General features: G+C 69.9%; 55 protein-coding genes and 1 pseudogene (2 of these 56 cut by a window edge). 30 read left to right on the forward strand and 26 right to left on the reverse strand.

The features are described from left to right. Positions 1 to 2,563: the 3' portion of a helicase HerA-like domain-containing protein gene (locus ACGFNU_RS46495; RefSeq protein ID WP_392603123.1), read on the forward strand. Its footprint begins 446 nt before the window's first position; only the last 2,563 of its 3,009 coding nucleotides appear in the window; the start codon falls outside the window, past its left edge; the stop codon is at positions 2,561 to 2,563. Positions 2,564 to 2,605: 42 nt separating this feature from the next. Here the strand turns inward: ACGFNU_RS46495 and ACGFNU_RS46500 are convergent, their stop codons facing one another. Together ACGFNU_RS46500 and ACGFNU_RS46505 are read right to left on the reverse strand one after the other, a co-directional pair. Continuing rightward, positions 2,606 to 3,280: a hypothetical protein gene (locus tag ACGFNU_RS46500; RefSeq protein ID WP_392603124.1), complete on the reverse strand. Its 675-nt coding sequence runs from the start codon at positions 3,278 to 3,280 to the stop codon at positions 2,606 to 2,608. Positions 3,281 to 3,569: 289 nt separating this feature from the next. Continuing rightward, a complete protein-coding gene (locus tag ACGFNU_RS46505; protein ID WP_392603125.1) occupies positions 3,570 to 5,168 on the reverse strand; it encodes a hypothetical protein in 1,599 nt (532 codons plus the stop codon). A 485-nt stretch (positions 5,169 to 5,653) separates the two neighbouring features. On the opposite strand from ACGFNU_RS46505, the gene ACGFNU_RS46510 reads away from it, so the two are divergent. Then, complete coding sequence (locus tag ACGFNU_RS46510; RefSeq protein WP_392603126.1) at positions 5,654 to 6,904, forward strand: MurT ligase domain-containing protein; 1,251 nt, start codon at positions 5,654 to 5,656, stop codon at positions 6,902 to 6,904. After that, positions 6,894 to 7,640, forward strand: a complete 747-nt coding sequence (locus tag ACGFNU_RS46515; protein WP_392603127.1) for a type 1 glutamine amidotransferase — start codon at positions 6,894 to 6,896, stop codon at positions 7,638 to 7,640. Before ACGFNU_RS46510 ends, ACGFNU_RS46515 begins: the two co-directional genes overlap by 11 nt. A gap of 27 nt (positions 7,641 to 7,667) precedes the next feature. Here the strand turns inward: ACGFNU_RS46515 and ACGFNU_RS46520 are convergent, their stop codons facing one another. Both ACGFNU_RS46520 and ACGFNU_RS46525 read right to left on the reverse strand, forming a co-directional pair. Continuing rightward, complete coding sequence (locus ACGFNU_RS46520; RefSeq protein WP_392603128.1) at positions 7,668 to 8,681, reverse strand: TerC family protein; 1,014 nt, start codon at positions 8,679 to 8,681, stop codon at positions 7,668 to 7,670. A 155-nt stretch (positions 8,682 to 8,836) separates the two neighbouring features. After that, entirely contained in the window at positions 8,837 to 9,199 is a 363-nt protein-coding gene (locus tag ACGFNU_RS46525) for a DsrE family protein (RefSeq protein ID WP_392603129.1), read from the reverse strand. Positions 9,200 to 9,356: 157 nt separating this feature from the next. Here ACGFNU_RS46525 and ACGFNU_RS46530 point away from each other — a divergent pair, with 157 nt between their 5' ends. The 4 genes from ACGFNU_RS46530 (at position 9,357) to ACGFNU_RS46545 (ending at position 12,345) form a co-directional block, all read left to right on the forward strand. Then, complete coding sequence (locus tag ACGFNU_RS46530; protein WP_392603130.1) at positions 9,357 to 9,857, forward strand: FABP family protein; 501 nt, start codon at positions 9,357 to 9,359, stop codon at positions 9,855 to 9,857. Positions 9,858 to 10,177: 320 nt separating this feature from the next. Next, positions 10,178 to 10,594, forward strand: coding sequence for a Fur family transcriptional regulator (locus ACGFNU_RS46535; RefSeq protein WP_392603131.1), 417 nt, complete (start codon positions 10,178 to 10,180; stop codon positions 10,592 to 10,594). 10 nt (positions 10,595 to 10,604) lie between these two features. Further along, entirely contained in the window at positions 10,605 to 11,714 is a 1,110-nt protein-coding gene (locus tag ACGFNU_RS46540; RefSeq protein ID WP_392603133.1) for a YgfZ/GcvT domain-containing protein, read from the forward strand. Positions 11,715 to 11,847: 133 nt separating this feature from the next. Continuing rightward, on the forward strand, positions 11,848 to 12,345 hold the full coding sequence (locus ACGFNU_RS46545) for a hypothetical protein (protein ID WP_392603135.1): 498 nt from the start codon (positions 11,848 to 11,850) through the stop codon (positions 12,343 to 12,345). Between the two features lie 33 nt (positions 12,346 to 12,378). Here the strand turns inward: ACGFNU_RS46545 and dtd are convergent, their stop codons facing one another. After that, entirely contained in the window at positions 12,379 to 12,804 is a 426-nt protein-coding gene (gene dtd / locus ACGFNU_RS46550) for a D-aminoacyl-tRNA deacylase (protein WP_392603137.1), read from the reverse strand. Positions 12,805 to 12,877: 73 nt separating this feature from the next. Between dtd and ACGFNU_RS46555 the strand changes: the two genes are divergently transcribed. After that, positions 12,878 to 13,570 (forward strand): hemerythrin domain-containing protein, encoded by a 693-nt coding sequence (locus ACGFNU_RS46555; RefSeq protein WP_392603138.1) that lies wholly within the window; start codon positions 12,878 to 12,880, stop codon positions 13,568 to 13,570. Positions 13,571 to 13,577: 7 nt separating this feature from the next. Here ACGFNU_RS46555 and ACGFNU_RS46560 read toward each other — a convergent pair whose 3' ends face one another. Further along, positions 13,578 to 17,171, reverse strand: a complete 3,594-nt coding sequence (locus ACGFNU_RS46560) for a BTAD domain-containing putative transcriptional regulator (RefSeq protein WP_392603139.1) — start codon at positions 17,169 to 17,171, stop codon at positions 13,578 to 13,580. Between the two features lie 65 nt (positions 17,172 to 17,236). Between ACGFNU_RS46560 and ACGFNU_RS46565 the strand changes: the two genes are divergently transcribed. Both ACGFNU_RS46565 and ACGFNU_RS46570 read left to right on the forward strand, forming a co-directional pair. After that, positions 17,237 to 18,064: a 3-keto-5-aminohexanoate cleavage protein gene (locus ACGFNU_RS46565; protein ID WP_392603140.1), complete on the forward strand. Its 828-nt coding sequence runs from the start codon at positions 17,237 to 17,239 to the stop codon at positions 18,062 to 18,064. 242 nt (positions 18,065 to 18,306) lie between these two features. Continuing rightward, positions 18,307 to 19,263: an asparaginase gene (locus ACGFNU_RS46570; protein ID WP_392603141.1), complete on the forward strand. Its 957-nt coding sequence runs from the start codon at positions 18,307 to 18,309 to the stop codon at positions 19,261 to 19,263. Here the strand turns inward: ACGFNU_RS46570 and ACGFNU_RS46575 are convergent. The 5 genes and pseudogenes from ACGFNU_RS46575 to ACGFNU_RS46595 all read right to left on the reverse strand — a co-directional run bounded on the left by ACGFNU_RS46575 (position 19,260) and on the right by ACGFNU_RS46595 (position 22,092). After that, on the reverse strand, positions 19,260 to 19,571 hold the full coding sequence (locus ACGFNU_RS46575) for a hypothetical protein (RefSeq protein ID WP_392603142.1): 312 nt from the start codon (positions 19,569 to 19,571) through the stop codon (positions 19,260 to 19,262). The genes ACGFNU_RS46570 and ACGFNU_RS46575 overlap by 4 nt on opposite strands. Before the next feature lie 90 nt (positions 19,572 to 19,661). After that, positions 19,662 to 20,858 carry a CynX/NimT family MFS transporter gene (locus tag ACGFNU_RS46580; protein ID WP_392603143.1) on the reverse strand — a complete coding sequence of 399 codons (1,197 nt, stop codon included), beginning with the start codon at positions 20,856 to 20,858 and terminating at the stop codon, positions 19,662 to 19,664. A gap of 14 nt (positions 20,859 to 20,872) precedes the next feature. Continuing rightward, positions 20,873 to 21,301, reverse strand: a complete 429-nt coding sequence (locus ACGFNU_RS46585) for a FadR/GntR family transcriptional regulator (protein WP_392603311.1) — start codon at positions 21,299 to 21,301, stop codon at positions 20,873 to 20,875. Between the two features lie 36 nt (positions 21,302 to 21,337). Then, positions 21,338 to 21,556 (reverse strand): annotated as a pseudogene (locus ACGFNU_RS46590) (FadR/GntR family transcriptional regulator); the annotation flags it as partial. Between the two features lie 122 nt (positions 21,557 to 21,678). Further along, positions 21,679 to 22,092 carry an ATP-binding protein gene (locus tag ACGFNU_RS46595; RefSeq protein WP_392603144.1) on the reverse strand — a complete coding sequence of 138 codons (414 nt, stop codon included), beginning with the start codon at positions 22,090 to 22,092 and terminating at the stop codon, positions 21,679 to 21,681. A 191-nt stretch (positions 22,093 to 22,283) separates the two neighbouring features. On the opposite strand from ACGFNU_RS46595, the gene ACGFNU_RS46600 reads away from it, so the two are divergent. Then, positions 22,284 to 22,673 carry a helix-turn-helix domain-containing protein gene (locus tag ACGFNU_RS46600; RefSeq protein WP_392603145.1) on the forward strand — a complete coding sequence of 130 codons (390 nt, stop codon included), beginning with the start codon at positions 22,284 to 22,286 and terminating at the stop codon, positions 22,671 to 22,673. A gap of 372 nt (positions 22,674 to 23,045) precedes the next feature. Next, complete coding sequence (locus ACGFNU_RS46605; protein ID WP_392603146.1) at positions 23,046 to 23,594, forward strand: flavoprotein; 549 nt, start codon at positions 23,046 to 23,048, stop codon at positions 23,592 to 23,594. A 93-nt stretch (positions 23,595 to 23,687) separates the two neighbouring features. On the opposite strand, the gene ACGFNU_RS46610 is transcribed toward ACGFNU_RS46605, so the two are convergent. Continuing rightward, positions 23,688 to 23,909: a hypothetical protein gene (locus ACGFNU_RS46610; RefSeq protein ID WP_392603147.1), complete on the reverse strand. Its 222-nt coding sequence runs from the start codon at positions 23,907 to 23,909 to the stop codon at positions 23,688 to 23,690. 50 nt (positions 23,910 to 23,959) lie between these two features. Continuing rightward, the gene (locus ACGFNU_RS46615) at positions 23,960 to 25,690 is read right to left on the reverse strand and encodes a DUF2207 domain-containing protein (protein ID WP_392603148.1); all 1,731 of its coding nucleotides are present in this window, start codon (positions 25,688 to 25,690) and stop codon (positions 23,960 to 23,962) included. 68 nt (positions 25,691 to 25,758) lie between these two features. Here ACGFNU_RS46615 and ACGFNU_RS46620 point away from each other — a divergent pair, with 68 nt between their 5' ends. The 4 genes from ACGFNU_RS46620 to ACGFNU_RS46635 all read left to right on the forward strand — a co-directional run bounded on the left by ACGFNU_RS46620 (position 25,759) and on the right by ACGFNU_RS46635 (position 29,956). Next, the gene (locus ACGFNU_RS46620) at positions 25,759 to 26,736 is read left to right on the forward strand and encodes a neutral zinc metallopeptidase (protein WP_392603149.1); all 978 of its coding nucleotides are present in this window, start codon (positions 25,759 to 25,761) and stop codon (positions 26,734 to 26,736) included. Positions 26,737 to 27,196: 460 nt separating this feature from the next. Then, positions 27,197 to 27,829, forward strand: coding sequence for a TnsA-like heteromeric transposase endonuclease subunit (locus ACGFNU_RS46625; protein WP_392603150.1), 633 nt, complete (start codon positions 27,197 to 27,199; stop codon positions 27,827 to 27,829). Positions 27,830 to 27,959: 130 nt separating this feature from the next. Continuing rightward, positions 27,960 to 28,775, forward strand: coding sequence for a hypothetical protein (locus ACGFNU_RS46630; RefSeq protein WP_392603151.1), 816 nt, complete (start codon positions 27,960 to 27,962; stop codon positions 28,773 to 28,775). A gap of 20 nt (positions 28,776 to 28,795) precedes the next feature. Next, on the forward strand, positions 28,796 to 29,956 hold the full coding sequence (locus ACGFNU_RS46635; protein ID WP_392603152.1) for a hypothetical protein: 1,161 nt from the start codon (positions 28,796 to 28,798) through the stop codon (positions 29,954 to 29,956). Here the strand turns inward: ACGFNU_RS46635 and ACGFNU_RS46640 are convergent. Together ACGFNU_RS46640 and ACGFNU_RS46645 are read right to left on the reverse strand one after the other, a co-directional pair. Beyond that, complete coding sequence (locus tag ACGFNU_RS46640; protein ID WP_392603153.1) at positions 29,937 to 30,611, reverse strand: DUF6262 family protein; 675 nt, start codon at positions 30,609 to 30,611, stop codon at positions 29,937 to 29,939. The two genes, ACGFNU_RS46635 and ACGFNU_RS46640, sit on opposite strands and share 20 nt — an antisense overlap. Next, on the reverse strand, positions 30,608 to 32,557 hold the full coding sequence (locus ACGFNU_RS46645) for a tyrosine-type recombinase/integrase (RefSeq protein ID WP_392603154.1): 1,950 nt from the start codon (positions 32,555 to 32,557) through the stop codon (positions 30,608 to 30,610). The genes ACGFNU_RS46640 and ACGFNU_RS46645 overlap by 4 nt, the downstream gene beginning before the upstream one ends. Before the next feature lie 138 nt (positions 32,558 to 32,695). Here ACGFNU_RS46645 and ACGFNU_RS46650 point away from each other — a divergent pair, with 138 nt between their 5' ends. After that, entirely contained in the window at positions 32,696 to 33,022 is a 327-nt protein-coding gene (locus ACGFNU_RS46650) for a hypothetical protein (protein ID WP_392603155.1), read from the forward strand. 200 nt (positions 33,023 to 33,222) lie between these two features. On the opposite strand, the gene ACGFNU_RS46655 is transcribed toward ACGFNU_RS46650, so the two are convergent. Continuing rightward, positions 33,223 to 34,404: a tyrosine-type recombinase/integrase gene (locus ACGFNU_RS46655; RefSeq protein WP_392603156.1), complete on the reverse strand. Its 1,182-nt coding sequence runs from the start codon at positions 34,402 to 34,404 to the stop codon at positions 33,223 to 33,225. A gap of 199 nt (positions 34,405 to 34,603) precedes the next feature. On the opposite strand from ACGFNU_RS46655, the gene ACGFNU_RS46660 reads away from it, so the two are divergent. The 4 genes from ACGFNU_RS46660 to ACGFNU_RS46675 all read left to right on the forward strand — a co-directional run bounded on the left by ACGFNU_RS46660 (position 34,604) and on the right by ACGFNU_RS46675 (position 38,502). Beyond that, positions 34,604 to 35,428, forward strand: coding sequence for a hypothetical protein (locus tag ACGFNU_RS46660; protein WP_392603157.1), 825 nt, complete (start codon positions 34,604 to 34,606; stop codon positions 35,426 to 35,428). A 44-nt stretch (positions 35,429 to 35,472) separates the two neighbouring features. Beyond that, complete coding sequence (locus tag ACGFNU_RS46665) at positions 35,473 to 36,675, forward strand: ATP-binding protein (RefSeq protein WP_392603159.1); 1,203 nt, start codon at positions 35,473 to 35,475, stop codon at positions 36,673 to 36,675. Between the two features lie 5 nt (positions 36,676 to 36,680). Further along, a complete protein-coding gene (locus ACGFNU_RS46670) occupies positions 36,681 to 37,904 on the forward strand; it encodes a TniQ family protein (protein WP_392603160.1) in 1,224 nt (407 codons plus the stop codon). A 115-nt stretch (positions 37,905 to 38,019) separates the two neighbouring features. Then, a complete protein-coding gene (locus ACGFNU_RS46675; RefSeq protein ID WP_392603162.1) occupies positions 38,020 to 38,502 on the forward strand; it encodes a hypothetical protein in 483 nt (160 codons plus the stop codon). Between the two features lie 115 nt (positions 38,503 to 38,617). Here the strand turns inward: ACGFNU_RS46675 and ACGFNU_RS46680 are convergent, their stop codons facing one another. Further along, positions 38,618 to 39,064: a hypothetical protein gene (locus ACGFNU_RS46680; RefSeq protein ID WP_392603163.1), complete on the reverse strand. Its 447-nt coding sequence runs from the start codon at positions 39,062 to 39,064 to the stop codon at positions 38,618 to 38,620. A gap of 4 nt (positions 39,065 to 39,068) precedes the next feature. Beyond that, the gene (locus ACGFNU_RS46685; RefSeq protein WP_392603164.1) at positions 39,069 to 39,284 is read right to left on the reverse strand and encodes a hypothetical protein; all 216 of its coding nucleotides are present in this window, start codon (positions 39,282 to 39,284) and stop codon (positions 39,069 to 39,071) included. 253 nt (positions 39,285 to 39,537) lie between these two features. Here ACGFNU_RS46685 and ACGFNU_RS46690 point away from each other — a divergent pair, with 253 nt between their 5' ends. The 3 genes from ACGFNU_RS46690 (at position 39,538) to ACGFNU_RS46700 (ending at position 40,902) form a co-directional block, all read left to right on the forward strand. Beyond that, positions 39,538 to 39,963: a helix-turn-helix domain-containing protein gene (locus ACGFNU_RS46690; RefSeq protein ID WP_392603166.1), complete on the forward strand. Its 426-nt coding sequence runs from the start codon at positions 39,538 to 39,540 to the stop codon at positions 39,961 to 39,963. Next, a complete protein-coding gene (locus ACGFNU_RS46695) occupies positions 39,960 to 40,448 on the forward strand; it encodes a hypothetical protein (protein WP_392603168.1) in 489 nt (162 codons plus the stop codon). Before ACGFNU_RS46690 ends, ACGFNU_RS46695 begins: the two co-directional genes overlap by 4 nt. Before the next feature lie 121 nt (positions 40,449 to 40,569). Next, a complete protein-coding gene (locus ACGFNU_RS46700; RefSeq protein ID WP_392603170.1) occupies positions 40,570 to 40,902 on the forward strand; it encodes a DUF2516 family protein in 333 nt (110 codons plus the stop codon). Between the two features lies 1 nt (position 40,903). Here the strand turns inward: ACGFNU_RS46700 and ACGFNU_RS46705 are convergent, their stop codons facing one another. Beyond that, a complete protein-coding gene (locus ACGFNU_RS46705; RefSeq protein WP_392603172.1) occupies positions 40,904 to 41,623 on the reverse strand; it encodes an SGNH/GDSL hydrolase family protein in 720 nt (239 codons plus the stop codon). A gap of 60 nt (positions 41,624 to 41,683) precedes the next feature. Here ACGFNU_RS46705 and ACGFNU_RS46710 point away from each other — a divergent pair, with 60 nt between their 5' ends. Further along, positions 41,684 to 42,418: an alanyl-tRNA editing protein gene (locus tag ACGFNU_RS46710; RefSeq protein WP_392603174.1), complete on the forward strand. Its 735-nt coding sequence runs from the start codon at positions 41,684 to 41,686 to the stop codon at positions 42,416 to 42,418. Positions 42,419 to 42,668: 250 nt separating this feature from the next. Here ACGFNU_RS46710 and ACGFNU_RS46715 read toward each other — a convergent pair whose 3' ends face one another. Next, the gene (locus ACGFNU_RS46715) at positions 42,669 to 43,313 is read right to left on the reverse strand and encodes a TetR/AcrR family transcriptional regulator (protein ID WP_392603176.1); all 645 of its coding nucleotides are present in this window, start codon (positions 43,311 to 43,313) and stop codon (positions 42,669 to 42,671) included. Positions 43,314 to 43,386: 73 nt separating this feature from the next. On the opposite strand from ACGFNU_RS46715, the gene ACGFNU_RS46720 reads away from it, so the two are divergent. Both ACGFNU_RS46720 and ACGFNU_RS46725 read left to right on the forward strand, forming a co-directional pair. Then, complete coding sequence (locus tag ACGFNU_RS46720; protein WP_392603177.1) at positions 43,387 to 45,717, forward strand: MMPL family transporter; 2,331 nt, start codon at positions 43,387 to 43,389, stop codon at positions 45,715 to 45,717. Positions 45,718 to 45,784: 67 nt separating this feature from the next. Beyond that, positions 45,785 to 46,930 (forward strand): type III PLP-dependent enzyme, encoded by a 1,146-nt coding sequence (locus ACGFNU_RS46725; RefSeq protein ID WP_392603179.1) that lies wholly within the window; start codon positions 45,785 to 45,787, stop codon positions 46,928 to 46,930. Between the two features lie 22 nt (positions 46,931 to 46,952). On the opposite strand, the gene ACGFNU_RS46730 is transcribed toward ACGFNU_RS46725, so the two are convergent. Together ACGFNU_RS46730 and ACGFNU_RS46735 are read right to left on the reverse strand one after the other, a co-directional pair. Further along, the gene (locus ACGFNU_RS46730; RefSeq protein WP_392603180.1) at positions 46,953 to 47,846 is read right to left on the reverse strand and encodes a cytochrome d ubiquinol oxidase subunit II; all 894 of its coding nucleotides are present in this window, start codon (positions 47,844 to 47,846) and stop codon (positions 46,953 to 46,955) included. Continuing rightward, a complete protein-coding gene (locus ACGFNU_RS46735; protein WP_392603182.1) occupies positions 47,843 to 49,381 on the reverse strand; it encodes a cytochrome ubiquinol oxidase subunit I in 1,539 nt (512 codons plus the stop codon). Before ACGFNU_RS46735 ends, ACGFNU_RS46730 begins: the two co-directional genes overlap by 4 nt. A gap of 92 nt (positions 49,382 to 49,473) precedes the next feature. On the opposite strand from ACGFNU_RS46735, the gene ACGFNU_RS46740 reads away from it, so the two are divergent. Both ACGFNU_RS46740 and ACGFNU_RS46745 read left to right on the forward strand, forming a co-directional pair. Next, positions 49,474 to 49,857: a BlaI/MecI/CopY family transcriptional regulator gene (locus tag ACGFNU_RS46740; protein ID WP_392603183.1), complete on the forward strand. Its 384-nt coding sequence runs from the start codon at positions 49,474 to 49,476 to the stop codon at positions 49,855 to 49,857. Further along, positions 49,854 to 50,762, forward strand: coding sequence for a M56 family metallopeptidase (locus tag ACGFNU_RS46745; protein WP_392603184.1), 909 nt, complete (start codon positions 49,854 to 49,856; stop codon positions 50,760 to 50,762). The genes ACGFNU_RS46740 and ACGFNU_RS46745 overlap by 4 nt, the downstream gene beginning before the upstream one ends. Before the next feature lie 16 nt (positions 50,763 to 50,778). Here the strand turns inward: ACGFNU_RS46745 and ACGFNU_RS46750 are convergent, their stop codons facing one another. From ACGFNU_RS46750 to ACGFNU_RS46765, 4 genes are all read right to left on the reverse strand, one after another. Next, the gene (locus ACGFNU_RS46750; protein WP_392603185.1) at positions 50,779 to 51,282 is read right to left on the reverse strand and encodes a TIGR03618 family F420-dependent PPOX class oxidoreductase; all 504 of its coding nucleotides are present in this window, start codon (positions 51,280 to 51,282) and stop codon (positions 50,779 to 50,781) included. Between the two features lie 31 nt (positions 51,283 to 51,313). Beyond that, positions 51,314 to 52,771, reverse strand: coding sequence for an MFS transporter (locus ACGFNU_RS46755; RefSeq protein ID WP_392603186.1), 1,458 nt, complete (start codon positions 52,769 to 52,771; stop codon positions 51,314 to 51,316). Between the two features lie 82 nt (positions 52,772 to 52,853). Further along, on the reverse strand, positions 52,854 to 53,342 hold the full coding sequence (locus ACGFNU_RS46760; protein ID WP_392603187.1) for a MarR family winged helix-turn-helix transcriptional regulator: 489 nt from the start codon (positions 53,340 to 53,342) through the stop codon (positions 52,854 to 52,856). A gap of 74 nt (positions 53,343 to 53,416) precedes the next feature. Next, a complete protein-coding gene (locus ACGFNU_RS46765) occupies positions 53,417 to 54,274 on the reverse strand; it encodes a LysR family transcriptional regulator (RefSeq protein ID WP_392603188.1) in 858 nt (285 codons plus the stop codon). A gap of 71 nt (positions 54,275 to 54,345) precedes the next feature. On the opposite strand from ACGFNU_RS46765, the gene ACGFNU_RS46770 reads away from it, so the two are divergent. Continuing rightward, positions 54,346 to 54,853, forward strand: partial view of an SDR family oxidoreductase gene (locus tag ACGFNU_RS46770; protein WP_392603189.1) — the 5' portion only. 236 nt of this gene lie beyond the right edge of the window; only the first 508 of its 744 coding nucleotides appear in the window; it begins with the start codon at positions 54,346 to 54,348; its stop codon lies off the right edge, out of view.

The raw sequence follows: 54,853 nt of genomic DNA on the forward strand, positions 1-54,853 counted from the left end.
CTTCGAGGCGACGCTCATGACGTTGATGGAACGGCCGTTCGGCTGGTTCGTGGTCGCCGATCCCTGCGACGAGCGGCTGCTCGACAACGAGATGCGCGAGCTGCATCACGAGCTGCGCATGCTGCGGCGCGGCGAGGACGAGCAGGCGCGGCTGGCGGTCGCGCGCGCCGACCAGCGGCTGGCGGAGCTCGACTCGTTCCGCGAGGCCGGCCTCTGGCGGGTGCGGGTGCTCGCGGGCGCCGCGTCCGAGACCGAGCTGAGCCAGATCGCGCCCGTGCTCGTCGGGTCGATGGAGCTCAGCCACCATCCGTACCGGCTGCGCTCCGGGCACGGCAGCGGCACGTTCAGCGAGATCCTGCGGCCGCCCGCGTCGGCGCCGGCGGTCTCCCGCCCGGCGGTGGAGTCGGAGCAGCGCTACCCGTTCGTGGCGACGGCGGGCGCGCTGGCGGCGCTCGCCGGGCTGCCGCGCCGCGAGGTGCCGGGGCTGCGGGTGCTGGACGCGGGCTACTTCGACGTGACGTCCGAGACCGACGACGCGCCCGCGCACGCGAACGAGCCGCGCATCGAGCTGGGCGCGATCCTGGACGGGCAGGACCGGCAGGTCGGGCGCTTCACCGTGCCGCGCTCGACCATCAACCGGCACGTCTTCGTGACCGGCTCCACCGGCTCGGGCAAGTCGCAGACCGTGCGGCACCTGCTCGAACAGCTGACCCGCGCGGGCATTCCCTGGCTGGCGATCGAGCCCGCCAAGTCGGAGTACGCGGCGATGTCCGGGCGGATCGAGGATCTAGGCGGCCCGGTGACCGTCGTCAACCCGTCCGATCCGGCGTCGGTGCCGCTGTCGGTCAACCCGCTGGCGCCCGAGCCCGGCTACCCGGTGCAGGCGCACATCGACATGGTGCGCGCGCTGTTCCAGGCCGCGTTCGACGCCGAGGAGCCGTTCCCGCAGATCATGGCGCAGGCGCTGCAGCGCGTGTACGAGTCGAACGGCTGGGACGTGGTGACCGGCGCCGGGGTGCCCGGGTCGCTCATCGAGCCGGCCGTGCCGACGCTCGAACAGCTCCAGAACGCGGCGCTGCAAGTGATCGGGGACGTGGGGTACGGCCGCGAGCTGATGGCCGACGTCCAGGGCTTCGTGGACGTGCGGCTGCGGTCGCTGCGCATCGGCTCGGCCGGGCGGTTCTTCGAGGGCGGCCATCCGGCCGACATCGGCGGCATGCTGCGCGAGAACATCGTGCTCGCCATCGAGGACGTCGCCAACGACGAGGACAAGGCGTTCCTCATGGGCACGCTGATCATCCGGGTGGTCGAGCACCTGCGGATGCGGTCGCGGGCCGCCGGCGCCGGGACCTCGCCGGGGCTGCGGCATGTGATCGTGATCGAGGAGGCGCACCGGCTGCTGCGCAACCGCGGCCCCGAGCGGACGAGCTCGCACGCGGTCGAGCTGTTCGCCGGGATGCTCGCCGAGATCCGCGCGTACGGCGAGGGCATCATCGTGGCCGAGCAGATCCCGACCAAGCTCGTGCCGGACGTCATCAAGAACACCGCGCTCAAGGTCGTGCACCGGCTTCCCGCCTACGACGACCGGCACCAGGTCGGCGCCGCGATGAACCTCGACACCGAGCAGTCCCGCGAGGTGGTGTCGCTGCGTCCCGGCGTCGCGGCCGTGTTCGCGGACGGCATGGACCGGCCGCTGCGGGTGCGGGTGCCGCTGGGCGAGGGGCGGGAGGCCGTCCAGCCCGGCCCGCCGCCCCCGGTCGACGGTCGACGTTCAGCCGCGTGCGGCGTGGAGTGCCGCTCGGGGCGCGCGTGCTCGCTGTACGAGCTGCGTGAGGCCGATCTGCTGGCGGGGAACGCGGACTGGGCCTGGCTGCGGCTCTGGACGGACACGCTCGTTCTCGCCCACGTCACCAACCGCCCGCTGCCCTCCGTCCCGTCGGAGCTCGGCCGTGCCTGGTCGCGTCTCGTCCCGCGGCTCCGCGAGTGCACCCTGGCGACTCTGGTCGAACGCGCGGTGACGCGGCGGGCGTGGGCGCTGCGGACGGGGTTCGCGCCGTCGGAGCTCACCGCGACGGTGGCGGCGTCCGCCCAGCAGCTTCTGGGCGGCGCCTACGGGCTCGCGGGGGCGCTGCCCGGCCCCACCTGGGTGATCCCGCAACTGCGCTGGCTGCACGAGATGGAGCGGCTCTTCCCGTTCGGCGCCGGCGCCCCGGACAAGCACGCGCCCGCGCCGCCGCTGGACTACCAGCTGCCCGGGCTGAAGCAGCCCGCCGAGCCCAAGCTCGGGCACCGGCTGCGCGCGCTGCGCCGCCATCCGCTGTCGATGGAGCTGGAGGCCAACCGGCCCATCGCGATCACGGCGCTGGCCGGCGACGACCACCACGAGGGCTTCGTCCGCGATCTCGCGGTGGTCGGGATCGGGCTGTCGGACGAGGAGCAGCTCGCGCACGTCGCCGAGACCATGCGGGTCGGCTCGTGGCTCGACCCGGTGCTGAGCTGGCCGGAACGCTTCATCGCGCCGTTCGAGGACCCGTCCGCCGGACTCCCCTTCCCCGCGGAGTAAGATGCCGCCCGACGGGGCGTGGCGTCAGCCGGCGTCGGCGTGTCAGATGGCGTCGGCGGAACGGACCTGGAGGCCCGCCTGCTCGGCGATCGGGGTCCAGTAACGGACGAAGTCGGCCTTGGCCTCGGAGGCGCGGGTGTCGGCGTCGGTCGCGGTCGACGGGCAGTCGGGCGCCATGCTCAGGTAGTTCGAGTTGGACTCGACCGACGCCTGGAGCGCCCGGACGAGCGCGTCCTTCATCTCGGTGCCGCTCTCCAGCGCGCTGACCTCCAGCCCGCGCGCCTTCTCCAGCTGATCTTGGCGCTGGGTCCGGATCCGCCGCAGGCCCGAGCTCTCGCACTCGCCGTCGCCGGTGACCGTGCCCAGCTCGGAACGCGTCGCGACCATCTCGGTCAGCAGCGCGTCGACCTTGCCCGCCTGTTCGGTGAGCTCGGGCCCCGACGTCGTGGCCGTCGGCGTCTCGCCGCCGCCGGTGTCGGTCGGCTCGATGCTCGTGCTCTGCTGTGGCGTGGGCGTCACGCCGGCGTTGTTGGACGAGTCGTTCGGCCAGAACACGATCGCGGACGCCAGCGCGGCGAGCAGCACCACGCCCGCGGCGATGAGGATCAGGGGAAGGGCCCGCTTCTTCTGCCTGGGGGGCGGCGGCTGCCAGATCTCCGGCTCGTCCCACGGCTCGCGCGACAGGGAGATCGAGGTCTCGCCCGGAGACTCGCCCACCGGTGGCTCGCGCGGTGTCCATGGGTCGGACTGCTCGCGCGGTGCCCAGGGGTCGGACTGCGGAGGCGGTGACCACGGCACCGGCTCCTGCGGATTGGGCGTCCAGGGCGTGGGCGGAGGCCGGTCGTACGAGCCCGCCCGAGGCCCGCCGGGGTCGGGGGTCGTCGCGTTCTCGCCGAGCGGCGCATCGCACCGTGGGCAGGTGGAAAGCGCCGGATCAGCGTCGCTACCACATCGCGGGCACCGCATACCAAGCCCTTACCTAGAGGGACCTTCAGTCACAAGATACCTACACACCGTTCCAGCGTCGCTGCGAATGGCCCGCCTGTTTGGCGATCGGGTTCCAAAGCCTGACGAGCTGCTTCTTGGCCAGCGTCGCCTTGCGCTCGGCGGCGGCGCGGCCCGGTGCCTGCGAGGCGTCCGGCTTGGGCTTGCCATTGCAGCCCTGCTGGGCCTGCTGGGCCCACGTCAGCAGCGCCTGGTCGGCCTCCAGCGAGCCCTGGAAGGACTGGCGCAGCGCGCTGCGGAGCTGCTCGCCCCGCTTCAGCTTGTCGACCTTGAGGCCGTCCGTGCGGCGCAGCTGGTTCTGCCTGCGCTGGGCCACCCGCTGGAAACCGTCCATGGCGGCGCCCAGGTCCTTGCACTTGCGGGTGTTGCCGATCGCGATCGTGAGCACCCGGCGGGTGTCGGCGCTGGCGTTCAGCAGCTGGTGCACGGCCAGGGCCTGCTCCTTGGCGGCCGCAGGGAGCGGCTTGTCGTCGGACACCTTCTTGTTGGGCGCCGTGGTGACGGGCTGCTTGGCGGCCGGCGGCTTCTTCTCCTCGCCGTCGGGCCACATCACCATGCCGACGGTGACCAGCGCGACGACCACGAGGGCCGCCACGGTGATCAGGAGCCCCTTGCTCACGCCGCCGCCCGGCGAACGCGGCGGTGCCTGCCCGCCGTACGCGGGGTCGTAGGGCATGCCGTTCGGATCCATCGGGCCGCCCGGCCCCGGCCCTGGCCCCGGGAACCCGCCGTGCTCCATGCCGTTGTAGAGCGTCGCGTTGTACGGCATGCCGTTCTGCTCCATGCCGGACGGGAGGGGCGCGTTGGGGTGCGGCATGCCGTGGTCGAGCATGGTCGCGTTGCCGTCGAACTGCGGCGGGCCCTGGTCCATCATCGTCGCGCTCGCGTCCAGCGGTTGTTGCTGCTGCTGGTGGGCGGGCGGGGCGATCTGGGTGGCGTCCATCGAGCCCCACGCCTGGCCGGCGGGCGGCTGCTGCTGGGCCGGCTGGGGCGCCCACTGCTGGGTGGCCTGGGCGGCGTCCTGCGGCTGCTCGTCCGGGGAACGGGCCGGGGCGTACCAGGAGTCGGGGACGATCGACTCGGCGGGCGGCTCGGTGCCGTACGGGGACGGCCCGGTCGCCTGAGCACCGGCCCAGGAGGGCGGCGGGGGCGGCGGAGCGGCGCCGAACGCCGCCGGGGCGCCACCGGAGCCGGGCGTTGCGCCGGACCCGGGAGCGGGGTCGTCGTCCACGTCGTCGGGGTCGAACGTCCACGCGGCGGTCGACTCGGGATCGGCGGGCGGCAGCGCGCCGGACGCGGTCGCGAACCCGCCCGAGGAGGCCGGGGAGAGCCCTTCAGCCGGGGAGAGCCCCTCGGCCGGCGCGGGCGGCGGCGGGAGGGTGCTGGGCGGCGCGGGCGGCAGGCCATTCGAAACCGGCCCACCCGAGCCCAGGCCACCTGACAGTGGATCGTCCTGCGCCGGACCGTCCGCTGCCGCCGGGGACGGTGCCCAGGCCGGAGTCGGCGGCGGCACCATCATCGTCTTGTCGCCGACCACCTCGGCATCGGCGAGCACCGGGGCGCTCAGCGGCGGCAATCCCATCGGCGTGCTCGAACCCATGGGCGGGCTCGACCCCATCGGCGTGCTCGACGGAGCGTCCAGTGGTCCCGCGAGAGGGTCGATCAGCGCATTGCAGTTCGGACACCTGCCGAGCGTCCCGGGCGTGTGAGTACCGCACGTCGGACACTGCATCGCTCAGACCTCGCCTTGTCGCCGCTTTCCCCACGAAACAGCAGGGCCCCCGACAAAGTACTGGTTGGCGTCGCTCTCGGGCGCGCCGTTGGCGATATTGCGACTCGTTCATCCGATTTGTCGCCGCCATCCGGGGCTGGCACCGAACCACGCCCGGGCGATGGCGGTCAACATCGGGCCAAGTGGTTTACCTCGAATCGTGTGATCCTCGTCGCATTTTCCATGCACGGCGGGGAGGGAGAACCGTCGATCTCCTCACGTTGTGGCGAGATCGCCGCTGGTTCCGGCTAGGCTCGGGGCGACTTTCCGAGGCGCCCCGGAAGGCCCCCCGCACACCAGAGAAGACGGAGTCCATGAGCGATCTTCCACTGCGTTCGCAGCTGGCCGTCGCGCTCGGCCGTACGGCGGCCAAGATGTCCCGGCTAGCCGGCAAGGGGGACGGGTCGGTGATCGGCGGCAAGGTCGGCCTCAAACTCGACCCCGAGTTGCTGACCAGGCTGGCCAAGGACCGCAAGCTCGTCCTCGTCAGTGCGACCAACGGCAAGACCACCACGACCCGGCTGATCACCTCGGCGATGACTCCGCTGGGCGAGGTCGCCACCAACGCGTTCGGCGCCAACATGCCCACCGGGCACGTGTCGGCGCTCGCGTCGGCGCCCGGCGCCCGCTACGGCGTGCTCGAGTGCGACGAGAAGTACGTGCCCATGGTGCTCAGGGAGACCGGGGCCAACCTCATCGCGCTGATGAACCTGAGCCGCGACCAGATGGACCGCGCCGCCGAGATCTGGCTGCTCGCCGGCAAGTGGCGCAAGGCCCTGGAGGCCGCGCCGCAGACCCACGTCATCGCCAACTGCGACGACCCGCTCGTCACCTGGGGCGCCTCCACCGCCCGCAGCGTGACGTGGGTCGCCGCCGGGCAGCACTGGCGTGAAGACTCCTGGTGCTGTCCCGAGTGCGGCGGCCCGCTCGACCGCCAGGACACCGACGAGGACAGCGACTGGCGCTGCCGCGAGTGCCACTTCGCCCGCCCGCGGCCCGACTGGGTGCTCAAGGGCGACCAGGTCACCTCTCCCGACGGCCGGATGTTCCCGCTGTCGCAACTGGCCCTGCCCGGCCGGGCCAACCGGTCGAACGCGCTGGTCGCCCTCGCGGTGGTCGCGCAGTTCGGGGTGCCGCCGGAGCAGGCGCTGCCGCTCCTCGGCGAGGTCCGGTCCGTGGCGGGCCGCTACACCACGGTCGAGCACGAGGGCCGCCACATCCGGCTGCTGCTCTCCAAGAACCCGGCCGGCTGGCTCGAGGCGTTCGACGTGCTGGAGCCCGCGCCGGGCCCGGTCGTGCTGTCGGTCAACGCGCAGGGGCCCGACGGCCGCGACACGTCGTGGTTGTGGGACGTCGACTACCGCATCCTGCGCGGCCGTCCCGTCTGGGTGACCGGCGAGCGCCGCATCGACCTGGCCGCCCGGCTGGAGGCCGCCGAGGTCCCGTTCACCATCGTCGACGACATCGAGCAGGCCGTCATGACGGTGCCGCCGGGCCGGCTCGACGTGATCGCCAACTACACCGCCTTCCAGAACATCCGAACGAGGTACGGCCGTGTCGTATGACCCCGCGAACGCAGGGCCCCGCCGCCCGCTGAAGATCGTCTGGATCTATCCGGACCTGCTCTCCACCTACGGCGACCAGGGCAACACGATCGTCCTGGAGCGCCGGGCCGCGCTGCGCGGCATCCCGACCGAGACCGTGCACCTGCGCTCGGACGAGCCGGTGCCGCCGGACGGCGACATCTACCTGCTCGGCGGCGGCGAGGACCGGCCGCAGATCCTGGCGGCGCAGCGCCTGCGCAACGACGGCGGCCTGCACGCCGCCGTCCAGCGCGGCGCCGTCGTCTTCGCGGTCTGCGCCGGCTACCAGATCCTCGGCCACGAGTTCGGCGGCGAGGAGGGGCAGCCGCTGCCCGGCCTCGGCCTGCTCGACATCCGCAGCGTCCGCGGCGAGCAGCGGGCCGTCGGCGAGGTCGTCGGCGACGTCGCCGCAGAGCTCAACGTGCCGCGCATCACCGGCTTCGAGAACCACCAGGGCGCCACCCACATCGGCCCGAACGCCCGGCCGCTCGCCCGCGTCGTCGCCGGCATCGGCAACGGCGGCGGCGACGGTACGGAGGGGGCCTACGCGGGCCGGATCCTCGGCACGTACATGCACGGCCCGGCGCTGGTGCGCAACCCGGGCCTGGCCGACCTGGTGCTCCGCTGGGCCGTGGGAGCCGAGCTCCAGCCCATCGACGACTCGTGGGCGGGACGGCTGCGTGAGGAACGTCTCAACGCCGTCCTCACGTCCGGCTGAGACCGCTTCCGGCGTCCGCCCGCTCGGCTATGAGCGGGCGGGCTCCTCCTCTTCCTTCCGCCTGCGCTTGCGGAGGGTGCAGGCGTGCGCGCGTTCCTCCGGGTGCGCCTTCGACCGCAGCAGGCTCGCGACCGTGGTGATCACCAGAATCAGCAGGATCACGCCCAGCGAGAGCGGCGTCGGGATCTCGGGCGCCGACTTGGTGACGTCCTCGTGCACGAACGCGAGGATCAGCTTGACGCCGATGAAGGCCAGGATCAGCGACAGCCCGATCGACAGGTAGACCAGCCGTACGAGCAGGCCCTCCACCAGGAAGAACAGCGCCCGCAGGCCCAGCAGCGCGAAGGCGTTGGCGGCGAAGACGATGAACGGCTCCTCGGTGACGCCGTAGACCGCCGGGATCGAGTCGAGCGCGAACAGCACGTCGGTGCTGCCGATCGCGACGAAGACCAGCAGGATCGGCGTCATCACCCGGTGCCCGTCCTCGCGGGCGAACATTGCGCCGCCGTGGAAGTCGGTGGTCAGCGGCATGATCTTGCGCGTCCGGCGGACCAGGAAGTTGTCGTCCACCTCGGGATCCTCGTTCCGGTGCCGGATCAGCTGGACGGCCGTCCACAGCAGCACCAGGCCGAAGATCAGGAACGTGAACGAGAACGTGCTGATCGCCGCCGCGCCGACCGCGATGAAGACCGCCCGCAGGGCCAGCGCCGCCGCGATGCCGAACAGCAGCACCTTCTGCTGGTACTTCTCGGGCACGCTGAACCGCGACAGGATGATCACGAAGACGAAGAGGTTGTCGACCGAGAGGCTCTTCTCCACCACCCAGCCGGCGAAGTACTCGGTGCCGGCGGCCGAGCCGGCGAGCGGGAAGAGCGCGAGCCCGAAGAGGGCCGCGACCGCGATGTAGAACACCGACCAGAACGTGGCCTCGCGGAGCCCGACGGCGTGCGGCTTGCGGACCGCCACCAGCAGGTCGAACACGAACAGCGCCACGATCAGGCCGATCGTCGCACCCCAGAGCCACACCGGGATCTCGATCACACGGCCTCCTCGGGAACGGGGTCGTCGAGCCGCTTATGTCCGTTCTACCGAGGCTCAATCAGCGCCCCCGCACCAGATCGATCAGCGCACCCCGGCCTCTGGCCCCGATACTCAGGCCCCCGGCCTGCCCGGCTCCTGGGCCTTCGGCCTGCCGGTCAGTAGACGAGCGCCTGGGCCCCGTCCGCGGTGGCCTCCTCGACGAACGTCGGGGCGCCGGCGATGCGAATGCCCTCGATGACGTCGTCCGGTCCGATGTCGCGCCGCGCCGCGCACTGCGTGCAGACCGTCACCCGGCCGCCCCTCAGTACCACGTCGAGCAGGTCGTCGAGCGGTGTGGCGTGCGGCAGCTCGAACTCCTTGGCCCGGCCGGGCAGCGCGTACCACGCGGACTCGCCGGTCAGCCAGAGGGACACCTCCAGGCCGCTGGCGACACCGGCCGCCGCGACCGTGAAGGCCTGATTGCACCGCTCCGCGCCGTCGGTCCCCGCCGTCGCCTTGATCACCAGAGATCTCGCCATACCGGCACCCTAACCCCCGTGGGAGATAGGGTCCCCTACCGTGGGCGGCATGGTGAACGCGGGAATCCTGGTGGCGGTGCTCGGGCTGATGGCGGTCGCCGCCATCCTCCTCGTCGTGCGGCTGGCCCGGCTCCGTTAGCCGCTACGCTCGGTGCACATGGAGCCTCAGCTGCACCCCGACCTCGAACCCCTGAAGTTCCTGCTCGGCACGTGGGAGGGCGCCGGCGTCGGCGACTATCCCACGATCAAGGAGTTCCGCTTCGGGCAGGAGATCTCGTTCGGCCACAACGGGAAACCGTTCCTGATCTACTCCAGCCGCAGCTGGTTCATCGAGGACGACGGCTCGCTGGGGCGGCCGCTCGCCACCGAGACCGGCTACTGGCGGCCGCAGCCGGGCAACCAGGTCGAGGTGACGCTGGCGCACCCCACCGGGATCGTCGAGATCTACGTCGGCAACGTCGCGTTCAACCGGGTGGAGCTGCTCAGCGACGTGGTGGCGCGCACCAAGACGGCCAAGGAGGTCACCGGCGGCAAGCGCCTGTACGGCCTGATGCCGGAGAAGGACGGCAAGCGCGACCTCGGCTGGGTGTACGAGATGGCCGCGGTGGGGCAGCCCCTCCAGTCGCACCTGTCCGCGCAGCTCAAGAAGGTCGCCTGACGGACGCTGGAAATTGAACGATCCCCGGACCTCCCCGCCGGGTGGCGGGAGGTGGACAGGACGGGTCCACCAGTCCGGGGATCGGGTAACTGCCTGGTTTTCGCCGGTCACCGTCGCGACCGTGCGTGCCGCCGCCGAGGGCGGCGGCTCCGAGGCGGAACGGCGACTAGCGGACAGCCACCTCGCGAGTCCTAGAACTATGCATTGTCTGGACCACCTCCTTTCGCGCGTCTTCGAAAGTTATGCGAGCCGGACGGATCAGGGCAAGTGGAATTTTCGCGAGCTCATCTGGCGACCCCGGCGGCACATAGACTCGGGGCATGGCCGAGACGTGGCAGGAGGAGCTGAGGGCGAGGGGCTACCGCGTCACCCCGCAGCGGCAGCTCGTCCTCGAGGCGGTGACCGCGCTGGAGCACGGCACGCCCGAGGAGATCTGCACCGAGGTGCAGCGCACCGCTCGTGGCGTCAACATCTCCACGATCTATCGCACGCTGGAGCTCCTGGAGGAGCTCGGGCTGGTCAAGCACGCCCATCTGGGCCACGGCCCGCCCAACTACCACCTGGCCGAGGACGCCGAGCACATCCATCTGGTCTGCCGCGGCTGCGAGACGGTCACCGACGTCGATCCCAAGGTCGCCGCCGGGCTGGCGGAGGTGCTGGAGCGCGACTTCGGGTTCGAGACCGACGTGCACCACCTCACTGTCTTCGGCGACTGCAAGAACTGCCGGACCAAATAGTCTGGAGTGCATGGAGAGCCCGCTGCTGAAGCTGCCCGGAGCCGTCGCCGCTGATTCGCCCGACCAGGAGGTCGCCGCGCACTACGGAGAGCCCGCGCACGAACAGCGCGCCCTGGAGGCGGGCAGGGCCTTCGTGGATCGCAGCAACCGCGGTGTCGTCCGGATCGAGGGGGCGGACCGGCTGCGCTGGCTGCACAGCCTGCTGAGCCAGCATCTGGAGGGGCTCCGGCCGGGCGAGCCGACCGAGGCGTTGCTGCTCAGCCCGAACGGGCACATCGAGCACCATCTGCACATGATCGACGACGGCGAGGCCGTCTGGGTGCACGTCGAGCCGGGCGCGGCGCCGTCGCTGGTGGAGTTCCTCGACAAGATGCGCTTCATGATGCGCGTCGAGGTGGCGGACGTGAGCGAGCGCTACGCCGTCGTCACCGGGCCCGCCGGCCTCGGCGGGACGCTGGTCTGGCCGGACGCCGCCGGCACCGAGACACGCATCGTCCTGCGCGACGCCCCGGCCGACAAGGCGGACGCGAAGCCCGCCTCCGAGACCCAGGCCGACGCGCGGGGCGACGCGCAGGACGGGGCCAGCTCCGAGGCGGCCTCTCCTGACCTTGCGGGGTTGTCGCTGGCGACGTTCGCCGAGGGCGAGCTGCGGCCCGCCGGGCTGTGGGCGTACGAGGCGATGCGCATCGCCGACCACAAGCCGCGCATGGGCCTCGACACCGACCACAAGACGATCCCGCACGAGATGGGCTGGATCGAGTCGGCCGTCCATCTCAGCAAGGGCTGCTACCGGGGCCAGGAGACGGTCGCCCGCGTGCACAACCTGGGGCGGCCACCGCGCCGGCTCGTCTTCCTCCACCTGGACGGCAGCGTCAACACCCTTCCCGCGCACGGCGATCCGGTGGAGATTCCGGGGGGCCGCACGGTGGGCTTCGTGGGCTCGGCGGTCCGGCACCACGAGCTGGGCCCGATCGCGCTCGCGCTGGTCAAGCGGAACGTCCCGGTGGACGCCGAACTGCTGGCCGGCGGGGTCGCCGCGAGCCAGGAGATCGTGGTCTCCCCGGACACCGGTGCCAACGCGAAGATCGACTTGCGCAGGACGGCCGCAAATCGGGCGTAAACCGCCTACCGTACGGGGAAATCGTCTGTCGTGGACGGATGCCCCGATCGGTCGCCGCCCCGCCCGCGTCAGCGGGGGGCCACGCGGTGGATCGGGCTTGGTCAGCCGGTCGAGATTGGGTGGAGCCCTGCCGATGGTGGCGAACCTGGAAAACGAGGAACCGCCGACCGCGAAGAAGGGCACGCGGGGTCTGCGCCGCAGGCGCCGCCGTGAGTCGGCGCTGGTCTGGTGGGGCGGGTTCGCCGTGCTGGTCGTGGCCGCCTGGTGGTTCCGGTCGTGGCGGCTGGCGCTCATCGCGCTGCTGCTGTGGTGCCTCTACCAGTTCCTGCTGGTGCCGACGATCTGCCGGGTCATGACGCGGCAGGGGTTCTCCTGCCGCGAGCCCGCCCGCGGCCGGCTGTTCGCCTGCGGGGCCGCGCACCAGGCGGTGAAGAACGACGCGGTGTGGCGGCTGGCCGGTCTCCGCAACCCGTTCCGCAAGCGGCCCGCGCCCAGCACCGAGCGCGAGACCGGCGTCCTGGTCGTCTCGTCGGAGGTCCGGGGCCGCCTCGCGCAGACCGACCGGGGACTGATCATCCTCGCCGCGCTCGGCACCGTCGTGACGATCGTCGGCATGGTCTACGGCTTCTGACCGAGAACGCGCGCAGCCCGGCGTCCGGCTGGGTCAGATGTCGAGGATCAGCGTGATGGGGCCGTCGTTGACCAGGCCCACCTTCATGTCGGCGCCGAAGATCCCGGTCTCGACCTTGGCGCCGAGGGCGCGCAGTTCGTTCACCACCGCGTCCACCAGGGGCTCGGCCACCGGGCCCGGCGCGGCGTCGCTCCAGCCCGGGCGCCTGCCCTTGCGCGTGTCCCCGTACAGCGTGAACTGGCTGATCACCAGCAGCGGGGCGTTCACGTCCGAGGCGGAACGTTCGTCCGCGAGGATGCGCAGTCCCCACAGCTTGGCGGCCAGCTTGCGCGCCTTCTCGGGGGTGTCGTCGTGCGTCACCCCGACCAGGACCATGAGCCCCGGCCCCTCGATCGCCCCCACGACGCGGCCGTCCACGGTCACGTCCGCCCGGCTCACTCTCTGCACCACTGCGCGCATGCCTCCTGATTCTGCCGGGTGCGTTCAAGTCGCCTGAAAGTGGTCTCCAAGTGGGCGGGTCCAAGCTGGGGTCATGCGAGAGGACAGGGTGCTGACGGTGCGGCCTCGCCGGCCGACCGATCCGCAGGTGGACCTGCGGCTCTACACGATCGCCCACCGGGCGATCCAGCGCGGCGCCCACGAGCTCGCCGATCTCGCCGGGCGGCTGCGCGCCGAGGAGACGGTGCTGACGGAGCGCCGTGCCAAGGCGCTGGAGACCTTCGTCGAGCTGTTCGTCTCCGACGTCCGGCTCCATCACCGGTACGAGGACGAGATCGGGTTTCCGGTCGTCCGCGCGTCGGCATTGGGCGCGGTGGACATCGAGCCGCTGAGCGTCGATCACGACCGGCTCGGCCCGATCCTCGCGGCCCTCTGCACGGCGACCGCGGGCCTGCGCGCGGACCCGTCCGACGCGCTGGCCCGGAAGGCCATGGCGGTCGAGGCCCTGCGGTTGCGCGACCTGCTCGACGAGCACATCACCGAGGAGGAGCGCGACATCTTCCCGGCGATCTCCCGCTACGTGTCCGTGGAGGACTTCGACCGCTGGGAACGGGCCGTCACCAGGGCCTATCCCAAGCGGAGCCTGTGGTTCACCGCCTCGTGGTGGGCCGCGGTGACCCCGCCGGACGACGCGGTGGCGTGGTCGAAGACCCCGGTGACGTTCCGGCTGGCGTTTCGGCTCTTCAAGGGGAGGTACGAGCGTCTGAACGGGACGCTCTTCGGTTGACCGGCGTTCAGGAAGAACCTTGGTCGTCCAGGCGTTCGAGGGCCATGGCCGCCTCACGTTGCCAGCGTGGGGCGCGGGCATGGCGGGCCAGGGCGAGCGCGGCCTCCCAATGGCCGGTGACCACGGCCTTGGGGAGGCCGAGGATCCCGGCCAGGCGGGCCAGCCTCGCCGCCACGGGACCGATGTGCAGGCCCATCGTCTCGCCACCACAGACGAACGGCTCATAGGGGAGCAGCCGCTCGTACAACGGCCCGGCCAGTTCGCGGGGGCTGGCCGGGCCGTTGGGTCCCGCCCCGGCCGGCGTGGTGTCCAGGTCGGCGGTGGCGGCGGCCAGTGCCAGCGCGTCGGCGCGGTAGCCCTCCAGCAGCAGCCACAGCTGGTCTTCAGGCGGGTCGGAGACCTTGCGCAACAGCGAGATGGCTCCCTCGACGTCACCGCGCGCCGCGAGCGCGCAGGCGTGCAGCGGGGTGCCCACCGAGGCGTCGAACGAGGCGATCAGCCGGGCGTCCTGCTCGGCGGAGGCGATCTCACCGGCCGCGTGCCGCGCGGAGATCCGCCCGATCACCCCGGCGCCGGTGACGTCCCACATCTCCCGGCTCGCCGCGGTCTCGGCGAGGGAGGTGAACGCCTGCGCGGCGGCGTCGAGGTCGCCTTGGACGAGCTCCCGGGCCGCGCCGGCCAGCTGTACCTGCATTCGGAACACCGGCAACTCGTACCGGTCGGCGAGCTCCGCGACGGCCCCGGCGAGCGAGGCGATCTTGTCGATCTCGCCGTTCGCGCCCAGCTCGACGCAGCGGGCCAGCAGCCCCAGCGCCTCGACGCCGGGCATCCGCTCGTCCCGGCCGAGCCGTTCGAGCTCCAGGGCCGTCCGGGTGACCTCCGCGTACCGTCCGGGCCTGCGTTCGGCGAAGTAGAGGGCGTTGAGCGCGGCGGCGAGCACCGGCGTGTCGCCGGCGCCGCGAGCCCATTCGACAGCGGCCGTCGCGGCCTCGACCGCGCCCTCCGGATCGTGGTGCAGGCCCGCCTCCAGCGCGTACGTCGTCCGCAGCGCCGCCTTGAGCGCGGCCGGGACGTCCGGCAGCGTGCGCCGGATCAGCTTGATCAGGTCGATGTCGACCTGGCCGCGCGGACGGCTGTACCAGAGCGTCGGGGTGTCGATCGCGACGATCGCCCGGGCGGTGAGCTCGGGGTCGCGGATCCCCTCGGCGGCGTGGATCGCCTCGCCGCGCAGGTCGTGGGCCCAGCGCGGGCGTCCGGCGAGCTGCGCCGCGCGGGCCCGGCCGATGAGCAGCTCGGTGCGGGTGCGCGGGTCGCCGCCGGCCATGCCCTCCCGGTCGAACGCGGTCAGCGCCCGTTCCCAGAGATCCAGCGCCGAGGCGTAGGCGAAGGCGTGCTCGGCGGCCTCCGCGGCGGCACGGCAGTAGCGCACGGCCTTGTCGGCCTCGCCGAGCACCGCGGCCTCGGAGAAGTGATGGGCCAGCTCGGCGAGCGCGCCGGGGAAGAGCCGTTCGGCCGCGGCGCCCACGTCCGCGTGCAGGCGAGCCCGCCGCAGCCGCAGCAGGTCGCCGTAGACCGTGTCGCGCACCAGCACGTGCGCGAAGCGCATCCGTCCCGCGGCGGGCTCCTCCAGCAGGCCGCCGACGACGGCCGCCTCCAGCGCGTCGTAGACGTCGTCGGGATCCTGCCGCTGCGCCGCCACGACCAGCCGGACGTCGGCCTCGCGCCCGATCACGGCCACCACGCGCAGCACGTTGCGGGTGAGCGCGGGCAGCCGGGCGATGCGCAGCCTGATCACCTCGGCGATCCCGGCGGGGACCTCCGCGGGCGCCTCGTCGGCGTCAGGTTCGGTCCCGGCCGCCGGGGAGGGGATGGCCGGGGGCGGGGTGAACGGGGCCCCCGCCGAGGCGCCGACGGGGAGGCGGGCGAGTTCGCGCAGGTAGAAGGGGTTGCCGCCGGCGCGCTCGACGATGCTCGCGACCGCTCCCGGATCGACCCGGTCGGCGGTGCCCTCCTGGGTCTGGACCGCCCGGACGAGCGCGGCGGCGTCGGCGTCGGGCAGCGGCCCGAGCGGCAACCGGAGGGCTCCCTGACGGGAGAACACCGCGAGGGTGTCGGCCAGGGGGCCGCTCACCTCCGCAGACCGGTAGGTGCCGACGACCAGGACGGGCATGGCGGGCGGCGGGCCGCCCAGCACGTCGCGCAGCACGGCCAGCGTGCCCTCGTCCGCGCTGTGCAGGTCGTCGAGGAGGACGACCACCGGCCTGGGGTCGGCGGTGCGGGCGAACCGGTCGGTGACCGCCCGCGAGGTCTGGAACCGGTCGGCGGCGCCCGGCGGCTCTCCGACGAGGGTCGTGATCACCTGGTGCCAGGGCCACAGCGGCGGGGCCCCTCCGGCTTCGGGACAGCGACCCCACGCCACGCGCCAGCCCGCCGTGGCCAAGCCGACCGCGAGGACTTCGAGCAGGGCGGTCTTGCCGATGCCGGGCTCGCCGTCGACGACCGCCGTGCGGAGGCGGCGGCCGGCCTCGGCGGACTGGGCGGTCCGCGTCAGCTGTTCGAGATCGTTCGCACGCCCGAAGAGCCCGGTCTCAGGCACACGCCCCGGCGACGGCGCGCCCCCGGTCGGGACGGCTCCGGGGTGGGCGGTCCCAGGCAGGGTGGCGCCGGGGTGAACGGCCCCGGGCAGAACGACCCCGGGCGGGGCGGCGCCGGGGGGAACGGTCCCGGGCGGAGCGAACCCGGGTGGGACGGTCCCAGGCGGAACGGTCCCAGGCGGGGCGATTCCGGGCGAGGCCGTCGCGGCCTGCTTCGGGGGCTCGATGAGCTCCAGCGGCTTCATCTTCGGGACGGCGTCGAGGACGGGATCCTGCGCGAGGATCGCCGTCTCCACGTCCCGCAGGCCCGGCCCGGGATCGACTCCCAGCTCTTCGGCGAGCATCGTGCGGGCCCGCCGCAGGGCGCCGAGAGCCTCACCCTGACGGCCCATCCGGTAGAGCGCGATGGCGAGCAGACGCCAGGACTCCTCGCGCAGCGGCTCGACCGCCAGAAACGCCTCAAGCTCCCCGGCGGCGACGGCCGCCTGACCCGTCTCCAGGAGACGCGCCGAGCGCCGTTCGACCGCGTGCGCACGCAGCTCTCCCAGCCGCAGGATCTCCGGCCGCGCCCACTCCTGGTCGGCGACGTCGGCGTAGGCGGGCCCGAGCCAGCGGCCGAGCGCCTGGTCCAGCATGTGCAGCGCCTCGTCCGGGTCCGGGCTCTGGTCGGCGGCGCGCACCTCCTCCTCGAAGAGCCGCGCGTCGACGACCTCGGCGCGCAGCGCGTACCCGGGCGGCGCGCTCACCAGAAGGGACGCCGGGGCCCGCGGCGGCCGGTCCGGCTCCAGCGCGCGGCGCAGGTGCGACACGTACGTCTGGAGGGTGCCGAGGGCCCGGACGGGCTGGTCGCCGGGCCAGAGCTCCTCGATGATCCGTTCCGCCGGGACGACCCCGCCGCCCGCGACCAGGAGCCGTGCCAGGACCATCCGCTGGCGGCGCGGGCCCAGCTCGACGGAGCCCCGGTCGGGGTCCTTCGCGGCCAGCGGGCCCAGCACCTGAAACCTCATCGCCGCCCATGATGTCCCGTGCGCCTCACTTGCGGGAGGGCCCAGGCAGGACAGATCATTCGAACATGGGAGCAATGACGCTCATCACGGTGGCGCCCACGGGCGCCGAGTCGGCGAAGGCGGACGTCCCGGCGCTGCCGGTGACGCTCGACGAGCTGGTGCAGACCGCGAAGAACTGCGAGGCCGCGGGCGCCGCGGTCGTCCATGTCCATATCCGCGACGACTCGGCACGGCCGACGCTCGACCTCGCGCGGCTGCGCGACACGGTCCAGGCGTTGCGGGAGTCGACGGGACTGATCGTCCAGCTGTCGACCGGCGGGGCGGTCACCGACCCGTACGAAGATCGCCTGCGCGTGCTGGAGGCGGCGCCCGACGGGTGCTCGCTGACGTGCGGCACGGTCAACTTCGGCGACGAGGTCTTCATGAACCCGTGGCCGTTCATGGTCGAGCTCTACCGCCGGACCCGGGAGCTGGAGATCGTTCCGGAGTTCGAGCTGTTCGACCTCGGCCAGGTCGCCGCGCTGCACCGGCTGCTGGACAAGCACGGCGCCCCGTACGGCGGCCGCGTCCATTGCGACCTGGTGATGGGCGTCCCCGGCGGCATGCCGGGCGACACGCGCACGCTGGTCGCGGCGGTGGACGCGCTGCCCGAGGGGGCCACCTGGTCGGCGACCGGCGTGGGCCGGACGTCGCTGCCCGTGATGTTCGCGGCGCTGTCGGCGGGCGGGCACCTGCGGGTCGGCATGGAGGACACGCTGACCTACGCCAGGGGCGAGGCCGTGGCCTCCAACGCGCAGCTGGTCGAACGAGCCGCAGCCATCGCCCGCTTCGCCCAGCGACCGCCGATGGACGCCGCCGCAGCCCGCGAGTTCCTAGGCGTCAGACCGCGTTAACCCCACAACCCTGCTGACCCGCAACCCCTGCTGCTGGCCTCGCAACCCTGCTGGCCTCGCAACCCTGCTGGCCTCGCAACTCTGCTGCTGACGCGGCAACCCCGCTGGCCTCGAAACCCCGCTGCTGACGCCGTGGCGCGGGAGGATCCCGGGCCGTGAAGGCGGCGGCCCGGGACTATCCCGACCAGGGTCTTTGTTGGCAATATCCTGGTAAGGAACGTCTGGGCATTTGAGGGGTGAACATGCAGGTCAATCCGGTGCTGGTCGAAGTCGAGCGCTCCGGCTTCGTGGAGTCGTGGCACCGCGGGTCGGCGGTGGGGCTCGACGCCGCCGGCTCGCTGGCCGTCCGCGTGGGCACGCCCGACGCCCCGATCTTCCCGCGTTCGGCCAACAAGCCGATGCAGGCGGTCGCGATGCTCCGGTCCGGCCTCGTCCTGGAGGGTGAACTGCTCGCCCTGGCGGCGGGCAGCCACTCCGGCGAGGGCTTCCACGTCGAGGGCGCGGAGAAGATCCTCGCCAGCGCCGGACTGTCGGCTGATCTCCTGCAGTGCCCGGCGCAATGGCCCCTGGAACCCGAGGTGGGCCTGGACGTGGCGCGGAACGGCGGCGACCGGTCGCGGCTCCGGATGAACTGCTCGGGCAAGCACGCCGGGATGCTCGCCACCTGCGTGGTGGCCGGCTGGCCCACCGACTCCTACCTGGCGCCCGACCACCCCCTCCAGCAGGCGGTACAAACCGTCGTAGAGGAACTCTCCGGTGAGAAGCCCGTGGCGGTCGGTGTGGACGGCTGCGGCGCCCCGCTCTTCGCGATCTCGGCGACCGGTGTGGCCCGGGCGTTCCGGGCCCTGGTCCTGGCCGCCCCCGGCACCCCGGAACGGCGCGTGGCGGACACGATGCGCGAACACCCGGAGTGGACGTCCGGCACCCGCCGCGAGGAGCGGCGGCTGATGGACGCCGTTCCAGGCCTCTTGGTCAAATGCGGCGCGGAGGGCGTGGACGCGTTCGCGTACGCGGACGGACGCGCCGGAGCCGTGAAGGTCGACGACGGCTCGATGCGGGCCCGCACCCCCGTGACGGTGGCCCTCCTGCGCGCCCTCGGCATCGACGCGGACGCCCTCGACGACCTGGCCACGATCCAGTTGCACGGCGGTGACGGGACCGTCGGAGCGATCCGTCCGGCCGAAGGGCTCTTCGTCTAGGCGCGCTGCAGCTCCCTCTCGCGGGCCGCGACCTCTTCGGGTGAGTAGCTGTGCGAGTACATTCCGGGCGTGTAGCGGTAGAAGCCGCCGCCGACCTCGTGCTCCGGGCCGTGGTGCTGCACCGGCACGTTGATCGGCTCGGTCTCGCCCAGCTCCGCCGCGCGGGCGGCGGCGTTGGTCTTCTTGAGCCCCAGCGAGGTCATGGCGAGGAACGTGATCAGCGCCAGCGCGACGACGATCGGCCCGAGCCACAACCCGAACCCGTCGCCGAGCCTGTTCCCGGTGGCCATCATGATCTCCGGGCCCATGCGAACTCCCCTCGTACCGGTTGCCTGGCCCCTCAAAGGTACGAAGACCTGCGGAAGTTCAGTTCTTTCGTAATGCAGACATTGCACCACTTAGAGCGAACTTGACCTGAAGGGCTCCCTTTCGACCACGGGAGCGGCAATAGAGCGATCACGACCAGCGGCCAGCCCAGGGAACGCCAGCCCGGCGACCACCACGAGCGTGGCCACCATGGGAACGGTCCAACCTCCTGTGACGTCATGCAGCGCGCCAATGGCCAAGGGCCCCATGGCCGCGATCACATAACCGACGCCCTGGGCCATCCCAGAGAGCTGCGCGGCCACCCGAGCGTCCTGCGCCCGAAGCCCCAGAAACGAAAGAGCCGTCGCGAACCCGAGCCCCTGCCCGAAGCCGAGCACGACCGACCACACCCACACCGACCCGATCGGCGCCCACGCGATCCCGGCGAACCCGATCAGGCTCGCCACCACCACGGCGCCGACGAGGGGCCGCTGGTCGCGCATCCTCCGTTCCAAAAGAGGCACGGACAAGGAGCCCACCGCCTGCATCAGGCTCGACAAAGCCAGCACGTAACCAGCCGGAGCCTCAGCCAAGCCCCGGTCCTGGCAGATCGTCGGCAGCCACCCGACGACCACGTACGCCAGCAGCGACTGGACCCCCATGAAAATGGTGACCTGCCAGGCCAGCGGCGAACGCCAGACATGTACTGCCAAGGCCCGAGACGAATTGGCACTCACACGCGCCGCATGCGCCGCCCGCCGGGCCCGTGGCAGCCAGACCACCGCCGCAAGACTCGCAGGAATGATCAGCAACCCCAGCGGAACCCGCCACGAGCTGTCCAAGACGTCCTCGACAGGCACCGCCAGCCCCGACGACACAGCCGCACCCACCGTGACGGCCACCGTGTAAATAGAGGTCACCGTAGTGATCGAATCCGGATGGTCCCGCTTGATGATCGCGGGCATCACGATGTTGCCGATGCTGATGGCGATCCCGGCGACCAGCGACCCGGCGAACAACGCCACCGGTGCATGGACGAGCCGCAGCAGCAGCCCAGCGACCAACAACACCATGGCCCCGATAAGCAACGACTCATGACGCGGTGCCCGCCGCAAGAACGGCGCCAGCAGCCCATACGCACCGAAAAAGACCAGCGGCAAAGTAGTCAGCGCCCCCGCCGCCGTGCCCGACAGCCGGAACTCGTCACTGATCTCGGTCAGCACCGGCCCAACGGCCACAATCGCGGGCCGCAGATTGACCGCGACCAGCACGATGAACACCAACTGCATGAGCGCCCGCCGCGTCACAGCAACGTCTCCAGAGCAGCGAGACTAGGCTCGATGATCGCCGCAGCCGCAAGCCCAGCGGCCTCGACATCCCGCCGCGCAATGGCATCAACCACGGCCTGATGCGCCTCCTGACTGGCCTCCGGGACCGCCTGATCGAGCCGCAAGGTGCTCAAGGCCTCACCAAGCCGCCGCAGAAAGAACCGGCAAGCCTCAATAAGCACGACATTCCCGGTGGCCTCCACAACCCCCAAGTGAAATCGCGAGTCAGCAGCGCCGAACTCCGCCGCCCCCACCGCGGCCGCCCGAGCGCTCAGCAACTCCCCAAGCCTCGCAAGATCCGCATCCGTACGCCGCCGCGCCGCCAGCCGAGCAGCCTGGACGTCATAAGCGAGCTGTACCTCAAAGACATCCCGCAAACTGGCCCGCTCAACCCGCCTCAACAAGGGCCGAGGATCAGCCCCACTCCGGACATAGGTCCCATCGCCCCGCCGTACCTCCAACACCCCGACATGCGACAGAGCCCGGATAGCCTCCCGCACCGCAGGCCGGCTGACCCCTAACTGCGAAGCAAGCTCAAGCTCCCCAGGAATCCGATCGCCAATCCGCCAAACCCCAGCCGTCACCTCGCCCTGAAGCTGCTCAAGCACGGCCTCCACAGTCGACCCGCCCGGCACAGGACTCAAAGCCACCCGAACCACCCCAAATATAAGATGTCAGACATCTTACACCTCCAGCCTCGAGAGCCCCGCAAAGACAAGGCCCTCACTACGCTCGGACAGCCTCATCAGAACTGGGGGAAAGCCCCTAGACCCCCACCCCCTCAGTGGTCGACCCCCTCCGTGGCCTCCACTCTCAGCACGACCCGGATCAGCTTCCCGCCTTCAGCCAGGCTCTCCACGGTCCAGTCGTCGACCAGTTGATCCACGATGAAGATCCCGCGCCCACCCGTCGAGGCCGGATCGGCACTCTTCATGACGACTGGCTCGGCAGACTGATCCCACACCTCGATGACCGGATGCCCCGAGCCGCCCAGATAACAGCGGAAGACAATGAGCTGATCATCCCTCGATGCCTTGACCGCATTAGTGATCAGTTCAGAGACGACCAGCCGAACGATGTAGGCATCCCCGAACTGCCAGTGCGCCCACGCGAACGCCGCGATGTCCCGCGCTTCCCTGATCGCAATATTCACCGGCTTCAGCGCCACGGTGAAAATAAATGGATCTTCGTTCACAGCGCACATGTGACCATCCTTGATCCATCTTCTGCGAGTCGACTGTGGCTCCACACTGGTCCGGCCACGAGGACGGCCATACGCCGTTCATGGGACGCCTAGGACGTTTTCCAGATACCTTTTGAAAGCGTCCGTACTGTCCTAGGCTCAAAGGTGGAGCAACGTCGTCAAACGACGCGCTCCGGCGGGCCATGGCCGACGCTCAGCTAACACAGACACAGTTGGCCGAACGGTGCGGTGTGGATGCCAAGACGGTCGCTCGATGGATCACCAATGACGGTCGCCTGCCACACCCCGGGCATCGATGGGCAGCGGCGGAGGCTCTAGGAGTTGATGAGTCCATGTTGTGGCCGGACGGAATCCGTCGAAACGTCAAGACCGGGCCTGATCGCGAGATCGTAGCCACATATCCCTACAGGTCAGCCTGCCCGAAGTCGGTATGGCGGAACTTGATCACGGATGCGTCCGAAAACCTGATCTTCGCGGGCTTCACCAACTACTTCCTCTGGCTCGAACTCTCCAATCTCGGCGCCGTCCTCCGTCGTAAGCAGGATCACACTCGCCGAGCTGAGCAAACTTGACGGTGTCCCGAACCTCGACGTGAGGTTCGGGGACGATCACATCGCCATGAGCGTGTTCCGTTTCGATGACGACATGCTCGTCACTCCCCACTTGGCACGGCTCGTCGGTCATGACTCTCCGATGCTCCACCTTCATAAATGCCAGGATGACGGGCTGTTCGACAGGTTCAGCTTTCATGTCGCCGAGCTATGGGAGATGGGACGCCCCGTTGACCTCTCCGCCTACTCCAATCCACCCGAGTAACGCTTTGGGTGCATGCGGCCAGCAAAACCAACCGTCCGCGATCTCATAGCCGAGCTCTGGACGAGGAGAGACGACGTTCGGAGTGCGTCCCGGTCGCGGCGCCTTGCCAGTGCCGCTGGACTGTCCGTGTGACAGATGTGGACAGCGGCCGGATCTTGTACGTGATCGTGTGCGGTGCGGGACCCGCACCCCATGTCGATCGGCTGATCACGCTGGCGCATGGACGTGGATGGGGCGTCTGCGTGGTGCCCACTCCTGCTGCCGCCGACTTTGTGGACCCCGCAGCGCTTGAGACTCTCACCGGCCACCCGGTGCGCAGCCGGTACAGAAGGCCGGGTGAGTCGAGGCGACTACCGCAAGCGGACGCGATCATTGTCGCGCCTGCCACCCACAACACGATCAACAAGTGGGCGCATGGCATCGCGGACAACTATGCGCTTGGGTTGCTGGCCGAATTGGTGCCGCTGGGGGTGGTCACAGCGGTGCTTCCCTTTGTGAACTCGGCCCTGGCCGCGAATCCGGTCTTTGAGCGGAGCCTTGACGAATTGCGCGCGATGGGAGTGCAAGTGTTGTTCGGGCCAGGCGAGTTCGAGCCACATCCGCCAGGGACGGGTGGTACACGGCTGGACGGTTGTCCTTGGAAGTCGGCCCTTGATGCCGTTGAGGGATGCCACTGAAGGGGTGGGGGTCTGGGCCTTGCTTTTTAGCTTTTAGCCCCTGCCTGTGGCGGAGGACCGGGAGTGACGGTGTTCACCACAGGCAGGGGTGCTCTAGCTACGGCCTGCGTTGCGTTGGCCTGGGTCGCCTTCGATGATGCCGCCTGCGACGGGGCCTCGCTTGGTGGGCTCGCCTTGGACTCGCTCCGGGTGGCGCAGGCGCTTCCGCTTGGCGTATATGGCCAGCCCGAGCGCCAGGACGAGCGCCAGGACGAGAACGATCGGCCCGACGATGAGAAGGATGTTCGCACCGGTCGGGGATGCTTCTGCCAGCATGCCGTTCACCTCCTGTACGGGCCCCTACCCGACAGGAGGTGTCCAATCCTTTAGAGGCCCCGGGATTGGGAGATCGAGCCCGAGGTGGTGAGGGTGAAGGTGCGCATCGACTCGGCGAACTTCGAGAGGTCCCATTCGGCGGGGCCCTCGTACCAGTAGAGGTTGTCGGCGCCCTTGGCCCGCTCGCCCGCGTTCTCGACGGTCTTGGCCCACTTGGGGACGAGGTCGAACACCACGGCGTAGGGGAGGAAGCGGGAGAAGAGCGCGATGCGCTGGCGGGCGGCGAGATCGGATTCTGCGATCTCGCCTCGTTCCAGGAACGCTCGGAAGCCGATGGTGTGCGCCAGGACCGTCGCGCCCCGGGCCGTCTTGGCCGGCATGTACTGGCCGCCGTAGGCGAGGGCCGCCCCGGCGATGATCACGGCGAGGCCGACCAGGGCGAGGTCGGTGAAGAGGGCCAGGGCGATCGTGCCGAGGACGCCTAGGCCGGTCAGGACGAAGCCGGTGATCGTCCAGCGGGAGCGGACGGTGTCCGGGCGGCGGGCGAACCAGCCTTGTGCCACCACGTCGTCGTACATCGCGGAACGCACCTTGGCCAGGTTGTTCGCGAATGTGCCGCCTAGAGCTGAGAGTTTCACCGCGGGGCGTGGGTTGCCGTCGGGGGCCGTGAAGAGCGAGTCGAGGAGCAGGCGCTCGTAGGCGAGCAGATCGTCCACCGGGCGTTCGAGGCGTTGCAGTTCCCAGTCCAGGCGGCCGGTGACCTCGCGGTCCTCCTCGTCGATCAGCAGGTAGCCCCGGACGGCCAGGTCGACGATCGTGGCGGTCACGTCGATGACGTCGGCCTGCTCGTCGATCAGGGTGCCGATCTGGCCCGGACGGACGCCGTCCGGTGGTTCGAACTCTGAGCCCGCGAGGGGCGCGTGGTCGCCCTCGGCGGCTTTCTGCGCGACTACGCGGGCGTCCCGGCCGCGGAGGAGATAGACGGCGATCACGCCGCCCAGCAGGAGGAGCAGCAGGCCCGCCAGGGCGCTCCCGGTGATGCCGTTGACCGAGAACGCGGTCGCCACCGTGTGCCGCCGCTCGTAGATCGGCTGGGCCTTGGTGGTGCCGGCGGGGAGGCCGACGACGACGGTGACGTACTCGTCCGGCAGCATCTGGTCCTGCCGGAACTCGCCGCGCGTGCGGGTGTGGTCGGTGAAGAACTGCGTGCAGCCGATCGAGCCTTCGAGCGGCCCGGCGAAGCAGTTGATGTTGCGGATCATCGTGCCGCCGTCCACGGTCACCCGGGCGGCGTCCAACGGGACCTTCCACCCGCCGAGCGCGGTCCAGCGCAGCTCCTCGGCCCCGCCGAGCGGGGTGGTGATGCCGCTGACGTCGTAGTCGAGGACGACGGTCTTGCGGCCGGTGAGCTTGGCGGGGGCCGCGACCTTGACGGTGGTGCGGGTGCCCGAGCTGGACGTCGACACGGTCGTGGGGCCGCCGTCCGGGCTGGTCGCCTTGACGTTCTCGACCTTGTAGACGCGGTCGCGGGTCACGCTGTCGTGGGTGCGGGTGACGAAGGTCCGCTTGAGCTCGCGGGTGCCGCCGAACTCGTAGACGATCGTCTCGCGGGCGTGCGTCACCCCGCGCGGCCCGACCTTGAGCGTGACCTCGTCCTTGATCACGCGTTCGGCCGCCGCGGCGGCGTCCGGCACATCGGCGGCGGACGCGGCGCCGGCGGTCAGGGGAATGAACGCGGCGACGGCCACGGAGGCGACCACTGGCCGCAGGCGACCCAACATGGCCGCAAATCGTACCGGTACGCCAGGCGGGCGGGCCGGGGGCGGCCACTATGGGATGATTTTTTGCTATGGCAGGCCACCACCCCCCACCGGCACCCGCGCCGGCACCGCCGTACCGCCTGCCTGCTCACGGCGCACCGCCGCCGTACTACTACCAGCCGCCGCGCCGTCCGCCCAAGCGCACGGCCGGTGGTCTCGTGGTTGGCCTGGCCGGTGTGGTGGCCGCGCTGGGCGTTCTGGCGATCCTCGGTTTCTCGGTCCTCTCGTCGCTCGCCGACGGGGCCGGTGGGCAGGGCGGCGGCGCGGGCGGGCGCGGCGGCGAGCGGGTGACCCGCGAGACGGCCACCGACAACAAGCTCTACCGGACGGGTGCGCTCACGCCGGTCCAGTGCCGGGTGCCGCTCATCGCTCCGGGAGTCGCCTCGATGGACCGGTTCATGAACGCGCTCAGCTCTTGCCTGGACGCGTCGTGGAGCCGTCAGTTCGCCAAGGCGGACGTACCGTTCACGCCGCCCAAGCGTGTCTTCTGGAGCGGTCCGGGCCGGAGCCCCTGCGGCACCTATCCGAGCCCTGGCGCGTCCGCGTTCTACTGCCCGGCCAACAACACGATGTACGTGGGCTTGCGGCACATCGTCGAGACCTCCGGTGGCGAGCCGCTGTCGCACTTCGCCGTGTTCGCCCGCGTGATCGCGCACGAGTACGGCCACCACGTCCAGGACACCTCGGGCATCCTGACGTACGGGCACCAGGAGATGGAGCAGTCCGACACCGCGGGCCGGAACGCGGCGAGCCGCCGGATCGAGCTCCAGGCGCAGTGTTTCGCCGGGGCGTTCCTGGGGGCCGAGCGCCTGACGATCGGAATGACCCGGGCGCAGTACGTCGCGATGATCGTGGACGTACAGGGCCGGGGGGACGAGCGGCAGCCGGTCGACCGGCGCGACCACGGCTCCGGCCGCAACTACGCGGGCTGGGTCATCAAGGGCTTCAAGGGCCGGCAGCTCGCGGTGTGCAACACGTGGACCGCGCCCCCCTCGACCGTCAACTGACGACGCCCCCAACCCTTTTGATCACGCTGCTGACATGCTGGTCAGCGGATGTGACTCGCCACGTTAGTTGTCACACGGGCTGTGCTCTGACCTGCGATACAGGCTGACCGTTCGCCAGGATGGTTGTCACCGATTGCTCAAGATTCTTGTCACCTGGACGCTGTTCGCAATCGACTTGTCACGTACGGTCCGGACGGATTCGTGTACGTAGCGTGTGGGGACGTGCTTGCCTCGGAGTGTGAGGCGACGCGTCGATGGGGCAGAGGGTGGTGTGAACGTCGGGGCCCGGGGCGCGCCTGTGTGGTCGCATCGGTGCTGCTGGCGTGATCTGTTCGAGTCGGTTTCGCTGGCGGCGGGGCGCGGTGGGCTGGATCTGTCCGAGGGCTGGCCGCGGCGGTGGTCGGCGACGCTGCGGCTGGGTGGGAATGAGGTGGCCTGCCCGGTCCGAGACCTGGGAGGGATGCGGGTCGAGGCTGCTGGGTCGGTCCGCTGGTTCTCGTGGCGGCGGACGCAGCGTCATCGTCCGGGGCTGCAGTATCTGGTCAGCACGGGACGGCAGCACGGGTTTGAGAGCCTGGAAGAGGCGAAGGTTCTGCTCGCCCTCGACTTCGCCGGTGACCTGATCGAGGTGATCAGCCAGCCGTTGCGGTTGAGGTTCACCACGGTGAGTGGATGGGCCAACCACATCCCCGACTTCCTGGCGATCTCGCGCCGCGGGGTCTGGCTGATCGACGTCCGTCCGCACGACCGGATCGCAAATGAGGACTGGTGGGGGTTCGCCGCGGCTGCGGAAGCCGCGCTGGCTGGCGGTTGGCACTACGTGGTCGTCTCGCGTTGGCGGGCCAACGTGGCGACGACGCTGGGAACGCTGGCCTCCCGGCGGCTGCTGGAGACCGATCCGTTGAATCTGGAGCCTACGCTGCTGGATGCGGCGACGGGCGGGGCAACGTTCGGTGAGCTGGCCGCGAACACCGAGGCGCCAGCGGTCTCGCGCGCCCAGTTGCTGCGGCTGCTCTGGCGCAGGCAGTTGGGAATCGATCTGAGCGAGCCGCTGACAGACGACTCCTGGGTCCTGAGGCGGGAGACGCCATGAACCGGGCCGAGCCGCTGGATCTGTCTGCTGGCGCAGGGTGATCCTGGACGGCGCTGAGTGGACGGTTGAGCGCCGCGAACCCCACCTGGGCCGGGTCTGCCTGATCGCGGCTGACGGGACGCGTCAGCGGGTGAGCTTGAAGTTCCTGGCCAATCATCCCCGGTGCCGGACGTCGTCGCGGACGGCGATGTCGGGGGCGGGCCGGGGACGTCAACCGCCGAGCGTCGACGACCTCACACCGGCCAGACGTCGGCTGGCGCAGCTGCGGCTGGCGCACTTGCTGGAGGTGAACACCGGTTTCCGCAGCGGGGACCCAGCACGGCCTGGGGCAGGTGAGCCCAAGCCGTGCTACGACCCCGATGCCACGACCTTGACCGGGCGACGGCTGGCCAAGGTCGCCGAACTGGCGGCTCTGGAACGGGAAGAGGCCCGGTTGCTGGGGCTTGACCGGGTCGGATACCGGACGCTGATCCGCTGGGAACAGGGCCGTCGCCGGTTCGGGCTGGTGGGGGTCGCTGACGAACGATGGCTGCGGGAGTCCGGCGGCCACCCGAGCGTCAGTGAGGAGGTCCGGGAGGCGATCCTGGCGGTCCGGGCCGAGACGCTGCACGGGTCGCGGGTGAGCATGCGGACCCGGGAACGTAAGATCCACCAGTACGTGCGGGAGCGGTTCGGCGCGGACGTTGTCGTTCCTTCCTACAACACCCTGCGGCGGGTCTGGATCGATTGGTTCGGCCCGGGCGGCGCTCGGCAGCGTTACGCCCGGTCGGCCGACCTGCCGTCCTCGGACGGGCACGTACTGATCGAACGTCCCGGGCAGGTCGTCGCGCTGGACACCACCGTGCTGCCGGTGATGGTCCGCGAGAGCGTGTTCGGTGAACCGACCACGGTGCATCTCACGTTGGCCTTGGATCTTTACACCATTCGCTTTGCGCGTTCCGGCTGACGCTGGTTTCGGACACATCGGTGGACGTTGCGATGGTGTTGCGGGATGTGATGCTGCCGCTGCCGATGCGGCCCGAATGGTGCGATGACCTGGAATGGCCCTACCCGGGGCTGCCCAGTGCGGTGGTCGCCGAGTTCGCCGGGCACAAGGTCGCCGGGCTGCCGTTCTTCACGCCCGAGACGGTGACCACCGACCACGGGGCGGTCTATCGCAACCACCACCTGGTGGAGGTGCAGCGAGTGCTGGGCTGCAACATCTTGCCCGCCCGGGTGCTGCGGCCCACCGACAAGCACGCTGTTGAGCGGGCGTTCGGGGCGATCCGGTCACTGCTGTTCGAGGAACTGCCCGGCTACACCGGCATCGACGTCGCCGACCGCGGCGCCGACCCTGAGGGGGACGCGGTGTTGGCGGTGGAGGAGATGGAGCACGTCATCGCCACCTGGATCGTGGTGGATTTTACCGACCGCGGGAGCGTTAATCCTCACTCTGACCTGCGGTTACTCAAAGATTACATGTCCGCGACGGAGGGCGTTGAGACGCTGGAGTGGCGGGCGTGTCGAAACGCGAGTTGCCGGGCCAGCGCTCCCCGGGCAGGGGTTGCGAAGGATGGATGGAGTCGTTGGCTGTTGAATGCAGGCATGGATAGCCAGTTTTGGAATGCTCTGCCCGAGGATGCGCTGGTTCGTGTCGATGGGCTCATCAGGGCGGAGCGGAAGATCCAAGCCATCCAGGTCTTGAGGGAGTCCTTGCCGGAGCCTCGGCCTGGCCTATACGACTGCATGGACATGGTCGCTGAGCGTTGCGAGGAGCTGGGCGTGAGGTTCGCCCCCGAGCCCACCCAGCCGTTGAGTGTAGACGCCATCGCAGCGGAGATCAGGGGGCTTTCTTGGTCTCCGGCCGCGATCGAGGCCGAGTGGGATGGCGACAGCTTCGGCTGGATGGTTGTCCTGTCCGTGGTGGGCGCCGAGCCGGGAACCGAGCACTGTGTTGAGAACATCAGGCCAGGTACGGAGCTTCGGTTGTTCCATGGCGAAGCTCCGTTGCCCGAGGCGAAGGAGGCGACTCGAGTCGGCAATCTGGTCGCGGACCGGTTCGGTATCCCTTTCTACTTCGCGTCGCCCGACCAGCCGGAGATCGATCTGCCTCGCTGGTGGGACACAGTCAGGCGTCCGCCTTCTTGATCAGCGGATCGTAGGGTTCGAACGGCATTCTCCGGATGGAGCGTGGGTCGTGATGTGTGCGCTCGCTGTCAGGGCGCCTGTCTCGGAGGGGCGACGGGTTGGGCTTCGAGGTCGGCGATGCGGCGGTCTTGGAAGCGCAGGTTGGAGCGAGCCGCTTGGAGCCGCTCATCGAGATTGCGGTTGTCGGTGGCGAGCTGGCGGACTCGCTGCTTGAGGGTGGTGTTCTCGCTGGTGAGGCGCTGGATAGCCTGCTCGGTCCATTCAGCTTCCAGGTCGCGGACCTGGCCGAGGAGTTCCGCGATGCGGGTGCGCTGGATCGTGATCTCGGTGCGGTCTTGAGGGCGTCTTCGGCGTTCAAGGCCCGTTCCCGCCAGATCGCTTCGCGCTCGGCGTCCCGGTCGGCGTGCAGTTGGGTGCGGTGCTCGCCGGCCTGGGCGAGGGCGGCCGAGACGGCTGCTCTGGCCTCGGGGTTGTCATAGACGAAGGTGCGGGAAACTCCGGCTCGACGGGCGACGGCTGCGACTGACGGTTGTGTCTTCTCCCGCTTGAACTGCCCGAGGGCGTCATGGACGCGTTTGAGTGCGGCTTGAGTGGCGCGCTGCCGTGCCTCCAGGGCGGCGGCGGTGCGCGGTCTGGGAACGAGCGTGTCGGTCATACGGACTCCATGACGTCGAGGTCACTGTCGGTGGCCTCGGTCTCGTCGGCGTCGTGAACGGCCGCGAGGTCGGTGGCGCGGAAGGCGGTGCTCCAGACGCGCTGGAAGTAGTCCTGCGGTTTGCGCATGTCCATGGCGAGGGCTTCGTCGAGGAGGCCGAGGCCCGCGAGGGCCCTCTCCAGGCCGTCGATGGCGCGGGCGGTGGGTTCGAAGTAGGCGTGCAGGTAGTCGGCGGTGGCGTCGTCGGGCGCGCCCTCGGCCAGAAGCCGCCACTGCTCGCGCTTGCGTCGCCAGTAGAGCAGGTCGGCGCCGGAGAGCACGAATTTGTCGCAGTTGTGACAGTCCAGGTTCCAAGGGCAGGCGCCGCCGTCGACGACGGGCTGGAAGGTGCAGAACCCGCCCTCGGCGGGGGTGCTGCGCCGCGACAGGTCGATGGCGATGGCCTGGGCCTGCTCGCGGGTGAGCGGAGTCGCCGGCTCGGTGAGGAGCTCGCCGAGGCTGGCGCTGCCGGGGCCGCTGACCCAGACGTGCTGGAGGACATCTTCCAGGTCGGACTGGGTCAGGTGGATGTAGTGCTCGGCCATCCGCTCGGAGACGTGGCCGAGGTATCGGCGGACATGGGTCAGGCTCGCCCCGGCCCGCAGCAGGCTGGTCGCCAGCGAGTGGCGGGCCTGGTGAGGAACCCAGCGGCCGATGTCGAGCTCGTCGATCCAGGGTTTGAAGCCCTTGTGGAACCAGTTGTAGGACAGCGGCTGGCGTCCGTCCCGGTTGCGGATGTTGGTGGGGAACAGCGCCATCTGGGCACGTTCCCCGGTGGTGTGCGGCCGGTTGTTGCGGGCCTCGAACAGGGTCAGGGTCTTGCCCTGGCGTGCTTGCAGAAGCTGGTGGACCCGCTCGGGGACGCGCAGGGCCTGGTCGTAGTTGCCGACTTTGGTCTGGTCGTGCCAAAGCATCGGGAGTCCGCCGTAGCGGCCGAGGCAGTCCAGGCGGAGCTGGAGGACCTCGCTGCAGCGGCGGCCGGTGACGATGATCGTCTCCCAGGCGTCCCGCAGACCGCGGTCGAACGGGTCGTAGGTCTCGGCGAGCCTGTGCAGGTTGACCTCGTCGGCGAGCGCGCGAGCAACACCGTCGGCGAACGGCGGCCGGGAGCGACGGACCATCCCGCCTGGGGCGGGCATGGCGGCGATGAAGGCCCGGGACAGGCCGAGCCGTTCGGCCTCTCCCGACTCCAGTGCCCCGCGCAAGAGCCGCCGGGTGCGGTGGAAGACACGTTGCCGAGTGTTGGCGGTGACGATCGACGGCTTGCCATGGACGCCTCTGGCCGCGAGCGAGACGAGGCCCTCCCGCTCGCGTTGCCGCTGGTCGGCGACGAACTGGTGCATATGCTCGGCCGTCAGCGCCTGTGGGTCGTGGCCTCCGGCGGGAGCATGGAGTTCCAGGAAGGTGCCCAGTTCCAGTCCGGCGCGGCGCATGTCGTCGAACGTGCCCCCGCTGCGCGGGCAGTTGGGAGAACGCAAGATCGCGGCCAAGTGGTCCCAGATCAGGTCGCGCAGCCATCGCTGGGAGACGCCGGTGAGGTCCATGTGGACCGAGCGGCCGGTGAGCTTCCGGCCGAAGTGCTCGGTGAGGACATATCCGAGCTCACGTGTCTCGGCCGGCGTCACGTAGAGAGGGTGCAGCCAGCCGGTCACGGCCCGGACGATGTGGACCGCCTCACGGCTGGCTGCCTTTCGCAGAAGCCGTTCCTCGTCGGGGCCGACGTCCGTGAGTGACTGGAGACCGTACTCGCGGGCGAAGTTCGCCAAGCCCTGCCAGGTGACCAGTTCCCAGCGGCCGTGCGCCTTCTGGGTGTGGGCGAACATGGCCCACTTGATCTCGGCCCGCAGCAGCGGGTGCAGGCCCCGGAGGTTGACCTGCGCGGGCCGCAGTGCCGCCGGAGCGCTCATGCACCAGCGTTCGAAGGTGCGCTCGTCCTGGTAGCCGACCGGCGCGACCAGTCCCCGGCGCCCGTAGCGTGTGCCCCACTGGCTCGGCAGTGTCGCTCCTCCCGGCCGACCTTCCCGACGGTAGCGACGCTCGTGCCGGTGGCAGAGCCCCAGCGGGGAGTCCGACGGTTCCGGGCAGACTTGGACCCGGCACCCGCCGAAGCCGGGAAGCGGGTGCTGATCGACAAGCCAGGCGCCGAAGTCGGCGTTGCCGCCGCAGCGGCTGCGGTGGTGATACCAGCGGTACTCGTGATAGTGGCAGAGCTCAAGCGTGAGGTGACGGGCAGGCCGCTCAGGGCAGATCCGGCAGGTGAGATGCTCAATCCCCTCCCCGGGACCGACTGGCGTCGCGATGCGGAGGAACTCGACTCGCGTTCCTCCGCGGTCTCGGTGGTCGCGCCAGAGCATCTCGTGTGCGGAGCATAGATCGCCGTGGCCCATCGTGGATCGCTTGCAGTCAGCGCAGAGGCAGTTCCACCGGTAGACGGCATGGTTCGGCGGGATCTTGACGATGTCGGGATGAAACAGTGGGTCGAACGACGGGGCGCTGATCAGCGCGGTAAGGATCTCCAGTCTGTCCCTGCCCGTGCGGGCGTCCTGCTGCGGCTGCAGGGCCGTCATCGCGGTCACTTCCGCTCACCCCAGACCGTGCGCAGGGCCGCGTCGAACGCAGGGTCGTGGATATCGACATGGCCGTAGACCTCGTCGACTGTCGCGGTCGAGGCCCACCCGCCGGCGTCCCGAGCGATCAGCAGGTTGCCGTCGGCGGCGTCGAGGACCGCGGAGGTGAAGGTGTGCCGAAAGGCATGGGGCTTCACGATGCCGAGCCCGGCGCGCTTCCCGGCGCGACCCAGCATCCGCCGGGCCCCGGCCGGTGCCCAGGGCTCACCTGCTCTGGCGCCGTGCAGCTGGACCAGGAGCATGCTGTGGGAGGCGGCGGCCCGCGGGAACTCGCCGCTGGTCAGGTAGGCGAAGTAGGTGTGCACCATCGCCGGGCTGACCCGTTTGATCAGGCCGCCGGTGATCGTGCCGTTCTCGATCCGCCAGGGGTGCTTGGTCTTCGCCTCGGCTCCGTTCGGGTTGCCAGGGCGGTGGCAGACGTGCAGGTGGGGGCTGTCGCACTCGCCGCAGGCCGCGTTCTCCCGCAGGTGCAGGTCGACCAGGTGCAGACCGCAGAGCTCCCCGATCCGCAGGCCGCCGTCGGCCAGCCAGGTCACCGCCATCCGGTCCCGGGCCGAGTTCACCGCCTCCAGCAGTTGCTCTCTCGCCCCGTCGGGCAGCATCTTCGGGTGCCGACGGTGCGGGCCCTTCGGCGCGAGGGGGTTGGCGGGCGTGACTGTCTTCACGTGCCCGAGGAACGACCGGCGACGGTCCACTCGTGACGGCAGCCGGGTGCCGTCCAGCTTCGCGCCGAGGTCGACATTCACCCCGAGAGAGGCTTGATGCAGATAGAAGCCCTTCAAGCAGGACGCTGCGATCGACAGAGCGGATCGGCTCAAGGGACGCTTCCCCGCCCGCCAGGGTTCGCTGAGCGGCATGTGGACTTCCGCGCCCACGATGCCCATATAGCGTTCGAGGTCGCGCAGGACCACCTGCTCGAACGTCAGGCACTCGCGTTCCAGCCAGCGCAGGTGGTCAACCAGGAAGTACGCGTACGTCTTCTGCGTGCCCGACCCGTCATGCAGGCGCAGAAACCGGTCCGCCTCGGGATGGATCGCTCCTTCGGGCCACACGATCGTCCAGGACCGCCACCCGCCCTTCCGATGGATCTGCTGAACCCTCAGGTCCCCGACGACTCGCCGTGCCACTTCGCCCCCCGTACCGACCCGACGACATGGACGACGCCCCGGACCAGGTCGGTAAAGAAGCCTAAGACGCCCAGCTCACAGGTCCAGACGAACAACACGGACAGCTCCTCCCGGGGTCGGTAAATCGATCTGGCAGAAACGTCGGCTGGGCGAGTACGCGCCGGTCTGGGACCCGGGTGGCGACCACAGCCCCAACACCTTGTTTGCTGCCTCGTTTCAGCAGGCCGGGTTCGCACTGCAGATTCCCGCCCCGGAGCTCTACTACCAGCTGTTGCCCGAACACAACGTCGCCATCGGCGGGCGTCGCGGAGTGAAGATCAAGGGGCTTTGGTATGACGGTGAGGCTCTGGACCCCTACCGCGGTGAGCGCTCGCGACGCGGTGGCCGCCATAAGGGCAAGTGGCGGATCCACCGCGAGCCGAGGGACCGGCGCACTGTGTTCTTCCAGGATCCGCTCACTCACGAATGGCATGAGCTGCGCTGGACTGGGTTGCCGCCGGTCGGGCAGATTCCGTCCTTCAGCGATCGGCGGGCCAGCGAGCTGCTGGGCGCAGCCCGCGCTGGCGGGCTGCGGCCCAAGACCGACGCCGAGTTGTTGCCGGTGCTGCTGGAAATCCTCGGCGCCCGACTCCCCGTCGACAAGTGGGCCGGTCGGCTGACCCGGTCTGAGCGCATCGACCATGCCCGGGAGACCGCCCAGGCCAGGGCGGCGGCCGCCGACCGCCCGGCGACATCGCCCGGCACCTCGACAGATCGGCAACCCGAACCAGAGGGCAAGGACCGGGCCCGCCAGGCCGAACAGGCCCTGCACGCCGAACGTCGCTGGCGACGCGAGCGGGCCGAGCGTGACATCGCGGAGCAAACGCTGCCGGACAATGCCTCGGCTCGTTCGGTGCCTCCCCGGTTGGGCAGTTCCTACCACCACCGGAACCTGTTCGCATTGCCCGACCCGGTCGAGGTCTCCGAAGCCTCCGACGCCGGCGGAACCCCGGCAGACCCGGCTCAGGACCAGGGCGGCTCATGAGTCCCTCAGAACAGGACGATCTCGACGAGGTCCTGGCCGGGCTGATGCTGCCCGGCCCCGCCACCGACCGCGAAACCCTGGAGGGCTGGCAGCGCTGGCGCACCACCCGGCACGACTTCGTTCCCGCACCGAGGCTGGATCTGGCCGCTTACCAGGCGCTCAGCCCGCGCCGCCAGGCGTTGCACGACCTACACCGCGCCGCCACTCACGCCAATCTGCGGCTGCAGGAGACTCCGATGAGCCGAAAGGTCACCACCGCGATGCGCGCCCGCATCCAAAGCAACGCGCTGAAGACCAAGCCGACCACCCGAGCCGGGCTGATGATCAACGGCGGCGGCTATCAAGGCAAGACCGAGACTGTCTGCGAGGCCGCTGCGGCGTTCGAGGACTTCTGGCGCGACCTGCACCGCGAACTCAATCCCGACGCCATCCCAGGAACCAGGGACCTGCACGCCCCGGTCGCCTACGTCCAGACCCCGGTCACCGCCAAACCCAAGAGCCTGTGTGAGGCCGTCCTAGGCTTCTACAGCAGCCCGCTGGGCTATCGCCCGACCCTGCCGCAGCTGATCCGCTCAGTTCGCGACTCCCTGCACGCACACGGCACACGAGTACTGATCATCGACGACGTCACCCGGCTCAAGATGCACCGTGAAGCCGACCAGGACACCCTCGACCTGCTCCGCAGCCTGATGAGCATGAACGTCACACTCATCATGGTCGGCGTCGGCATCCCCCAGTCCGGGCTGCTGCGCGAGGGACGACACGACGCCCGCACCGGTCAATGGATCGTGACCGGGCGACCGGGCCGCTTCAATGACGAGGCAGCCACCCAAACCCAACGGCGGTTCGACTTGATCGACCTCAACCCGTTCGACTACAGCACCCCCACCGCCATCACCGCCTGGACCCAGCACCTGACCGGCATCGAGAACCAGCTCCGGCTGCTGCGCACACCTCACGGAATGCTTACCACCGGCACCATGCCCGAGTACCTGTTCGGCCGCACCGCTGGGATCGTCGGCCTGCTGGAGCGACTGATCGAAGACGGCTGCACCGAAGCGATCGAAAGCGGCCACGAGCACCTCGACATTGAATTGCTCGACCGCATCGACATCGACCTGGGCAACGACGGACACCACGCCCCCGCCGCAGGCGAAATCCCCACCGTCCCCGACAACAGCCGTCGGCGGGGACGCAACCGCGTGTTCGACGATCACGGCCCCGCGGCCGATCAGACCGCAGGATGACCAGCATGGCCATGCCATGGGCGTCGCGGCCGTCTCAGCCCAAGCCGCTCCCGCGAAGCCTGGATCTCCTGCCCGATGAATCACTCACCGGATTCGTCCTGCGGCTCTCCTACCGCCTGGGCGTCAGCCCCGGCCACCTGGCAAAAGTCACTGGCCTCACCAGCAAGTCCGGGGAAAATCCCGGCACACTGCCGTTCAGGCTCCTCACCGGAAGGGGCAACGCGGACGCCTTCGCTGCCGCCACCCGGCTGACCCTGCAAGAAGCCACCGATCTCCAGCTCACCACTCTGGGGATCTTCAATGGCCCACCGCCCCGGCCGCACCGAGCCCGGCCGGTCGCCGTCACGAACCTCCTTGGCTGGTCGGTGCACCACCGATGGATACTCCAAGACCAGCCGCGCTTCTGCCCGCAGTGCCTGGCCGGAGACGGGAGCCGACTGGAAACCGAACTCGGAGGCTCTTGGCAGCGGCATTGGTATCTGCCCGCGGTGTTCGCATGCATCCGCCACCAGCGGCTCCTCCACCACACCTGCCCTAACGACCCAGATCACCGGTTTCTGGGCGCGGAACTCATCCGCGTGATGATCGGAAAGGCGAACGACGCCGAGCCACATCCCACCCAATGCCGACACCCGGCCAGGGATCGTCGCCGGCGAGGAGAGCAGCTACCCCACTGCGGAGCCCCGCTCGCCGATGACTCGTCGGCCGTCCAGCACGAAGCCGACCTCTCGGTCCTGCGTGATCTGCTTGAACTGCAACACGAGCTGCTTGCGGACATGAACAGCGAGCCCAGCCACCCCTGCCGCGTCGCCGGCACCGCCGTCGGCAACCTGCAGTACTTCACCGACCTGAGCATCCTCGCCGCACTAGTGCTGCTGTCCTGGCCAGCGACCTGGCCGCTCTGCCCGTCACCCGCACTCGCCGACAAGATCGACAGAGATGTTCATCGCCGAATCCAGATGAACAACGACCCTGACCGCTCATGGAAACGTCAGGTGACCTTTCCCTGGTCAGCGGCGCCATCAGACGCCCTTACCTGCGCTGCGGTCCTCCACCTCGCCCGAGGACTCCTGCAACTCCCCGACCCCATTGAGCTTGCGCAACACCTTGCCCCCTTCCTCGGCCAAGCCTGGGAAACAGACCGCAGAGCCACCGAAAGCCTGCGGACCAGCATCAAGCTCTCCAGGCCACTCGCACACGCAATAGCCAGGACCCCACGGCCTATATGACCCAGAAACCAATAACAGCGCGCCTTCGGCTCGTGAGCCCAGATGCCCCACCACATCGGTGATCCCAACACCCCTAACGGCAGGGTGCCTCCGTCACTGCGCCACACTCAACCCCGTGATCGACTTCACCGATGAGTTCCTCAAGCTCAAGCCCGGCACCATCACCTACTATCGGGCGGACCTTGACCATCCCGTCGCCGGGACCTGGAGTATCGACATCCCCTTGGAACCCTTCTCCGCGGACGACGAGTACGAGCCAGAGACCTTTCGCCCTGGGGCGCAAGGACCTGAGCTCATCGAGACCGAGTTCATGCTTGATCCCATCAGGCTTCCCGCCGAGGACCTGACCGCGCTCAGCGGGCGCACCTTCACCTTCCCGGTGAATCCCCACGACGGCTACATCGACGGATCGATCTATCTCCTCGCCACCCACAACCCCGTCGACATCACCCGGATCGAGTTCGGCGAAGCGAACGAGGGTGAGATCCACGCAACCCTGCACGCCGAACTCCACCTCGAAACCGCCGAGATGAACGCCCGCACCGCAGTCCTGCACACAACGCTGCGGTTCCGCCATGTCCAGCTCGCGACGTCCTGATATCCCCGCGCGAACCCGGTGACCATGGTCCGTGGGGCGCGTCCGTGCTCAACAGATGGCGACGTCAGCCTGATGCCAACCAGCGGTTGCGGCTCTTTCGAGCAACATGCATCGCTCAGGCAGGTGACCACGGGCCCAACGGGCGGCTCTGCTCCAGGTAGTCGTTGTATTCGTCCAGCAGCACCGACCCGTTCACCCAACGCCTCGGATCCGCTCCGACCTCGCGCTCCGCGATCGAAACGGCCTCTTCGGCGGACCCGCAGGTCGCAACGGTTCGCCCGCCCGCGTCATCGCGACGGGACTCAGCCACCCTCAGGGTTTCGGGATCGAAGTTCTCGGCGGGATGGAAGGCAGGGAACTCATCCATCGGCAGGGTCCCCGGGCCGAGGTCCTCGACCTCATACAGCCGGACCCGGATGGGCTCGAACCGGCGAGCCGGCCAGACACAGGCCCATCGCAGACCTCGGCGCCCTTCCTCTTCGAAGGAACCCAGCAGCTGACTGATCTCCTGCCCCCTGGAGACGGTCCCGACAGCGAAAGACCTGGTGAGATAGCGCGCCAACGATTCAGCCCTCCATGAGGTGGGTCACCTCGGTGAACGCCGCAGCGGAGGCTCCCACAGGCTCCAAGCCGACCGAAACGAACACCGTCCCCCGCACGCGGCTGCGGAACCGCCAGAGCGCGAACTGGTCCATCTCGCAATCAGCGAACCTGCGGAGCAGGCCGAGCATCGTCTGGAACTCTTCGTCCGACAGGGGAGCGCCAGCGGACAGCTGTTTCATGGCGATCAAGTCAACACCAACAGCCGGCTCGGCACTGGCCTGGGCACGACTCTCCAACTGCCGACAAGGTTCTGGGAACCGCCATCCATAACTGGGGATCACGGCTACCAACTGCGCCAGCGGGATCTTGGTGACAACTACCGTGACGAAGTGACAGCTATCGCGGCGAGTCACAGCGGAGTGTGTCCGGGCTCACAGCCCAAGTGCTAGCAACGTGCTTGCAATTGCAAGCACTCTGACGCAAGGTGGAGACATGGCAAGTTCGAAGGTCGGCTCCATTGGGGAGTACATCCGGGAGCAGCGCACGCGGGCGAAGATCTCGCTCCGCCAGCTCGCCGATGTCTCGGGGATCTCCAACCCCTACCTGAGCCAGATCGAGCGCGGCCTGCGCAAGCCGAGCGCCGAGATACTGCAGCAGATCGCCAAGGGTCTGCGGATCTCCGCCGAGGCGTTGTACATCCAGGCCGGCATTCTCGAGGAACGCGAGGCCGACACGGACGTGGAGGCCGCTCTGCGGGCCGACCTGCTCCTCACGGAACGGCAGAAGCAAGTGCTGCTGGACATCTATGTGTCCTTCCGCAAGGAGAACGAAGTTGCCGACGTGCTGAACGAAGACGACATCGAGCACCACGAAGACCACATCGAGCACCAGCCAGAAGGAAAGGAAGAGGTCGGATGACGCTTGCCAGCAACCTCCGCGAGAACAAGGCCGTCTACACGTTCATCGGCGGCGGCGACTTCGCGGCCGAGAAGGTGCGCGAGCTGCCCGAGCAGGTGACCAAGGCCCGCGAGACCGCCACCAAGTACCAGGGCGAGCTCCGCGAGACCGTCGACAAGTACCGCGGCCAGGTCCGCGAGCAGGTCCGCGAGACCGTGGGCAGGTACCGCGGTGAGGCCCGCGGCGCCGCCACCAAGCTGCAGGACCGGGTCGAGGTCAAGGACCTGCCCGGCGCCGCGGTCGCGTACGTGACCCACTTCGGCACCCGCACCTTCGAGTTCATCGACGAGCTCGCCGAGCGCGGCAAGAAGGTCGTGCACCGCGAGGCCGAGGACGTCGTCGAGATCACCGAGGCGAAGCCGGCGGCCAAGACCCGCGCCGCCCAGCAGAAGAAGACCGCGCAGGCCCAGACCAGGGCCGCCGCGACCAAGAAGACCGACGCCTGAGCCGTCGCTCTTCGAGCCGATCAACGACGAGGCCCGACCGGGATCACCCGGCCGGGCCTCGTCGTTGACTACTCTGAAGGGGCACGAGGTCCATGGCCGCGACAAGAGTGGTGATCGCACGATGATGTCAGGGCTGTTCTATTTCTTCTGGTTTCTCGCGATCGTCGCGTTCGTCTTCGAGGTCATCGCGCTGATCGACGTGCTCCAGGTGCCCGAGGGTGCCTTCCCCGCCGCCGACAAGCAGACCAAGAAATTGTGGTTGATCCTGCTGGTGGTGGCCAACGTGGTCGGCCTCGGCGGCGCCGTCGGCTTCCTGCAGCTGCTGACGATGCTCCCGATCGCCGCGTTCATCGTCGCCGCGATCTATCTCGCCGACGTCAAACCCGCCGTCAAGCCGTACAAGAACAAGAAGGGCGGCGGCAACTCCAACTCCGGCCCGTACGGTCCCTGGTGACTCAGCGGCCGGGCAGGACGCCGGGCAGCCGCCGCAGGTCGGCGACCAGCCGGGCCGCGATGTAGCGGTTGCCCACCACGTTGGGATGCGTCCCGTCGGCCCGGATGTACCGGCGCGCGTTGCCCTTCCGCGTCCGCACGCTCCCGGTGATCCAGCGTCCCCGCAGCGGGTCGACGAACGGGATCGCCAGCTCGCCCGCCACCTCGCGCAGCACGTCCCGGACGACCAGCGCCGCCGGCTTCGGGTCACCTCCCCACAGCGGCCCCATCAGCACCACCCGCGTCCGTGGCCAGCGCCGCTTCATCTTGCCGAGCAGCAGCCGCGCGTTCAGCTCCACCAGCCCGGGCGGATACCAGACGTCGTTGTGGCCGCCGGAGACCAGCACCAGGTCGGGTGCCGGACGCCACGCCAGCTGCTCGTCGAAGAGCGTGCCGAACGTCCGGCCGCTCATCCCCGTGCCGACGAACCCGGTGCCGGCCCGTCCCGCGAGGATGACCTGCCAGCCCAGCCGCCGCGCCGCCTCCGCCGCGTAGGTCTGCTCCGGCCTGAGCCCGCGGATCCCCGTCGTGTAGCTGTCGCCGAGCACGAACACCACCGGCGGCCGATGGGCGGCCCGCACCGCGTCGGCGGGCCTCCACGGAGACCGCGAACGGACCGCCGAGCCCGCGCACGCGCCCAGCACGAGCAGCACCGCGATGGCGGAGATGACCAGTCGGCGCACCGCAGCGAGCCCTCTCGTGAACGCAAGTGAAAATGGCCGCGCGGGCCTAAGGTGTCGATTATGGGGAAACATCACCACGGGCGTACCGCTCGGCTCGAACTTGATGACCAATCGCTACGCGAATGGGACGCGCTGGTGCTCGCGTCAGGGCCCGAGGGAATCGTCCTCGACCGGTCCGCATTTTATCCGGGCGGCGGAGGCCAGCCGCCGGACCACGGCGTGCTCATCTGGCAGGGCGTCCAAACTCGGATCGCCGGTGTCCGCAAGGGCGACGACCTCGAACTCATCCCGGTCGAGGGCGACCCGATCCCGCCCGCCGGCACCGCCGTGACCGGGGCGGTCGAGGACGAGCGCCGCTCCGCGCTGATGCGCACCCACTCGGGCCTTCACCTCCTCTGTGGCGTCGTCTTCCGCGACTACGGCTGCCTCGTGACCGGCGGCAACATGGAGCCGCTGACGGCCCGCATGGACTTCGACCTCCGCGAGGTGCCGCCGGGCTTCAAACAGGCCGTCGAGGACGCCTGCAACGCCGAGATCGAGGCCGACCGCCGCATCGACGTCAAGGAACTGCCCCGCAAGGAGGCGTTCGAGATCCCCGACATCATCCGCACCGCCACCAACCTGGTGCCGCCGGAGGTCGAGGACGTGCGCATCGTCGACATCGTCGGGCTCGACACCCAGGCGGACGGCGGCACCCACGTCGCGTCCACCAAGCAGGTCGGCCACATCCAGATCGCCAAGATCGAGAACAAGGGCCGCGGCTTCCGCCGCCTCCGCATCAAAATCTCCGACTGAACCGACGGCCGCCTCGCCGTCCGAGACCGCGCATTCACCACTTGGCCAGCGGCCCCGGCCCGCACGCGAGCGCGCTAACGGGTCGTGAAGCAAGCCGAAGGCGAAGCTTCACGAGAGATCGCGAAGCGATGCCGTGCTCGCACGCTTGTTGGTTCGACGGCTGAGCCGCCAGGCGAGGCCATCGAGGCCAAAAAGCAAAAATAGAGTCGGACGCCGGTCGCGGGCGCCACCGCGGCCGGCGTCCGACGTTTTAGGCGGGAGCCGCCTTGCTGATTTCTGTGCCTTGGGTGAGGGCGGTCACGGAGCAGAGGCCGTTCTCTACGAGGGTGAGGGTGCGGTCCAGGGCGTCGCGCATGGCTTCCGGCGAGTAGCCGTTGCGGCGGCAGTGGACGATGACCGACTGCATGGCGCCGACGGCGATGCCCGAGGCGGCGACGGCGTCGATCTCGCTGATGCCGGGGCAGAGGTCGCGCAGGTGCTGCTGGAGCTCCTGCTGGGTGGCGGTCATGCGCTGGAGCGCGCAGGCGCGGAGGCCGGGGCGTTCGAGGATCAGCTGCACCTGGACGCCGCCGTACTCACCGTGCTCGGTGACCAGCGCCTCCATGATGTCGATCATGCTGCGGCGGATGGTCTCGATGGGGGGCTCGCCGGGCGGCCGTTGGGTGAGGCGGTCGGCCACCTCGGCGAGCCGGTCGTCGACCTCGGCGAAGACGACGTCCTCCTTGCTCGGGAAGTAGCTGAAGAACGTGCGGGGCGACACGTCGGCGGCCTCGGCGATGTCGGCGATGGTGGTCTCCTCGTAGCCGCGTTCGGCGAAGAGACGGAGCGCCTCGGTGGCGATCGTCCGGCGGGTGCGCAGCTTTTTCCGCTCGCGCAGCCCCTCGACGTGACCCATGTCACGGACACTAACACGAATGCAAACTTGCAGCTATTGCAAAAATGCACCCGTACGTGTTTTTGTGCAGATCATGGCGCGAACACTGGAGAGGCTGGGACGCCTCTGTGTACGGCGACGCCGCGCCGTCTTCGAGATCTGGATCCTGGTGATGCTCGGGGCGGGGGTCCTGGGGTTCGCCCAGGGCGGCATGTTCGTCCAGCAGAGCTCCCTGCCCGGCACCGAGACCCAGCGCGCCATCGATACCTTGCGCCAGGACTTCCCGGCGATGACCGGGCCCACCACGACCGTCGTCTTCCACGCCACGGCCGACGCGAGCCCGGGGGACTGGCGGGTCGCGCTCACCGTGGGCAAGGCCATCGAGAACCTGACCGCCCTCGACCGCGTCGCCTTCGCCGAGAACCCGTACGTCCAGGGCATGGGCGGGATGAAGAGCCACGACGCCGTCGTGATCCGGATCAACCTCAAGGGCACGATGGGCGACGTCAGCGCCGCCGACCTGGACACGTTCGACGAGGCGGTGGAGCCGGCGCGGATGGCCGGGCTGGACGTCAAGTTCGGCGGCATCGTCGCGATGATCCTCAACCAGCCGAAGGGCGGCCCCCAGGAGGGCGTGGGGATCATGCTCGCCATGCTGGTGCTGCTGCTGGCCTTCGGCTCGTTCCTGGCGGCCGGGATCCCGATCCTGGTGTCGCTCTGCGGGATGGTCATCGCCTACTCGATGATCCATTTCGCGGCGTCGGTGGTCGAGGTGCATCCGACCGCCCCGATGGTGGCCGCGATGCTCGGCATCGGCGCCGGCATCGACTATGCCCTGTTCATCGTGACGCGCTACCGGCAGCAGCTCGCCGAGGGCGACGACGTGGAGACGGCCGTCGGCCGTGCCATGGCGCATTCCGGGCATGCCGTGGTCTTCGCCGGGGGGACGGTCGTCTTCGCGATCTGCGGTCTCTTCCTGTCGGGCATCTCGTTCATCGGCCGGATCGGGCTCGCCTCCGCGTTGACGGTCGGCCTCATGGTGCTCGCCGCGCTCACGTTGCTTCCGGCTCTGCTGGGCGCGCTCGGCACGCGCATCGACCGCTACAAGTTGCCGCGCGTGCGTCCCGACCGCAGCTCCACCCGGTGGACGTCGTGGGGACGGCACGTCGATCGCAACGCCTGGCCGTACGCGATCGTCGCGACGCTCGTCCTGCTCGCGCTGTCGGTGCCGACGCTCAGCCTGCGGTTCGGCGTGATGGCCGACAGCATCTCCTCGCCCAAGATGGACTCGCGGCAGGCGTACGACATCGTCGCCAGGGAGTTCGGCGCCGGGCACTACAGCCCGTTCGTCATCGTCGCCAAGGTGCCGGGCAAGGAGCAGCGCACCGCGCCGGCCAAGCGCCAGGTGCCGACCATCAAGGGGCCGGACGGGCTCACCGGCTTCTCCGGCCCGCAGTCAATGCCCTCTCCCGCCGCCGAGAAGCCGCCGATCCCGCTGCCCAAGGGCGCGCCGGACCTCACCAAGAAGCCCGACAAGCGTGCCGTCGTGCTCGGGCAGGAGCTCAAGCGGCGCGTCTCCGAGGTGCCGGGCGTCGCGTTCACGGCCGAGCCCGTCATCACCGGCACCACCGCGATCCTCCAGGTCGTCCCGGCGACCGCGCCGCACGTCGAGGAGACGACCGACCTGGTCCATCGGTTGCGCGGCACCGAGATCCCGGCCGTCCTCGCCGGGCACCCAGGCGCGACCGTCTACCTCGGCGGCGAGAACCCAGCGATCATCGACCTGGCCGACACCGTCGGGGACCGCATGCTCACCGTGGTCATCGCCGTCGTCGGCGTCGCGCTCGTGCTGCTGATCATCGCGTTCCGCTCGATCATCGTGCCGATCAAGGCCGCGCTGATGAACCTGCTGTCCATCGGCGCCTCGTTCGGGGTCGTGACCGCCGTCTTCCAGTGGGGCTGGGGCGTCCAGGTGCTCGGCGTCGACCAGGCGATCCCCATCATGTCGTTCGTCCCGCTCTTCATGTTCGCCCTGATCTTCGGGCTCTCCATGGACTACGAGGTCTTCCTGCTGTCCCGGATCAAGGAGGAGTACGAACGGACGGGCGACGCGCACGAGAGCGTGGTGATCGGCATCGGCGCCACCGCCCGGCTCATCACCTCCGCCGCGCTCATCATGATCTTCGTCTTCGCGAGCTTCGTCCCGCAGCCCGACCCGACGGTCAAGATGATGGCCCTGGGGCTGGCGGTCGCGGTCGCCGTGGACGCCACGATCGTCCGGCTGGTCCTCGTACCGGCGCTGATGAGCCTGCTCGGCCACGCCAACTGGTGGTGGCCCGGCCGCGAGCGCCCCGTCCCGCCGCCCGCCCCGCCCGCCGACCGCGAACAGCACGCCGAACAGCTCGAACTCGAACCCATCGGCTGATCCGCGAATGCGGCCGGTCCGGGCCGGGGCGGCAGTACGCTCGGCTCGTCGCTGCGGGGAGGGCGTAATGATCACTGGTGACGCGCGGGACCGGGCGGTCGCGCTCATCGAGGACGAGGGGCTGCCCGCGTTCGTCTACGACCTGCGGGCGCTGCGCTCGCACGCGGCGGCGATCCGGGAGGCGCTGACCGTGCCCGGCGCGCCGGAGCTCTACTACGCGGCGAAGGCGAACGCCGAAGCGCCCATCTTGCGAGCGCTGGAACCGTACGTGGACGGCGTCGAGGTCGCTTCAGGCGGCGAGCTGCAGCACGTTCGCCGGGTGCTGCCGGACGCGCGGCTGGCCTTCGGTGGCCCGGGCAAGACCGACCCCGAGCTGGCGTCGATCCTGCGGCTGGGCGTCGACCGTGTCCACGTCGAGAGTCCGTACGAGTTGACCCGCCTGGCGACGCTCGCCCGCGAGACCGGGCGCGAGGCCGACGTCCTGCTGCGGGTCAACCTGGCGGGACGGCGGGACGGCGTCGCGCTGGCGATGTCGGGCCCGTTCGGCATGGACCCCGAAGCGATCGAGAGCTGCCGCGAGATCCTGGCCGCCGCGCCGTGGGTCCGTTTGAAGGGCTTCCACGCGCACCTGGCGTCCGGCCTGGAAGCACCCGAGATGCTCCAGCAGTCCGAAGAGATCCTCACCTGGGCGCGCGACCACCACGACCTGGCCGCGCCGGAGATCAACCTCGGCGGCGGGATGGCCGTGGACTACTCCGATCCCGGCCGTCTCTTCGACTGGGAGGCGTACGCGAAGGGGATCACGGGGCTGGCTCTGCCGGGGGAGACGCTCCGGATCGAGCCCGGCCGCGCCATGAGCGTCTATTGCGGCTGGTACGTGACCGACGTCCTCGACGTCAAACGCGCCCATGGCGAGTGGTACGCGATCCTGCGCGGCGGGACGATGCACATGCGCACGCCGGTCACCAAGCAGCACGACCACCCCTTCGTCGTGCTCCCGCAGGGCGGGCCGGGGCCCGCCACCGACGAGCCCGTGACGCTGGTCGGCCAGCTGTGCACGCCCAAGGACGTGTTCGCGCGGTCGGCCGCGGCGGGAAACATCGCGGTGGGTGACGTGGTGGCGTTCGCCATGGCCGGCGCCTACGCCTGGAACATCTCCCACCACGACTTCCTGATGCACCCCAAGCCGGGTTTCCACTACCTGAACGCCTGACGTTCAGCAGCCCCAGCGCCGGTCAGCGGGGGCGGGTCTCGGCGCGCTGGAAGAGCACGTAGAGCCAGGTCATCGAGGGCACCAGGATGAGCGCGCCCACGGCCAGCGCCACGAAGACGACCTGGAGAGCGGCGTCGTGGGCGGCGGCCGCGTCCAGATCGAGGTCGGCCATCTCGGCGGCGCCCCACAGGACGGTGACGACGGCGAGCGCGCCCGTGACCCGTACGGCCAGGTAGTTGCGGCGCAGGACGAGGGCGAACGAGACGATGCCCGCCGCGGCCGAGATCAGGATGAGGGGAGAGTGCACGCCCAGCGCGGCGGCGCCCGGAAGCGCGAGGAGACCGACGACGACTCCGGTGAGGATGGCGTATCCCCGGAACCGCAGCGTCGCGTCCGCGTCGGCCAGCCGCCGCGCGTCCCAGATCAGGTAGACGGCGGCCAGATACGCGCAGAGCGCGGTCGTGAGGACGCCGCCGTAGATGCCGGGCAGGCTGAGCCAGGTGGATTCGCCGGTGGCCACCGTGGTCGCTACGGCGCCCAGGCAGAACGGTGTCACGACTGAGGAGACTCCGAAAAGCCACGCGTAGGCGGGTTGGTCAGGGACGGCCTTGCTGAAGACGAACGTGCTGCCCCGGGCAACGATGCCTAGGACGGCCAAAGAGAGCGGTATCCAGTGCACGGCCATGATGTCGGCGAAGACGGGCGGGAACGCGGTCCAGGTCATCACCATGACGAAGATGAGCCAGACGTGGTTGGCCTCCCACAGCGGGCCCATGGCGTGCTCGATCACGTCCTTGTTGGAACGCCGGGGCGAGATCAGGTGCCACAGGCCGGCGCCGAAGTCGGCGCCGCCGAAGAGCAGATAGGCGGAGAGTCCCAGCAGGATCAGGCCAAGGGCGATGTCCGGGTAGCTCATCGGACTCCGGCCTCCTCACGGTCGTCGTCGCGCGGCGCGGGCGCGTCCGCGGCGGGTTCGGGTTCGGCGGGACCGGGTTCGGCGGCTTCGGCGGGCTTGGCTTCGGGTGGGCGGCGGCGCATGCGGCGCAGGACGCTGATGGTGGCGACCGCCAGGACGGCGTAGACGGCGAGCACGATGTAGAGGCCGAAGCGGAGCCCCGGGTTGGGGTTGACGGCCTCTTCGGTGCGCATCACCCCGTACACGATCCAGGGCTGGCGGCCGACCTCGGTGGTCGTCCAGCCCGCCTCCATCGCGATCGCGGCGGCGACTCCGGCGAGCGTCGCGGCACGCAGGAACCAGGGCTTCCAGGGGAGGTCGCGGTGCTTGGCGAGCTCGCCGGCCTGATCAGCGGCGGAGCCGATTCGGGGGGTGTGGGGGGTCGTCCCCCCTCGGGCGATACTGCGGGCGGAGCGGCGGCGCAGCCACCAGGCGAAGCCCCACCACGCGGCGAGCGCCAGCAGGGCCATGCCGATCGCGATCATGATCTCGAACGAGGTCTTCACGACCTCGGCGGGCGGGTGGACGTCCTCGGGGAACGCGTCGAGGCCGCGCAGGGTGGCCTTGGAGTCGAACTTCAGCATCAGCGAGAGCGCGTTCGGGATCTCGATGAACGCGAACTTGAACGGCACCCCGTCCTGCGTGTGCTCGATGCCCTCCATCGCCGCGAACTTGATCGGCTGGTTCTCGGAGACGAAGCGGGACGCCCAGTCGCCGACCGCGACCTGGAGCGGGGCGCACACCGCGCCGAGCGTGAACGGGATCGCGAAGCCGAGCCGGTTGTAGCGGTCGACGCGGCCCGCGCGATGGTCGCGCAGCAGGGCGACGGCGTAGACGGAGGCGACGATGAAACCGCAGACCATGAGCGAGGCCAGGATCAGGTGGACGGCCTGCACCGGAGTCGCCGGGTTGAACATCGCCGCCAGCGGGTCGACGTCCGTCACCTCGCCGTTCACCAGCTTGAAGCCGCGCGGCTGGTTCATCCAGGAGTTGACGGTGACCACGAACGACGCGGAGAGCAGCCCCGCGATCACGACCGGGATGCCGGTGATGAAGTGGGCGCGCGGCGAGAGCCTGTCCCAGCCGTAGAGGTAGACGCCCATGAAGATCGCCTCGATGAAGAACGCGATGCCCTCCAGGGCGAAGGCGGCGCCGAACACCTGGCCGTACTTGTCCATGAAGCCGGGCCACAGGGTGCCCATCTCGAACGACAGCACGGTGCCGGACACCGCGCCGACCGCGAACAGCACGCCCGCGGCCTTCATCCAGCGCCGTGCCAGCTCGGCGTAGACGCGGTCGCCGGTACGGAGCGACCGCCACTCGGCGAGGAGGGTCAGCGCCGGGAGCCCGATCCCGATGCTGGCCAGGATGATGTGGAAGCCCAGCGTGAAGGCCATCTGCTGGCGGGCCGCCATGAAGTCGGCCGGGGTGGCGGCGCCGTGGGCCGGGTCCCCGAGGGGAGCGGCCACGGCGGCGAGGAGCGCAGCGGAGCTCATACGACCGACTGTAGTACTACAAGCTGTAGTACTCAGCTTCGTAGTACTACCTGCCGTGGTGACATGCCTCTCAGTCGGTTAACCTGGATCCCGTGAAGGGTCTGGGAGAGCTTGAACGCACGGTCATGGAGGTCCTCTGGGCGCGGGAGGACGCTGGTCACGAAGCGGCCACCGCCCGCGACGTGAGCCGCGCCCTCGCCGGTGACCGTGACCTCGCGCACACCACGATCATGACGGTCCTCGACAGGCTCGCCAAGAAGGGCTTCCTGGAGCGCGAGCGCGACGGCCGCGCCTGGCGCTACAGCCCGTCGGCGAGCCGCGAGGGGTACGTCGCCGAGCTGATGCTGGGCGCCCTCAACGAGACCGGCGACCGCGACGCCGCCCTGGCCCACTTCGTCCGCTCGGTCACCGACGACGAGGCCGCCGTGATCCGTGAGGCCCTGCTGAGCCTCACCCTCAAGGAGCCACCGGCATGACCGGCACCGCCCTGCTCGCACTGATGTCGATGGGGACCGTCGGCGGGGCGCACGTGCTGTCCAAGGCGCGCTGGACGTGGCGCGCCCCCCGGACCGCGATCGTCCTCTGGCAGGCGCTCGGCCTCGGCTGGGGGCTCGCCACGATCGGCACCCTGCTGGGCGTGGCGCTGCTGCCCTACGACAAGGGCATCGCCGGCGGCGTGCCCGCGCTCCTCGCCGACCAGGCCGGACGTCTGGACGCGGCCCACGTGACCGCGCTGTTCGCGGCCGTGAGCCTCACCGCGGTGCTGCTGGCCATGCTGATGTACGCGGTGTTCCGCGTGGTGCGGGCCCGGCGGCGGCACCGGGCGCTGCTGGCCCTCGTCTCGCGCAGCGACTCCGCGGCCCCCGGCACCCTCGTCCTCGACCATCCGGAGGCCGCCGCGTACTGCGTGCCCGGCGTCCGTTCGTCCAAGGTGGTCGTGAGCGCCGGCACCCTCGAACTGCTCGACCCGGCCGAGCTGGCCGCGGTGCTGGCGCACGAGCGCGCGCACGCCCGCGAGCGCCACGACCTCGTGTTGCTGCCGTTCGCCTCGCTCCGCCAGGTCTTCCCGCAGATCCGGCTGGTCGGGCGATGTCTCGACGCGGTCGAGCTGCTGATCGAGATGGCCGCCGACGACCGGGCCAAGCACCACCGCGCCCCGCGCGAGCTCGCCACCGCCCTGCTCCGGTTCGCCGCGGCCCGCCCGCCGGCCGCCCCGTCCGGCACCCTCGGCGCCGCGACCACCGACGGCATCCCGGTCATGGCGCGGGTGCACCGGCTGCTGGAGCCGGAGCTCCCGCGCCGGTCCACCCGGCTGGCGGCGATGGTGGCGGTGCCGATCATCGCCGGTGTCCCCATCCTGCTGTACGCGCTGCCGCACTGAGCCGTTTTCGCCCTGGTCAGCCGTTGGCCGGGGCGTCCAGGGCGATGCCGTAGACCCGGTCCACGCTGATCTTGATCACCACGCGCCGGTCCTTCGCCACCTGCTCCAGGAACGCCGCCTCGTCCGCCGGGTCCGCGAAGCCGCCGGCCATGGCGAGCAGTTCGCGCGAGGTCGTGTCACCCGCCACCGTGCTCGGCTCTGACACCTCCGCCTCGCCCTCGGCGACCGCGTACGACAGCACGGTGTCGCCCTGGACGTGCAGCACGGCGCGCGGGTCGCGCTCAAGGTGGCGCACCTTGATCCGCCCCTCGGCCGACGAGATCCGGATCGTCCGCGTCGCCGCGTCCCACGTGTAGACCATCGAGGCGAGGTGCGGGTGTCCGCTGCGCTTGACGGTCGCCAGGACGCCGAACTGCCCACGCGTGAGGATCGCGTCGATCTCCCCCTCGGAGAGGAGACGGGCTCCGGGGCCCTGTCCCGGGCCGTACTCGGTCTGCGTCGCTTCGGTCGTTTCAGTCATCGGCTCAATCCTTTTCAGCTGGGTCAGGGATTCAGGCGGCCACAACGGGCTGGGCCGGGGTTTCCGCTGTGACGGGGGCCGCCTCCGCCTTGGGCTCGCGGAGGACGATGAGGGCCACGACGAGGGCGGCCACGAGGAGCCCGGCCGAGACCGTGAACGCGAGGTGGTAGCCGTTGGTCAGCGCGACGGCCTCGCTCTTGCCCTCGCCCAGCAGCCGCTCGGTCTTCGCGGCGGCCAGCGTGGACAGGACCGCGACGCCGAGCGCCATGCCGATCTGCTGCGTGGTGTTGAAGAGGCCGGAGGCCAGGCCCGCGTCGTCGGCCTTCGCGCCGGACATGCCCAGGTTGGCCAGCGCCGGGAGAACGAGGCCGCCGCCGGCGATGAGCACCATCACGGGGAGCAGGTCGGTGACGTAGGCGGCGTTCACCGGGATGCGGGTGAGCCAGGCCATCGAGCCGAACAGCAGCGCCAGCCCGGTCACCAGGACGGTCCGGGTGCCGAGGCGGGCGATGAGCCGCGCCGAGACGAAGAGGGAGACGCCGCCGATCGCGACCGCCGCCGGCAGCATGGCGAGCCCGGTCTCCAGGGCGGTGTAGTGGAGGACCTTCTGCATGTAGAGCGCGACGATGATCTGGAAGGCGAACATCGCCGAGAGGGTCAGCATCTGGACGACGTTGGCACCGGAGACGTTGCGCGACCGGAAGACGCGCAGCGGCATCAGCGGAGTGGCGGCCCTGGCCTGCCGGACGATGAACGCGGCGAGCAGGGCCAGCGAGACGGCGCCGAGGCCCAGGGTGTGACCCGCGAGCCAGCCGTGCTCCTCGACCTTGACCACGGTGTAGATGCCCAGCATCAGACCGGCGGTGACCAGGACGGCACCGGCGATGTCCGCGCCCGAGGCGAGCCCGAGGCCGCGGTCCCGGGGCAGGGCCGGGATCGCCGCCGCGATCGTGAGCAGGCCGATCGGCAGGTTGATCAGGAAGATCCAGTGCCAGTTGAGGGCGTCGGTGAGCACGCCGCCCAGGACCTGGCCGATCGAGGCGCCCGCGGCGCCGGTGAAGCTGAAGACGCCGATCGCCTTGGCGCGCTCGCGCGGCTCGGTGAACAGCGTCACGAGGATGCCCAGCACGACCGCCGAGGCCATGGCGCTGCCGACGCCTTGCAGGAACCGGGCGGCGATCAGCACGCCGGGGGTGGTGGCGGCGCCCGCCAGCAGCGAGGCGGCGGTGAAGACGCCGTTTCCGGCGAGGAACATCGTCTTGCGGCCGATCAGGTCCCCGAGGCGTCCGGCCAGGAGCAGCAGGCCGCCGAACGCGATCAGGTAGGCGTTGACGGTCCAGCTCAGGCCGGCGGGCGAGAACCCGAGATCGCTCTGGATGGCCGGCATCGCCACGGTCACGATGCTGCCGTCGAGGATGGTCATCAGCCCGGCGGCCGACAGGACGGTCAGCGCGAGCCAGCGCGACCTGGGAGGTGCGGTGTCGGACATGGTCTCTCCTTGGTGGGGCTCGAACGAGCGCCGATAGAGAGACCGTAACAGATAGTTCCGTTACAGACGATCCTTCAGAGAACTATTTTGAGCTCGCCCGGGGCCGGCGGGCCTGCGCGGGGGCCTCGGCGGGGGTCGCCAGATGCCCTTCGACCAGCAGGTTCATGATCCTCAGCAGAGCGCCACGGTCGTCCTGCGAAAGCGAGTCGAGGGCGGCCCGGTGCACCCCGTCCGCGATCTCCTGGCTCTGTGCCGCGACCTTCGCGCCCTTCTCGGTGACCGCGATGATCCGCGCGCGCCGGTCCTTGCTGGACGGCCGGCGCTCGGCGAGGCCCGCCTTCTCCAGGGCGTCGACCGTCACGACCATCGTCGTCTTGTCCATGTCGCCGAGCTCGGCCAGCTGGATCTGGGTGCGCTCCTCTTCGAGGGCGTGCACGAGGACGCAGTGCATGCGCGCGGTCAGCCCGATCTCGGCGAGAGCGGCGGCCATCTGCGTACGCAGCACGTGGCTGGTGCGGTCGAGCAGGAAGGACAGGTCGGGCTCGTTGCGGGAGGGGGCCATGGCAGTCATGCCACCAGTCTAACAATTTGATTTGCTGACGGATTATCTACGAACTGACGATCCCGCGCAGAACGACCTCCATGTCAGCTCGCGGTCTGTGCCGCTGCTTGGGTGGCGGCGCGTACGAATGCGGCCAGGGTTCTGGATCGGCTGTGTTCGGGCCAGGCCAGCGTGAGTGTGGTCGGTTCGGCGTCTGTGACCGGCACGCATACGAGGTCCTGGCGAAGGTGCGCGCGTACAGAGGCAGGTACGACGGCCACCAGCTGCCGCAGGGCGATCAGCTGCATCAGTTGCCCGATGTCGTGGGCGAGAGGGGCCGATGGGTCCTGATCTGGCAGATGCGGCCATTGCGGAGTCGTCTCGCCCTGAAGGTCGGCCATCCGTAGCGAGTCGTGCTCGGCGAGCCGGTGGTCCTTGGCGAGGACGACGACTTGGGATTCGACGGCGAGGTCTTCGGTCGCCAGGCCGCTGAAGTCATCGCGCGGGCGATACATCAGCGCCGCGTCCGCGCGTCCGTCGCGCACCATCGCGGCGCGTTCGCCGACGCTGCAGATCACCTCGACCTCGACGGCCTCCGGCTCTCGCTCGTACGCCGCGAGCAGGGCGGGCAGCAGCCCCGCGTCCCCGCCTGGTTTCATCGCCAGAACGAGCCGGGGTCCGGATCGTCCCGCCCGTTGCGCACGCCTGGCGGCGGCGCTCAGCTGATCCAGGGCCTGGACGCCCTCATGAACGAGCACCTCCCCTGCCCGGGTCAGAGCGACTTTACGGCTGGTGCGTTCCAGGAGCGCGACGCCCAGCCTGCGCTCAAGCAGCTGAATCGCCCGTGACAGCGGCGGCTGGGCGATGCCCAGCTTCTGGGCGGCGCGGCCGAAATGCAGCTCCTCGGCGACCGTCAGGAAATACACCAGCTCCCGCGTCTCCAGAGGTCCCACGGCATCCATACCATCAGGGTATCGATCGTGGATCCATCGGTCTTGGAGTCGTTCGGGGGCCCGGTGGTCGAATCGGTGCCATGACCGAACACACCACCATCGCCCTGGTCACCGGTGCGAACAAGGGCATCGGCTTGGAGGTCGCCGGGCAACTGGCCGCCAGGGGGATGACCGTGCTGCTGGCGGCGCGCCATCCGGGACGCCGCGAGCGGGCCGCCGCCGATCTGCGCGCGAAGGGCCTCGACGTCCATCCGCTCGCCCTGGACGTCACGGACGCGGTGTCCGTGCGGGATGCCGCCGCCCATGTCGGCGAACGGTTCGGTGTCCTGGACGTCCTCGTCAACAACGCCGGCATCTCCGGAGGAGCGGCCCACCCGCCGAGCACCGCGGACGTGGAGGTGATGCGGCGCGTGTTCGACACCAACGTGCTCGGCGTGGTCAGGGTGACCACGGCGCTGCTGCCACTTCTCAAGAAGTCACAGGCGGGACGCGTCGTGAACATCTCCAGCGGCACCGGGTCGATGGCCCAGATGACCGACCCCGAGCACTACATGTCGCGCCTGCCCGCCCAGATCGCCTATCCGGCGT

Origin of the sequence: Spirillospora sp. NPDC048911 (genome assembly GCF_043198015.1) — a bacterium.
Taxonomy (GTDB): Bacteria; Actinomycetota; Actinomycetes; order Streptosporangiales; family Streptosporangiaceae; genus Spirillospora.

Bases quoted from the DNA above. Each gene is read 5' to 3' on its own strand.
- ACGFNU_RS46510 (WP_392603126.1), top strand. From the start codon at position 5,654: ATGAGCGATCTTCCACTGCGTTCGCAGCTGGCCGTCGCGCTCGGCCGT.
- ACGFNU_RS46540 (WP_392603133.1), top strand. From the start codon at position 10,605: ATGGAGAGCCCGCTGCTGAAGCTGCCCGGAGCCGTCGCCGCTGATTCG.
- ACGFNU_RS46670 (WP_392603160.1), top strand. From the start codon at position 36,681: ATGGCCATGCCATGGGCGTCGCGGCCGTCTCAGCCCAAGCCGCTCCCG.
- ACGFNU_RS46530 (WP_392603130.1), top strand. From the start codon at position 9,357: ATGGAGCCTCAGCTGCACCCCGACCTCGAACCCCTGAAGTTCCTGCTC.
- ACGFNU_RS46535 (WP_392603131.1), top strand. From the start codon at position 10,178: ATGGCCGAGACGTGGCAGGAGGAGCTGAGGGCGAGGGGCTACCGCGTC.
- ACGFNU_RS46685 (WP_392603164.1), bottom strand. From the start codon at position 39,284: ATGAAACAGCTGTCCGCTGGCGCTCCCCTGTCGGACGAAGAGTTCCAG.
- ACGFNU_RS46730 (WP_392603180.1), bottom strand. From the start codon at position 47,846: ATGAGCTACCCGGACATCGCCCTTGGCCTGATCCTGCTGGGACTCTCC.
- ACGFNU_RS46745 (WP_392603184.1), top strand. From the start codon at position 49,854: ATGACCGGCACCGCCCTGCTCGCACTGATGTCGATGGGGACCGTCGGC.
- ACGFNU_RS46560 (WP_392603139.1), bottom strand. From the start codon at position 17,171: ATGAGGTTTCAGGTGCTGGGCCCGCTGGCCGCGAAGGACCCCGACCGG.
- ACGFNU_RS46760 (WP_392603187.1), bottom strand. From the start codon at position 53,342: ATGACTGCCATGGCCCCCTCCCGCAACGAGCCCGACCTGTCCTTCCTG.
- ACGFNU_RS46640 (WP_392603153.1), bottom strand. From the start codon at position 30,611: ATGACCGACACGCTCGTTCCCAGACCGCGCACCGCCGCCGCCCTGGAG.
- ACGFNU_RS46505 (WP_392603125.1), bottom strand. From the start codon at position 5,168: ATGGGTTCGAGCACGCCGATGGGATTGCCGCCGCTGAGCGCCCCGGTG.
- ACGFNU_RS46620 (WP_392603149.1), top strand. From the start codon at position 25,759: ATGGCAGGCCACCACCCCCCACCGGCACCCGCGCCGGCACCGCCGTAC.
- ACGFNU_RS46555 (WP_392603138.1), top strand. From the start codon at position 12,878: ATGCGAGAGGACAGGGTGCTGACGGTGCGGCCTCGCCGGCCGACCGAT.
- ACGFNU_RS46755 (WP_392603186.1), bottom strand. From the start codon at position 52,771: ATGTCCGACACCGCACCTCCCAGGTCGCGCTGGCTCGCGCTGACCGTC.
- ACGFNU_RS46525 (WP_392603129.1), bottom strand. From the start codon at position 9,199: ATGGCGAGATCTCTGGTGATCAAGGCGACGGCGGGGACCGACGGCGCG.
- ACGFNU_RS46570 (WP_392603141.1), top strand. From the start codon at position 18,307: ATGCAGGTCAATCCGGTGCTGGTCGAAGTCGAGCGCTCCGGCTTCGTG.
- ACGFNU_RS46665 (WP_392603159.1), top strand. From the start codon at position 35,473: ATGCTGCCCGGCCCCGCCACCGACCGCGAAACCCTGGAGGGCTGGCAG.
- ACGFNU_RS46545 (WP_392603135.1), top strand. From the start codon at position 11,848: ATGGTGGCGAACCTGGAAAACGAGGAACCGCCGACCGCGAAGAAGGGC.
- ACGFNU_RS46645 (WP_392603154.1), bottom strand. From the start codon at position 32,557: ATGAGCGCTCCGGCGGCACTGCGGCCCGCGCAGGTCAACCTCCGGGGC.
- ACGFNU_RS46615 (WP_392603148.1), bottom strand. From the start codon at position 25,690: ATGTTGGGTCGCCTGCGGCCAGTGGTCGCCTCCGTGGCCGTCGCCGCG.
- ACGFNU_RS46720 (WP_392603177.1), top strand. From the start codon at position 43,387: ATGGCGCGAACACTGGAGAGGCTGGGACGCCTCTGTGTACGGCGACGC.
- ACGFNU_RS46695 (WP_392603168.1), top strand. From the start codon at position 39,960: ATGACGCTTGCCAGCAACCTCCGCGAGAACAAGGCCGTCTACACGTTC.
- ACGFNU_RS46580 (WP_392603143.1), bottom strand. From the start codon at position 20,858: ATGCAGTTGGTGTTCATCGTGCTGGTCGCGGTCAATCTGCGGCCCGCG.
- ACGFNU_RS46715 (WP_392603176.1), bottom strand. From the start codon at position 43,313: ATGGGTCACGTCGAGGGGCTGCGCGAGCGGAAAAAGCTGCGCACCCGC.
- ACGFNU_RS46700 (WP_392603170.1), top strand. From the start codon at position 40,570: ATGATGTCAGGGCTGTTCTATTTCTTCTGGTTTCTCGCGATCGTCGCG.
- dtd (WP_392603137.1), bottom strand. From the start codon at position 12,804: ATGCGCGCAGTGGTGCAGAGAGTGAGCCGGGCGGACGTGACCGTGGAC.
- ACGFNU_RS46600 (WP_392603145.1), top strand. From the start codon at position 22,284: ATGGCCGACGCTCAGCTAACACAGACACAGTTGGCCGAACGGTGCGGT.
- ACGFNU_RS46710 (WP_392603174.1), top strand. From the start codon at position 41,684: ATGGGGAAACATCACCACGGGCGTACCGCTCGGCTCGAACTTGATGAC.
- ACGFNU_RS46610 (WP_392603147.1), bottom strand. From the start codon at position 23,909: ATGCTGGCAGAAGCATCCCCGACCGGTGCGAACATCCTTCTCATCGTC.
- ACGFNU_RS46625 (WP_392603150.1), top strand. From the start codon at position 27,197: ATGCGGGTCGAGGCTGCTGGGTCGGTCCGCTGGTTCTCGTGGCGGCGG.
- ACGFNU_RS46725 (WP_392603179.1), top strand. From the start codon at position 45,785: ATGATCACTGGTGACGCGCGGGACCGGGCGGTCGCGCTCATCGAGGAC.
- ACGFNU_RS46750 (WP_392603185.1), bottom strand. From the start codon at position 51,282: ATGACTGAAACGACCGAAGCGACGCAGACCGAGTACGGCCCGGGACAG.
- ACGFNU_RS46690 (WP_392603166.1), top strand. From the start codon at position 39,538: ATGGCAAGTTCGAAGGTCGGCTCCATTGGGGAGTACATCCGGGAGCAG.
- ACGFNU_RS46575 (WP_392603142.1), bottom strand. From the start codon at position 19,571: ATGGGCCCGGAGATCATGATGGCCACCGGGAACAGGCTCGGCGACGGG.
- ACGFNU_RS46765 (WP_392603188.1), bottom strand. From the start codon at position 54,274: ATGGATGCCGTGGGACCTCTGGAGACGCGGGAGCTGGTGTATTTCCTG.
- ACGFNU_RS46565 (WP_392603140.1), top strand. From the start codon at position 17,237: ATGGGAGCAATGACGCTCATCACGGTGGCGCCCACGGGCGCCGAGTCG.
- ACGFNU_RS46735 (WP_392603182.1), bottom strand. From the start codon at position 49,381: ATGAGCTCCGCTGCGCTCCTCGCCGCCGTGGCCGCTCCCCTCGGGGAC.